The 57,502-nt window shown below is 67.0% G+C and carries 47 protein-coding genes, 2 tRNA genes and 1 pseudogene (2 of these 50 only partly in view); 29 read left to right on the top strand and 21 right to left on the bottom strand.

Features of this window, described 5'->3' with window-relative positions; genetic code table 11:
* A protein-coding gene (locus tag AC2ITM_RS21780) for a DUF3604 domain-containing protein (RefSeq protein WP_486470302.1) crosses the window boundary here: on the bottom strand, nt 1-1,682 show its 5' portion. The gene continues 616 nt to the left of window position 1, outside the view; only the first 1,682 of its 2,298 coding nucleotides appear in the window; it begins with the start codon at nt 1,680-1,682; its stop codon lies beyond the left edge, outside the window.
* Between the two features lie 263 nt (nt 1,683-1,945).
* Here AC2ITM_RS21780 and AC2ITM_RS21785 point away from each other — a divergent pair, with 263 nt between their 5' ends.
* Genes AC2ITM_RS21785 through AC2ITM_RS21810 form a run of 6 tightly spaced genes read left to right on the top strand, consistent with a single transcriptional unit; the run spans nt 1,946 to nt 7,928 of the window.
* On the top strand, nt 1,946-2,878 hold the full coding sequence (locus tag AC2ITM_RS21785; protein ID WP_486470303.1) for a tripartite tricarboxylate transporter substrate binding protein: 933 nt from the start codon (nt 1,946-1,948) through the stop codon (nt 2,876-2,878).
* A complete protein-coding gene (locus AC2ITM_RS21790; protein WP_486470304.1) occupies nt 2,875-3,351 on the top strand; it encodes a tripartite tricarboxylate transporter TctB family protein in 477 nt (158 codons plus the stop codon). Before AC2ITM_RS21785 ends, AC2ITM_RS21790 begins: the two co-directional genes overlap by 4 nt.
* Before the next feature lie 8 nt (nt 3,352-3,359).
* Nucleotides 3,360-4,868 carry a tripartite tricarboxylate transporter permease gene (locus AC2ITM_RS21795; protein WP_486470305.1) on the top strand — a complete coding sequence of 503 codons (1,509 nt, stop codon included), beginning with the start codon at nt 3,360-3,362 and terminating at the stop codon, nt 4,866-4,868.
* Nucleotides 4,865-5,635, top strand: a complete 771-nt coding sequence (locus AC2ITM_RS21800; RefSeq protein WP_486470306.1) for a GntR family transcriptional regulator — start codon at nt 4,865-4,867, stop codon at nt 5,633-5,635. The genes AC2ITM_RS21795 and AC2ITM_RS21800 overlap by 4 nt, the downstream gene beginning before the upstream one ends.
* A 1-nt stretch (nt 5,636) precedes the next feature.
* The gene (locus tag AC2ITM_RS21805; RefSeq protein ID WP_486470307.1) at nt 5,637-6,242 is read left to right on the top strand and encodes a YitT family protein; all 606 of its coding nucleotides are present in this window, start codon (nt 5,637-5,639) and stop codon (nt 6,240-6,242) included.
* An 18-nt stretch (nt 6,243-6,260) separates the two neighbouring features.
* Nucleotides 6,261-7,928: a sulfatase-like hydrolase/transferase gene (locus AC2ITM_RS21810; protein WP_486470308.1), complete on the top strand. Its 1,668-nt coding sequence runs from the start codon at nt 6,261-6,263 to the stop codon at nt 7,926-7,928.
* Nucleotides 7,929-8,015: 87 nt separating this feature from the next.
* Here the strand turns inward: AC2ITM_RS21810 and AC2ITM_RS21815 are convergent, their stop codons facing one another.
* From AC2ITM_RS21815 to AC2ITM_RS21835, 5 genes are all read right to left on the bottom strand, one after another.
* The gene (locus tag AC2ITM_RS21815; protein ID WP_486470309.1) at nt 8,016-9,287 is read right to left on the bottom strand and encodes a TRAP transporter large permease; all 1,272 of its coding nucleotides are present in this window, start codon (nt 9,285-9,287) and stop codon (nt 8,016-8,018) included.
* Between the two features lie 9 nt (nt 9,288-9,296).
* Nucleotides 9,297-9,770 (bottom strand): TRAP transporter small permease, encoded by a 474-nt coding sequence (locus AC2ITM_RS21820; protein ID WP_486470310.1) that lies wholly within the window; start codon nt 9,768-9,770, stop codon nt 9,297-9,299.
* 63 nt (nt 9,771-9,833) lie between these two features.
* Nucleotides 9,834-10,820 carry a C4-dicarboxylate TRAP transporter substrate-binding protein gene (locus AC2ITM_RS21825; protein ID WP_486470311.1) on the bottom strand — a complete coding sequence of 329 codons (987 nt, stop codon included), beginning with the start codon at nt 10,818-10,820 and terminating at the stop codon, nt 9,834-9,836.
* A gap of 51 nt (nt 10,821-10,871) precedes the next feature.
* Nucleotides 10,872-11,612, bottom strand: coding sequence for a FadR/GntR family transcriptional regulator (locus AC2ITM_RS21830; RefSeq protein WP_486470312.1), 741 nt, complete (start codon nt 11,610-11,612; stop codon nt 10,872-10,874).
* Between the two features lie 109 nt (nt 11,613-11,721).
* A complete protein-coding gene (locus AC2ITM_RS21835) occupies nt 11,722-12,615 on the bottom strand; it encodes a GntR family transcriptional regulator (protein WP_486470313.1) in 894 nt (297 codons plus the stop codon).
* A 129-nt stretch (nt 12,616-12,744) separates the two neighbouring features.
* On the opposite strand from AC2ITM_RS21835, the gene AC2ITM_RS21840 reads away from it, so the two are divergent.
* Genes AC2ITM_RS21840 through AC2ITM_RS21855 form a run of 4 tightly spaced genes read left to right on the top strand, consistent with a single transcriptional unit; the run spans nt 12,745 to nt 17,243 of the window.
* The gene (locus AC2ITM_RS21840; RefSeq protein ID WP_486470314.1) at nt 12,745-13,743 is read left to right on the top strand and encodes a zinc-binding alcohol dehydrogenase family protein; all 999 of its coding nucleotides are present in this window, start codon (nt 12,745-12,747) and stop codon (nt 13,741-13,743) included.
* Nucleotides 13,744-13,745: 2 nt separating this feature from the next.
* Complete coding sequence (locus AC2ITM_RS21845; protein ID WP_486470315.1) at nt 13,746-14,849, top strand: mannitol dehydrogenase family protein; 1,104 nt, start codon at nt 13,746-13,748, stop codon at nt 14,847-14,849.
* Between the two features lies 1 nt (nt 14,850).
* Nucleotides 14,851-16,347, top strand: a complete 1,497-nt coding sequence (locus tag AC2ITM_RS21850) for a UxaA family hydrolase (protein ID WP_486470316.1) — start codon at nt 14,851-14,853, stop codon at nt 16,345-16,347.
* Nucleotides 16,348-16,373: 26 nt separating this feature from the next.
* Nucleotides 16,374-17,243 carry a sugar kinase gene (locus AC2ITM_RS21855; protein ID WP_486470451.1) on the top strand — a complete coding sequence of 290 codons (870 nt, stop codon included), beginning with the start codon at nt 16,374-16,376 and terminating at the stop codon, nt 17,241-17,243.
* A gap of 733 nt (nt 17,244-17,976) precedes the next feature.
* Here AC2ITM_RS21855 and AC2ITM_RS21860 read toward each other — a convergent pair.
* The 5 genes from AC2ITM_RS21860 to AC2ITM_RS21880 form a co-directional block, all read right to left on the bottom strand.
* The gene (locus AC2ITM_RS21860) at nt 17,977-19,611 is read right to left on the bottom strand and encodes a GMC family oxidoreductase (RefSeq protein WP_486470317.1); all 1,635 of its coding nucleotides are present in this window, start codon (nt 19,609-19,611) and stop codon (nt 17,977-17,979) included.
* Nucleotides 19,612-19,703: 92 nt separating this feature from the next.
* A complete protein-coding gene (locus AC2ITM_RS21865; RefSeq protein WP_486470318.1) occupies nt 19,704-21,101 on the bottom strand; it encodes a c-type cytochrome in 1,398 nt (465 codons plus the stop codon).
* A gap of 9 nt (nt 21,102-21,110) precedes the next feature.
* Nucleotides 21,111-21,623, bottom strand: a complete 513-nt coding sequence (locus AC2ITM_RS21870; RefSeq protein ID WP_486470319.1) for a sugar dehydrogenase complex small subunit — start codon at nt 21,621-21,623, stop codon at nt 21,111-21,113.
* Between the two features lie 1,947 nt (nt 21,624-23,570).
* Nucleotides 23,571-24,452 (bottom strand): amidohydrolase family protein, encoded by an 882-nt coding sequence (locus AC2ITM_RS21875; RefSeq protein ID WP_486470320.1) that lies wholly within the window; start codon nt 24,450-24,452, stop codon nt 23,571-23,573.
* Between the two features lie 467 nt (nt 24,453-24,919).
* Nucleotides 24,920-25,135, bottom strand: a complete 216-nt coding sequence (locus AC2ITM_RS21880; RefSeq protein ID WP_486470321.1) for a helix-turn-helix domain-containing protein — start codon at nt 25,133-25,135, stop codon at nt 24,920-24,922.
* Nucleotides 25,136-25,566: 431 nt separating this feature from the next.
* Here AC2ITM_RS21880 and AC2ITM_RS21885 point away from each other — a divergent pair, with 431 nt between their 5' ends.
* The 3 genes and pseudogenes from AC2ITM_RS21885 (at nt 25,567) to AC2ITM_RS21895 (ending at nt 27,005) form a co-directional block, all read left to right on the top strand.
* Complete coding sequence (locus AC2ITM_RS21885) at nt 25,567-25,665, top strand: hypothetical protein (protein WP_486470322.1); 99 nt, start codon at nt 25,567-25,569, stop codon at nt 25,663-25,665.
* Nucleotides 25,666-25,740: 75 nt separating this feature from the next.
* Nucleotides 25,741-26,073: a hypothetical protein gene (locus AC2ITM_RS21890; RefSeq protein ID WP_486470323.1), complete on the top strand. Its 333-nt coding sequence runs from the start codon at nt 25,741-25,743 to the stop codon at nt 26,071-26,073.
* Nucleotides 26,074-26,091: 18 nt separating this feature from the next.
* Nucleotides 26,092-27,005 (top strand): annotated as a pseudogene (locus AC2ITM_RS21895) (transposase).
* A 263-nt stretch (nt 27,006-27,268) separates the two neighbouring features.
* Here the strand turns inward: AC2ITM_RS21895 and AC2ITM_RS21900 are convergent.
* A complete protein-coding gene (locus tag AC2ITM_RS21900; protein ID WP_486470324.1) occupies nt 27,269-29,632 on the bottom strand; it encodes a response regulator transcription factor in 2,364 nt (787 codons plus the stop codon).
* A gap of 108 nt (nt 29,633-29,740) precedes the next feature.
* Here AC2ITM_RS21900 and AC2ITM_RS21905 point away from each other — a divergent pair, with 108 nt between their 5' ends.
* From AC2ITM_RS21905 to AC2ITM_RS21960, 12 genes are all read left to right on the top strand, one after another.
* Nucleotides 29,741-30,769 carry an ABC transporter permease gene (locus AC2ITM_RS21905; protein WP_486470325.1) on the top strand — a complete coding sequence of 343 codons (1,029 nt, stop codon included), beginning with the start codon at nt 29,741-29,743 and terminating at the stop codon, nt 30,767-30,769.
* Nucleotides 30,769-31,653, top strand: a complete 885-nt coding sequence (locus AC2ITM_RS21910; RefSeq protein ID WP_486470326.1) for an ABC transporter permease — start codon at nt 30,769-30,771, stop codon at nt 31,651-31,653. The genes AC2ITM_RS21905 and AC2ITM_RS21910 overlap by 1 nt, the downstream gene beginning before the upstream one ends.
* A 1-nt stretch (nt 31,654) precedes the next feature.
* Entirely contained in the window at nt 31,655-33,301 is a 1,647-nt protein-coding gene (locus tag AC2ITM_RS21915; protein ID WP_486470327.1) for an ATP-binding cassette domain-containing protein, read from the top strand.
* Between the two features lie 12 nt (nt 33,302-33,313).
* Entirely contained in the window at nt 33,314-34,888 is a 1,575-nt protein-coding gene (locus AC2ITM_RS21920; RefSeq protein ID WP_486470328.1) for a hydantoinase/oxoprolinase N-terminal domain-containing protein, read from the top strand.
* On the top strand, nt 34,881-36,011 hold the full coding sequence (locus AC2ITM_RS21925) for an S-methyl thiohydantoin desulfurase family protein (protein ID WP_486470329.1): 1,131 nt from the start codon (nt 34,881-34,883) through the stop codon (nt 36,009-36,011). The genes AC2ITM_RS21920 and AC2ITM_RS21925 overlap by 8 nt, the downstream gene beginning before the upstream one ends.
* 27 nt (nt 36,012-36,038) lie before the next feature.
* Nucleotides 36,039-37,628, top strand: coding sequence for an ABC transporter substrate-binding protein (locus AC2ITM_RS21930; RefSeq protein ID WP_486470330.1), 1,590 nt, complete (start codon nt 36,039-36,041; stop codon nt 37,626-37,628).
* Nucleotides 37,629-37,698: 70 nt separating this feature from the next.
* The gene (locus AC2ITM_RS21935) at nt 37,699-38,775 is read left to right on the top strand and encodes an S-methyl thiohydantoin desulfurase family protein (RefSeq protein WP_486470331.1); all 1,077 of its coding nucleotides are present in this window, start codon (nt 37,699-37,701) and stop codon (nt 38,773-38,775) included.
* Complete coding sequence (locus tag AC2ITM_RS21940; protein WP_486470332.1) at nt 38,772-40,310, top strand: hydantoinase/oxoprolinase N-terminal domain-containing protein; 1,539 nt, start codon at nt 38,772-38,774, stop codon at nt 40,308-40,310. The genes AC2ITM_RS21935 and AC2ITM_RS21940 overlap by 4 nt, the downstream gene beginning before the upstream one ends.
* Nucleotides 40,311-40,364: 54 nt before the next feature.
* Nucleotides 40,365-41,321, top strand: a complete 957-nt coding sequence (locus AC2ITM_RS21945) for an isoaspartyl peptidase/L-asparaginase family protein (RefSeq protein WP_486470333.1) — start codon at nt 40,365-40,367, stop codon at nt 41,319-41,321.
* Nucleotides 41,318-42,349: a dipeptidase gene (locus AC2ITM_RS21950; protein ID WP_486470334.1), complete on the top strand. Its 1,032-nt coding sequence runs from the start codon at nt 41,318-41,320 to the stop codon at nt 42,347-42,349. The genes AC2ITM_RS21945 and AC2ITM_RS21950 overlap by 4 nt, the downstream gene beginning before the upstream one ends.
* Before the next feature lie 316 nt (nt 42,350-42,665).
* Nucleotides 42,666-43,016 (top strand): antitoxin Xre/MbcA/ParS toxin-binding domain-containing protein, encoded by a 351-nt coding sequence (locus AC2ITM_RS21955; RefSeq protein WP_486470335.1) that lies wholly within the window; start codon nt 42,666-42,668, stop codon nt 43,014-43,016.
* A complete protein-coding gene (locus AC2ITM_RS21960) occupies nt 43,016-43,528 on the top strand; it encodes an RES family NAD+ phosphorylase (RefSeq protein ID WP_486470336.1) in 513 nt (170 codons plus the stop codon). The genes AC2ITM_RS21955 and AC2ITM_RS21960 overlap by 1 nt, the downstream gene beginning before the upstream one ends.
* Nucleotides 43,529-43,540: 12 nt before the next feature.
* Here AC2ITM_RS21960 and AC2ITM_RS21965 read toward each other — a convergent pair whose 3' ends face one another.
* Nucleotides 43,541-44,479: a GlxA family transcriptional regulator gene (locus AC2ITM_RS21965; RefSeq protein WP_486470337.1), complete on the bottom strand. Its 939-nt coding sequence runs from the start codon at nt 44,477-44,479 to the stop codon at nt 43,541-43,543.
* A gap of 85 nt (nt 44,480-44,564) precedes the next feature.
* Between AC2ITM_RS21965 and AC2ITM_RS21970 the strand changes: the two genes are divergently transcribed.
* From AC2ITM_RS21970 to AC2ITM_RS21985, 4 genes are all read left to right on the top strand, one after another.
* Nucleotides 44,565-45,263, top strand: a complete 699-nt coding sequence (locus AC2ITM_RS21970) for a DJ-1/PfpI family protein (protein WP_486470338.1) — start codon at nt 44,565-44,567, stop codon at nt 45,261-45,263.
* Between the two features lie 99 nt (nt 45,264-45,362).
* Nucleotides 45,363-45,992, top strand: coding sequence for an FMN-binding negative transcriptional regulator (locus AC2ITM_RS21975; RefSeq protein WP_486470339.1), 630 nt, complete (start codon nt 45,363-45,365; stop codon nt 45,990-45,992).
* A gap of 896 nt (nt 45,993-46,888) precedes the next feature.
* Nucleotides 46,889-46,963: transfer RNA gene (locus AC2ITM_RS21980), tRNA-Thr, on the top strand.
* A 21-nt stretch (nt 46,964-46,984) separates the two neighbouring features.
* A tRNA-Gln gene (locus tag AC2ITM_RS21985) sits at nt 46,985-47,059 on the top strand.
* A gap of 118 nt (nt 47,060-47,177) precedes the next feature.
* Here AC2ITM_RS21985 and AC2ITM_RS21990 read toward each other — a convergent pair.
* The 8 genes from AC2ITM_RS21990 to AC2ITM_RS22025 all read right to left on the bottom strand — a co-directional run.
* Nucleotides 47,178-48,110 carry an IS5 family transposase gene (locus AC2ITM_RS21990; protein WP_486466613.1) on the bottom strand — a complete coding sequence of 311 codons (933 nt, stop codon included), beginning with the start codon at nt 48,108-48,110 and terminating at the stop codon, nt 47,178-47,180.
* A gap of 242 nt (nt 48,111-48,352) precedes the next feature.
* A complete protein-coding gene (locus AC2ITM_RS21995; protein WP_486470452.1) occupies nt 48,353-49,225 on the bottom strand; it encodes an alpha/beta hydrolase in 873 nt (290 codons plus the stop codon).
* 336 nt (nt 49,226-49,561) lie between these two features.
* A complete protein-coding gene (locus AC2ITM_RS22000) occupies nt 49,562-51,874 on the bottom strand; it encodes a TonB-dependent receptor domain-containing protein (protein ID WP_486470340.1) in 2,313 nt (770 codons plus the stop codon).
* 115 nt (nt 51,875-51,989) lie between these two features.
* Complete coding sequence (locus tag AC2ITM_RS22005) at nt 51,990-52,949, bottom strand: FecR family protein (protein ID WP_486470341.1); 960 nt, start codon at nt 52,947-52,949, stop codon at nt 51,990-51,992.
* Between the two features lie 77 nt (nt 52,950-53,026).
* Nucleotides 53,027-53,530 carry an RNA polymerase sigma factor gene (locus AC2ITM_RS22010; RefSeq protein ID WP_486470342.1) on the bottom strand — a complete coding sequence of 168 codons (504 nt, stop codon included), beginning with the start codon at nt 53,528-53,530 and terminating at the stop codon, nt 53,027-53,029.
* A gap of 1,448 nt (nt 53,531-54,978) precedes the next feature.
* On the bottom strand, nt 54,979-55,782 hold the full coding sequence (locus AC2ITM_RS22015; protein ID WP_486470343.1) for an ABC transporter ATP-binding protein: 804 nt from the start codon (nt 55,780-55,782) through the stop codon (nt 54,979-54,981).
* Complete coding sequence (locus tag AC2ITM_RS22020) at nt 55,779-56,837, bottom strand: FecCD family ABC transporter permease (protein ID WP_486470344.1); 1,059 nt, start codon at nt 56,835-56,837, stop codon at nt 55,779-55,781. The genes AC2ITM_RS22015 and AC2ITM_RS22020 overlap by 4 nt, the downstream gene beginning before the upstream one ends.
* A gap of 14 nt (nt 56,838-56,851) precedes the next feature.
* Nucleotides 56,852-57,502: the 3' portion of an ABC transporter substrate-binding protein gene (locus tag AC2ITM_RS22025; protein ID WP_486470453.1), read on the bottom strand. It continues 438 nt past the right edge of the window; only the last 651 of its 1,089 coding nucleotides appear in the window; its start codon lies off the right edge, out of view — the gene reads right to left on this strand; the stop codon is at nt 56,852-56,854.

The raw sequence follows: 57,502 nt of genomic DNA on the forward strand, positions 1-57,502 counted from the left end.
ACCCGCACGATGTCGCCAAAGCTGCAGCGGGTCACGGTTTCGCGGGGGCAATCGGGTTCGGCCAGGGGGTTGCGGTGATACAGCGTGCCGCCCTCGGGCAGGTCGGCATGGATGTCGATGGCAACCCGCGGGCCGGAGGTGGCGTAGGTATGGCGGCGGCGGATTGCCTCGAACACGTTGTCGCGGGTGTTTTCTTCCATCAGGAAGCAGGTCAGCCCGCCATAGGCGCCAAAGAAGGACGCGCCCGGATAGGAGGCGCCGGGCCGGCCCTTGTGGCCATCGGAATTCGCCACCACCCCGACGCGGCGCCGGATCGGGAAGCCATCCGTCAGCACCCATTCGAAGCTGCCCCAGGCGGAGTGCAGTTCCACCGCCGCCTCCAGGCGGGGATCGTGATCATAGAAGATGTTGGCGTAGCGCCCGCCGACATGGGCATACATCACCGCATCCACCGGTTCGGCATGCAGCCTGGCATAAAGATCCGTCAGCGTATGGGCATCGGCATCCAGATCGTCATGCTCTTCCACTAGGGCATGGGAACAGCGGTAGATCTGCGCGCCCTCGTCGCGGAAGAACACGTTGTGATCGCCGCCCACGGCGGTGTTGCCCGACCATTCATAGCCCGGCAGCACGGTGAAGACGCCGGGTTCGTTCACCTGCGCCGTCAGCCGGTTCAGCTTGTCCCAGAAGGCGGGTTTGATCTGGAAATCGTTCGCCTGATGCGAGGTCACATCCAGGAAGGACTTGTTGCGGGCAAAGTCGAAGTAATGCTCGATCGAGTTGGTGCCGACGGTTTCGCCGGTCTGGCCATGCAGATCGCCCCAGTAATGCCCGCGCCCGGCGCGGATCTGCAGCGGCCCGGCCTGCACCACATGCCCCTGATCAGAGGTCAGCGTCAGGCTCAGCGTGCCTTCTTGCGCCACGCTCAGCCCCTCCAGCCGCAGGGCCCCGCTTTCGGGGGCAAAGTCGATCACCTCGGGCAGGCCCGCCACCGGCACCGAGGCCGCCACACGGAACCGCGTCGGCCCCTGGTCGGTCGGGTTGCCCCAAAGGTCTTCGGCCTTCAGCCCCAGCACGAAGGGCTGGCCCGGCGCGCGCCGCGTCGGCAGCACCGCAAAGTAGCGGTGCAGCGGCCCGGCGCCCACGGTGAATTCCAGCCGCGTGTCGGGCAGCGGGATGAAATTGCCGGTGGCCTGCACATCCGCCAGCACCCGGAACACCCGCGCGCCCTCGAAGAAGGTCGACATCAGCAGCCCCGGCGACCCCTGCGAGGTATCGCCCAGGGTGATCTCGATGGTTTCGCCGGGCCGCAGGTAGCCGCCGCGCTGGTAGATCGTCAGCGTCTCGTTCCAGGGCCTCTGGCCGCCGTTGCGGTCGTATTTCAGCATCAATTGCCCCTCGCCCGAGGAACGCGCGGTGACATAGTTCGGCGCCGTCGGATCGCTGGTCTGCAGCGCCCCCGCATCCGAGATCAGCCGCAATGCCACCCGGATCGCCCCGGTATCGTCCAGGCCCAGCTTGCCGGTGGTATAGGTGATGCGGAAGCTCTGGTAGCTGCGCACCTCGACATGGGCGGGGCCGTCCATCACCGCGGTGCCGAACAGGGCGGGATCGGTGCCGGGAATTGTCTGCAGGCGGGATTCGCCGATCAGCTCGGGGGGGACATCGCGCGGGATGGTCATGGGGGGCTCCTTGAACAATTGCCTGAAGCCCTCTCAAAACAATATAGTAATTGAAAGCCATTTGTGCCGATTCACCGGGTTTTCTATGAATTTTGCCCTTGTTGCCCTCAATACTCTATTGTTTTGATGAAAAAATGGGCGCGCCATTGCGATTCACCTTAAAAATTGCCTGAATCATGCGGGATCATCGCGGTAGGACTTGCCCCGGCCCGGAACTGCGGTCGATGAAACTACATAGTAACGACAGACCAACAGGAGTTCCCATGCTTTCGAAGCTTTTCAAGACAGCTTCCGTGCTGGCCGCACTGGCGCTGCCGGGGGCGGCGCTGGCCGCCGGTTATCCGACCAAGCCGATCACCCTGATCGTCCCCTACGAAGCCGGTGGTTCCATCGAAACCATGGGCCGGGTCTTTGCCGACGAACTGGGCAAGGCGCTGCATGGCAAGGTGCTGGTCAAGACCCAGCCCGGCGCCGGCGGCAAGATCGGCACCACCGCGGCCGCCAAGGCCAGGGCCGATGGCTATACGCTGCTGTTTTCCCCCGACAGCACCATCCTGTGGTCGCCGATCGCGGAAAAGGTCGATTATTCGCTGGCCAGCTTCGATCCGATCATCAAGATCGCCGATCTGCAGATGGCGCTGGTGGCGTCCAAGGACTCGGGCATCAAGACCTTCGATGACCTGATCGCGGCGTCGAAATCGGGCAAGCTGGCCTATGCTGATCAGAATTCCATCTCGCGCGCCTTCGTCGATTACATCGCCCGCCAGGAAGGCCTGGACTGGGTCGCCGTGCCCACCAAGGGCGGCGGGGAAATGGTGCCGATGCTCTTGGGCAACAAGGTGAACTTTGCCTGGTCGGGCGGGTCGCACATCCGCTACCTGGACCAGATGAACGTGCTGCTGGCAATGACCGCCCAGCCGCTGGACACCACCCCCGACGTGCCCACGATCCAGCAGAAATACGGCGTGTCCATGCCGGGCGGCGCCACCATCTGGGCCCCCACCGGCCTGCCCGCCGACATCCGCGCCAAGCTGACCACTGCGGCGCAGACCGCCGCCAAATCCGATGCCTTCACCAGCCTGCTGAAGGACAAGCTTGGCTTCCCGGCGGCGGATGAAACCGGTGACCTGCTGGCCCAGCATCTGCAAGAGCTGAACGCCAGCCTGCAGAAGGTCTACGAGACCACCTCGAAATGAACGCGGCTCACCAAGACACCGGAGGCGCCAGCGGGCGCCTCGACTTCCTGATCGGGCTGGTGGCGCTGGCAGCATCGCTGGCGCTGCTGGTCTGGCTGATCCCCGCCCAGGTCGAGATGCCCGCCCATAACGACCAGATGTCGCCGCGCTTCTTCCCCAACATGACCGCCGGCATCATCGGCCTGTTTGGCCTGGCGCTGATGCTGAAGAACCGCCGCTGGGCGCTGCGCCGCGCCCCCCACGCCGGGCCACGCCTGCTGCTGGAGGCGCTGGCCTGGTGCGCCTGGGCCGGCATCAGCCTGGCCTTGCTGACCTATGCGGGCTTCATCGTGGCCGGGGCGCTGGCCAGCTTTGCCGGCATGATCCTGGCCGGCCAGCGCCGCCACCTGATCTGGTGCGCCCTGGGCTGCATCCTGCTGCCGGTGGCGATCCAGCAGCTGTCCTGGCACGCCTTCTACATCCAACTTCCCTGAGGCCCCGAATGTTCGACATCGTCCTGCATGCCTTCCAGGCAGCCCTCTCGCCGGTCAACCTGATGTTCAGCGCCTTCGGCATCGTGCTGGGGATCATCATCGGCGTGCTGCCGGGCCTGGGCGCGGTCACCGCCATGGCCGTGCTGATCCCGCTGACCGCCTATCTGTCGCCCCTGGCCGCGATCGCCTTTCTGGTGGGCGTCAACAAGGGGGGCACCTCGGGCGGGGCGATCCCGGCGATCCTGCTGAACTCTCCCGGCACGCCCGAAGCCGCCGCCACCGCCTGGGACGGCTACCCGATGGCCCGCCGCGGCGAAGCCTTCCGCGCCATGAAGTTCTCGCTGTTTTCGGCGGTGACCGGCGACAGCATCTCGGACGTGCTGCTGGTCGTGCTGGTCGTGCCCTTCGCGATCTTCGCGCTGCAGTTCGGGCCGGTCGAATACACGGCCGTGCTGCTGTTCTCGTTCGCGCTGATCTCGGGGATCGCGGGCGACAGCCCCCTGAAGAACGCCATGGCGATCTTTGTCGGCATCTTCCTGTCCACCGTCGGCCTTGATCCGGTCTCCTCGACGCCGCGCTTCACCTTCGGCCAGGTGAACCTTGACGACGGGTTTTCGCTGTCGGCCCTGGCCATCGGGGCCCTGGCGCTGTCGGCCGTGGTGCTGCAGGTTTCGGACCTGGCCACCGGACGCGCCCGGGACGATTTCGCCGCCAACCAGAGCGACACCAGAGAGGGCCGCGTGCTGAGCGCGCGCGAGTTCTTCTCGTACTGGCCGGCGCTGCTGCGTGGCGCCCTGACCGGCTCGCTGATCGGGATGCTGCCGGGGTTGGGCACCACCATGGCCTCTTTCCTGTCCTATTCCACCGCCAAGCGCTGGTCGAAGAACGGACACCGCTTCGGCAAGGGCGAACCCGAGGGCATCATTGCCACCGAAAGCGCCAACAGCGCCGTCGTCGGCTCCAGCCTGATCCCGACCATCGCCCTGGGCATTCCGGGCAATATCTCGGCTGCGCTGCTGATCGGCGCGCTGGTGATGCATGGCGTCGTGCCTGGGCCCTTCATGCTGCAGACCCATGGCGATCTGGTCTATGGGCTGTTTGCCTCGATGATCTTTGCCAACCTGCTGCATCTGGTGATCGGGCGTGCCGGGCTGTCGCTTTGGGTGCAATTCGCCCGGGTGCCGCGCAGCATCATCCTGCCGCCGGTGCTGATGTTCTGCATCTTCGGCATCTACCTGCCCAACCAGTCGATCTGGGATGTCGCGACGATGCTGGTCTTTGCCGGGGTGGGCATGCTGTTCCACCGGGCCGGGATCTCGATCGTGTGCACCGTCATCGGCTTCCTGCTGGGCGGCATGTTCGAAACCTCGCTGCGTCAGGCCTTGCTGCTTTATCAGGTCAACGGGCTGAAAATCCTCGAAAGTCCGGTCGCCCTGGTGTTCCTGCTGCTTGCACTTGCCGTCATCGTGCGCGCAGTCTGGCCGGGCCGGAAATCCAAAGAGGCCAAGCCCGCATGACCCAGACCGACACCCAGGAGGCAGACCTCTGCCTGCTGCTGCTGGACAAGCTCTCGCAGGAGCGCGACCGCAACCCGCGCGAGACCAAGCGCAGCGCGTTGCGTCTGGCCCTGATGGCGCTGATCCAGGACGGCACGGTCAAGCCGGGCGACCGCCTGCCCCCCGAGGCCGAAATGGCGCAGCGCCTGGCCCTGGCGCCGGGCACGGTGCAAAGCGCGCTTGGTCAGCTGCAGGACCTGGGGCTGATCGTGCGGCGACGCGGCGACGGTACGCGGGTGGCCGATGCCGAACCGATCGGCCCCAATGTCTGGCACTTCCGCTTCCGGGTGGCGGCCACCGACAAGCCCTACCGCATCACCGCGACCCGCGTCGAGGTGCTGCGCACCAACGACACCGGCCCCTGGAGCAGCCATCTGGGCGCCGGTCCCTATACCGTGATCCGCCGCCAGATGACCGGCGACGGCATCAATGTCGGCGCCGAGATGTTCCTGCCGACCGGCCTGGTCAACATCGACGACATCGCCCTGAGCGAGCTTGAGGGCGTCAACCTGCGCACCTATCTGGAGGGCCTTCTGGGCAAGCGCGCCAAGCGCCCGCTGACGCGGGTTGGGGCCCTGGCACTGCCGCTGCGCCATGCCGCGATGTTCGGCCTGACGCCCGACCTGCCGGTCTTCCACATCGAGGCCCGCACCGTGCTGAACGACGACAGCCCGTTCTATTTCCAGAACATCTACGCGCCTTCCGGCCTTCTGACACTGGAGTTCTGACATGAGCCTGAAATCCCCGATCTCGCTTTACGATGCCCAGGGCCTGGCCTTTGGTGTGGTGATGACCAGCCTGGGCGTCAGCTTTCTGAAGGCGGCGGGGCTGGTCACCGGGCAGACCGCCGGGCTGTCGGTGCTGTTGTCCTATCTGCTGCCGCTGGGGTTCGGGACGCTGTTCGTGCTGGTCAGCCTGCCCTTCCTGGGCCTGGCCTGGCAGCGGCGCGGGCGCGCCTTCGCGATCCGCACCGCCGTTTGCGTGCTGGGGATTTCGGTGCTCGCGCCGCTGCTGGGCGGCTGGATCCACTACGAAACCCTGCCCCCCGCGCTGGCCGCCATCCTGTCGGGCTGCTGCAGTGGCATCGGGCTGATCGCGCTGTTTCGCCACAATGCCTCGGCCGGGGGGCTGGGCATCCTGGCGCTGATCATCGAACAGAAGACCGGCCTCAAGGCGGGCTGGGTGCAGATGGGCTTTGACGCGGTGGTGTTCACGCTGGCGCTGATCTTTTTGCCGTTGGACCGGGTGATCTGGTCCTTCGTCGGGGCGGTGGTGCTGAATGTCATCATCGCCTGGAACTTCCATATCTCGCAGGCCCGGCCCTCGGCCGCGTGACCTGCCGAAAGGGGCCCCATGGGCGATGTACGCAACATCCTTTTCATCATGTTCGACCAGCTGCGGTGGGACTATCTGAGCTGTTATGGCCATCCGCATCTGAAGACCCCGCATCTGGACCGGCTGGCGTCCATGGGCATGCGCTTTGACCGCGCCTTCATCCAGTCGCCGATCTGCGGGTCCTCGCGCATGTCGACCTATACCGGGCGCTACGTGCATTCCCACGGCGCCTCGTGGAACGGCATTCCCCTGAAGGTCGGCGAACTGACCATGGGCGATCACCTGCGCGCCGCCGGCATGTCCTGTCACCTGATCGGCAAGACCCATATGCGCGCCGATGCCGAAGGCATGGCGCGCCTGGGCATCGAACCCGACAGCCTGATCGGCGTGCGGGTGGCGGAATGTGGTTTCGACGTGGTCGAGCGTGACGATGGCATGCGCCCCGAAGGCCCGGACGGGTTCTATGACGAAGGCGGCGCGGCGCGCTACAACGACTACCTGCGTGCCAAGGGCTATGACAGCGACAACCCCTGGCACGACTTCGCCAATTCCGGCCGCAGTGCGGAAGGCGACGTGCTGTCGGGCTGGTTCCTGCGCAATGCGTCCGAGCCCGCGAACATCGCCGAAGAGGACAGCGAGACCCCCTATCTGACCCGCCGCGCCATCGACTGGATGGAAAGCATGAAAGAGGCCGGCCCCTGGTGCTGTCACCTCAGCTTCATCAAGCCGCACTGGCCCTATGTGGTGCCCGCGCCCTATCACGACATGTACGGGCCCGAGCATATCCTGCCGCCGGTGCGCAGCCAGGCGGAATATGACAATGCCCATCCGGTGCTGCGCGCCTTCATGGACACCGGCCTGGGCAAGGCTTTTTCCCGCCCCGAGGTCCGCGACCCGGTGGTGCAGGCCTATATGGGCCTGATCAAGCAATGCGATGACCAGATGGGCGTGCTGTTCGACTATCTGGAGCACAGCGGGCGGATGGCTGACACGATGATCGTCGTGACCTCGGATCACGGGGATTTCCTGGGCGATCACTGGATGGGCGAAAAGATGTTCTTCCAGAATGCCTCGGTGAAGGTGCCGATGATCATCTACGACCCCTCGCCCGCCGCCGATGCGACGCGCGGCACGACCAGCGCGGCGCTGGTGGAATGCATCGACCTGGCGCCGACCTTCGTGGCGGCGACCGGTGCCGCCGTGCCCGATCATATCCTTGAGGGCGAGAGCCTGCTGCCGCTGCTGCGCGGCGAGGCCCGCGACACGCGGCGTGATTACGTGATCTGCGAATACGATTACTCGGCCTCGCCCCTGGCCGGGAAATTCGGGCTGAGCGTGCGCGAGGCGGTGATCTTCATGGTCGCCGACAGCCGCTGGAAGCTGGTGCATTTCGAGGGCGGCTTCCGCCCGATGCTGTTCGACATGCAGACCGACCCGGACGAGCTGTGCGACCTGGCCGAAGACCCGGACCATGCCGAGGTCATCGCGGCGATGTACGACAAGCTGCACCGCTGGACCCGGCGCAGCGCACAGCGCACCACCCGCAGCGCCGAACAGCTGAAGGCGATGCGCGGCAAGTCGGGCCGGCGCGGCGTGATGATCGGCATCTATGACGAGAACGACGTGCCGCTGGAGCTGACGGTGAAATACCGTGGCCGCAAGGTGCCCGACATGCGCGACCACTAGGGCGCCCCGGGACCAGCCCCCGGGGCATGACAAAGGGGACCGATGCCGCCGCACCGGTCCCCCTTTCGCCTGCGCCGCAGCGCCCTGTCAGATCAGCGCCAGAGAGAACCACGGCACGAAGGTCACCACCAGCAGCGCCGCCAGAAGCGCCAGCAGGAAGGGCCAGCCCTCGCGCAGGAATTCCCCGAAAGAGGTCTTGGTCAGGTTGCACACCATCAGCATCACCGTGCCCACCGGCGGCGTCAGCGTGCCGATTGCCAGGTTCAGGATCATCACGATGCCGAAATGCACCGGGTCGATGCCCAGCTGCACCACCACCGGTTTCAGCAGCGGCACCAGGATGATCAGCAGGGCATTGCCCTCGACGAACATGCCCAGCACCAGCAGCAGCAGGTTGACGATCAGCAGGAAGACCTCGGGGTTGGTGGTCATCGCCGTGATCAGCTCGGCCAGCGACTGGCCGGCGCGCTCCAGCGAAAAGATCCAGGCCAGGGCCGAGGACATCATGATCACCAGCAGCACCGCCGCCGTCTGCCGCGCCGTCTGGCCGAAGGCCGACATCAGCTTGCCCAGCTTCATCTCGCGGTAGACGAACATGCCGATGACGATGGTGGCCACGGTCGCGATGGCGCCGGCCTCGGTCGGGGTGAAGACCCCAAAGCGGATGCCGCCGATGATCACGAAGATCAGCAGCATGGCGGGCCAGGCCTGCCAGATCGTCGTGCCGGTCTCGGCCAGGGTCGGGGCCTTTTCCCGCGACGGGCGATAGCCGCGCTTGCGCGCCACCAGATAGACCGTGACCAGCAGGAAGACCGCGCACAGAAGGCCCGGCAGGATGCCCGCGACGAACATCTTGCCGATCGAGACATCGGCCACCAGACCATAGATGATCAGCGCAATGCCCGGCGGCAGGATCGGGGTGATCAGCGACGAGGCGGCGGTGATCGCGGCGGCGGTGCCGCGCGAATAGCCCTGCTTGATCATGTCCGGCACCAGCATCCGGCACATCATCGCCGCATCCGCCAGGTTCGAGGCCGACAGCCCCCCCATCAGCGTCGAGAGCATGACATTGGTATGCCCCAGCCCCCCGGTCATCCGCCCCACCAGCAGGTCGGCGACCCGCAGCAGCCGCGCGGCGATCCCGGTCTGGCCCAGCAGCGTGCCCAGCAGGATGAAGAACGGAATGGCCAGCAGCGACGAATTCTGCGTCGGCGCCATCAGGCGCTGCACCACCAGCTGCATCGGCATCTGCGCGAAGAAGATGAAGTAGCACAGGATGGCGGCGAACATCGCCAGGTAGATCCGCATGTTCAGCGCAAACAGCAGGAACATCAGCGGAATGATCAGGATCCAGTCCATCACGGCCTCTTATTCTTCGAGCAGGTTCGTGGATTTGCCGCGCAGGATCGCCAGGACCCGCACCGCCGCGATGATCGCCACGCCGCAGGCGCCCACCGTCACCGCGATGTCCAGCCAGAACCAGGAAATCCCCAGGATCTGGGTCTTCTTGAAGGCCGTGCGGGCGGCCAGGTCATACCCCAGCCAGGCCATCCAGCCCAGCAGCCCGACCGAGACCGCCCCGACCAGCGCCGCCAGCGCCACCTGCAGCCGCCTGGGCAGCGCGATGGTCACCACGTCGATGTTCAGATGGGCGTCGTCCAGCTCGCAGGCGATGGCGCCGATGAAGACGATCCAGACCATCAGCAGGCCCGACATTTCCTCGGTCCATTGCAGGGGGGTCCCCAGCAGGTAGCGGGCCACCACTGCGGCCACGGTAATCGCCACCAGGGCAAGCACGATCAGCCCGCCCAGCAGGTTGAGCGCCGTGAAAAGGCGTTTCATGGTGAAACTCCGGCAAAAACGTCAGGAAGGGGGGCGCGGCCGGGCCGCGCTCCCCGTTGGGCCTCAGCTTTTCAGCTGGGCCTCGATCTGGTCGTAAAGGCCCGGCGTCCAGTCGGGGAACTCGGTATAGACCTTCTTGGCGGCGGCCTTGAACGGCGCCAGGTCCGGGGTCGTGACCTTGACACCGGCCTCCTTCATCTTTTCGAGGATCCTGGCATCCTCGTCGCGTGCGACCTTCTGGCTGAACACCCCGGCCTGGAAGCCGGTGTCGTGCAGCATCTGCACGACCTTGGGATCGAGCGTATCGAAATAGGCCTGCCCGCCCAGCCACAGCGAGGTGTTCTGCAGGTAGGAGATCATCGACAGCTCCTTGGCCTGCTCATAGAGCTTCTGGCCATAGAGCACCGACAGAGGGTTCTCGACCCCGTCGATGGTGCCCTGCGCCAGCGCGGCATAGACATCGCCCAGCGGCATCGGGGTGGGCGTGCCGCCCATCGCCTCGATGGCTTTGATCTGCATGATGTTGTTGGGCGTGCGGATCTTCATCCCCTTCAGGTCATCGGGGGTCTCGACCTTCTTCGTCGCCAGCAGCTGCCGGGTGCCGTAGAGGTAGTTCGAGATGACGATGTGGATGCCCTTCTGCTGCAGCTCGGCCTCTTTCTTCTTGAACCAGTCGGACTGGTAGATCTTGAAGAGGTCATCGACATTGTCGGCCAGATAGGGCCCGAACAGGATGCCCAGATCGGGATCGTAATCCGTCAGGAAGCCCACGTCGGCGATGGTGATGACGTTGACGCCCAGCATCGCCTGTTCGATCACGTCCTTCTTGGCGCCCAGCTGCGACGACGGGAACAGCTGCAGCTCGACCTTGCCGTCCGAGGCAGCCTTCACCAGATCGGCCCAGTGCGACATCACGGTATCGACGGGTTCGCCGGGGTTGTTCTCGTAGGCGACGCGGACCTTGACGGTGCCTGCGGCCAGCGCCGGCGTGGCCAGCAGCGCCGAAGCCGCGGCCCCTGTCGCCAGCAGAGTTCTGCGTGTGATCTTCATGGTTTCCTCCCTTGGATCATCCCTGTGCCCGGGCCTGGACCCGGGGCCTTCCTAGCTGCCCACCGGCCAGAGCGAGAGCGCTCCGCCCATCTCCCGGGCCTGCAGCCATTGCGCCAGCACGTCGCTGGAATGCTGGAAATGCATCGACATGGCGCGGCTCAGCGCCGTTGGATCGCGCGCCTCCAGCGCGGTCAGGATCGCGCCGTGCTGACGGCGCGCGGTCTCGGTATCGGCATTCTGCGACTTGCCGACCTCGAGGTAATATTGCAGCGGTGTCGCCAGCACCCGGTACATCCGGCTGAGCACGCTGTTGGCAGCCGCATCGACCAGCCCCAGATGGAAATCGTAATCCGCCTGCGCCGCATCGCGCACCGTCAGCGCCTGCGCCATGCGTTCGTTCACCGCATGCAGGGCGGCAATCTGTGCCTCGGTGACATGGCAGACCATCAGCGGCACGGCCCCGGTTTCGTTGATGCGGCGAAAGTTCAGCACATCGGTGAAGCTGCGCGCCGATGTGTCGAAGAACTGCGTCAACTCCGAGAACATCACCTTGAAATCCGCCTCGCGCACCTTCGCGCCACGGCGGGTCTTCTCGATCAGCATGAGGGCCTCGAGGTGGATCATCACCTCGCGGATGGTGTTGCGCGACACGTCGAAGCGCTCGGCCAGTTCGCGTTCGTTGGGCAGCATGTCGCCGGGCCGGAAGCCCTGGGCGATTTCCTGGCGCAGCGTGTCGCGAATGTCCTCGACGGTGGTTTTCACCCCCGCGGTCTTCATGGTCGGCTCCTCCACGACGCGGCTCCTCCTGCCCTCGTTTGGTTGGACCAAAGGACCAAAGATTCGCGCCGACGTCAAGCCTGTGGTTGGGCCAATGCAGCCTGGACGTGCAGGAAAGCGGCGTTCAGTCGGCGATGACAGAGGCCAGAAGGGTCTCGCGGGCCGTCGCCAGATGGGCCGCAAAGGCCGCCTCGGCGCCCGCCGTATCGCCGGTCAGCACGGCGCGGATGACCGCCAGATGCTCGGCGATGGCGGCGCGGTTGCGCAGCGCCTCGTCGCGTTTGTTCCAGCGGTAATGGTAGTGCACCACCAGCGCGATCTGCTGGGAAAAGCCGTCGAAAAAGCGGTTGTGGGCCGCCGCGCAGATCACCCGGTGAAAGGCGGCATCCAGCGCCGGAAACCGCGCCATGGCGGCATCATCCTGGGCATAAAGCGCGATATGGCGGCGTTCCATATCCTGCATGGCCTGCCATTCGGCACTGCCGGGCCCGGCCTGCAGAAGCCGCGCAAAGGCCTGCCCCTCGACCAGGGCGCGCATCTCGCACAGCTCCTCGGCAAAGCGCCGCGTCACCCCGCCAAAGATCCAGCCCTGCCCCGAATCCCTTGTAAACAGCCCCAACGGAGCGAATCGCAACATCAACTCATGCACGATCGGGATCGAGGCCCCGATGGCGCGGGCGATCTCGGTCTCGCGCAGCGAGGACCCCGGCGCATGGTCCGCGTGCAGGATCCATTCCAGAAAGGCCTGTTCGGCCTGCTGCAGCGGTGTGACGACCTCGGCGGCATCGAAACGGTCGTCGGGGCCCGGGCGGCGGCACAGGCGTTTTTCGCGGCCCTGCCAGGCGATGATGCCCTGCGCGTGCAGGTGTTCCAGCACGTTGCGCACCGTGGTGCGGCTGGCCCCCAGGGCCGCGGCCAGCGCGGCCTCGGATCCCAGGGGCGCGCCGGGCTCGATCCGTTCGAACCGGTCCAGGGCGGCATTCACCGCCCGCTTGAAAGTCTGGTTGCTGCGCGACATGGCCCCTTTTCTCCGACCCCCGGCGGGATCGCAATTTCAAAAATAGGGACTTGGAATCCGACGCTCAATGTTTTTTATTGTTAAAAGACTATTGGAGGCAGGAACGCCTCGCAGTCGATGGAGGACCCTATGACCGAGACCCTGATGAAGGCGCTTTTGTGCGAAGCGCCCGGCAAGCTGAGCGTGACCGAACGCCCCCGTCCGGCCGCCAAGCCCGGACATGTGCGCCTGAAGGTGCAGGCCATCGGGATCTGCGGCACCGACTACCATATCTTCGGCGGCAACCAGCCCTATCTGGCCTATCCGCGCGTCATGGGCCACGAACTGTCGGCCATCGCGCAGGAGCCGTCCGATGACGGCCGCATCCAGGCCGGCGATCTGGTGGTGGTGAACCCCTACCTGACCTGCGGCAGCTGCCATGCCTGCAGCATCGGCAAGCCCAACTGCTGTGAAAACATCGCCGTGCTGGGCGTGCATACCGACGGCGGCATGTGCGAGGAAATCGTGGTGCCGCAGCAGAACCTCTATCCGGCCCGCGGACTGACGCCGCAGGCGGCGGCGATGGTGGAATTTCTGGCCATCGGCGCCCATGGCGTGCGCCGCTCGGCACTGAGCAAGGGGTCGGATGCGCTGATCGTCGGCGCCGGTCCGATCGGCGTCGGCGCGGCGCTTTTCGCCCATATCGCCGGGGCCCGGGTGACGCTGCGCGACACCTCGCCCGAACGGCTGGCCCTGGCGCAGGCCATTGTGCCCGAAGCCACCTGCGAATTGGTCCAGGATGCGGGCGATGCGATCTTTGACACCGTGTTCGACGCCACCGGCAACATCCAGGCGATGAATGCCGGCCTGCGCTTTCTGGCCCAGGGCGGCACCTATGTGCTCTTGTCGCTGGTCAAGGGCGATCTGGTCTTCTCGGATCCCGAGTTCCACAAGCGCGAGACCACGCTGATGGGCAGCCGCAATGCGCTGAAGGTCGATTTCGAACATGTCATGGATTGCATGGCCCGCGGCCTGGTGCCCGTCGACAAGATCGGCACCCACCGCACCACCCTGGGCGGCGCGGTCGCGGATCTGGCGGCCTGGGCCGGGGATCGCGGCACCGTGGTCAAGGCGCTGATCGAGCTCTGAGCATGACGGCCCTTCGCACCCCCATCGTGCAGTTCGGCACCTCGCGGTTCCTGCAGGCCCATGCCGATCTGTTCCTGTCCGAGGGCACTCCGGCCCGCGCCGTCACCGTGGTGCAAAGTTCGGGCGATCCGGCCCGGGCCGGGCGGCTGGCGGCACTGGCGGCGCCGGGCGGCTATCCGGTGCGCCTGCGCGGCCTGCAAGAGGGCCGCACCCTGGACGAGGAGCGCCGCGTGCATTGCATCAAGCGCGCCCTGTCCACCGCCACCGACTGGGCCGAGCTGGAGCGCGTCATCACCGAAGAGGCCGAGGTCATCGTGTCGAACACCGGCGACAGCGGCTTTGCGCCGCGCCCCGCCGATGCCGATCCCGGCCCCTCGCAGGCGCAAAGCTATCCGGCCAAGCTGTTCCACCTGCTGGCAGCACGCCAGCGCGCCGGCCGCGCCCCCCTCGCGATCTTCCCGATGGAGCTGGTGCCCGACAACGGCGCCGTGCTGCGCGCGCGGGTGATGCAGATCGCCAGCGCGGGCGGCGCCGACACCGCGCTGATCGACTGGCTGAGCCGCTGCACCTGGGCCAACAGCCTGGTGGACCGCATCGTCTCGGCGCCGCTGGAGCCCGCGGGCGCCGTGGCCGAGCCCTATGCCCTGTGGGCGATCGAGGCGCAGCCCGGCCTGCAGGCCCCGACCGACCACCCCGCGATCCGCATCGTGCCCTCGCTGGAAGAGACCGAGCGGCTGAAGCTGCACATCCTGAACCTGGGCCATACCGCGATGGTGTCGTTCTGGCAGCAGGCCGGCGCCCCGCCGGACGCCATCGTGCGCGACCTGCTGAACGGCCCCGTGGGCGCGCAGATGCGTGCGCTGATGGCGGCCGAGGTGATCCCCGGCTTTGCCATCCGTGGCCTGGAAGACAAGGCGCGGGCCTATCTTGCGACCACGCTGGAACGCTTCGCCAACCCGTTCCTTGACCACCGGATTGCCGATATCGCGCAGAACCATGCCCAGAAGGTCGACCGCCGGATCGCCGCCTTCCTGACCTGGGTGCGCCTGGCCGCGCCCGGCTACCCGGCACCGATCCTCGATGACATCATAGCCAGGGAGGGCTGAAATGTCCGCACGCGACCTGATGATCCTCGATCCCGCCGACACTGTCGCCGTGGTCCTGAGCGACATGGCCCCCGGGGAAACCCGCGACGGGCTGACAGCAGCCGAGGCGATCCCGCGCGGCCACAAGATTGCGCGCCGCGCCATGGCCGCCGGGGATCCGGTGGTGAAATACGGCCAGATCATGGCCGTGGCCTCCTGCGACATCGCCCTGGGGGCCCATGTCCATGTGCAGAACTGCGCCCTGCCCCAGGGCCATTCCGACCAGGCGGCCATCAAGGGCACGCTGCCTGCCGCGCCCACCCGGACCACCTTCATGGGCTATGCGCGCCCCGACGGCCGCGCCGGCACCCGCAACTTCATCGGCATCATGGCTTCGGTCAACTGTTCCAGCACCGTCTGCGACGCCATCGCCGCCGAGGCCAACCGCACCCTGCTGCCGAAATATCCCGGCATCGACGGCTTTGCCCCGATCGTCCACGACCAGGGCTGCGGCATGGCCAACCAGGGCGAGGGGTTCGAGGCGCTGGTGCGCACCCTCAAGGGCTATCGCGACCATCCGAATTTCGGCGGCGTGCTGATCGTGGGACTGGGCTGCGAGGTCAACCAGCTGACCCTCTACAAGCCCACCGACTGGACCCGCGACCGCGTCAAGACCTTCAACATCCAGGAGGTCGGCGGATCGCGTTCGGCCGTGCGCCGCGCGCTGGAGCTGTTGGCGCCCATCGCCGCCGCGGCCAATGAAGACCGCCGCAGCGAACAGCCGGTGTCGAAGCTGGTGCTGGGGATGCAATGCGGCGGCTCCGACGGGTTTTCCGGGATCACCGCGAACCCCGCGCTCGGGGTGGCCTCGGACATGCTGGTGGCCGCCGGGGGGACCTCGATCCTGTCGGAAACCCCCGAGATCTTCGGCGCCGAACACCTGCTGATCGCCCGCGCCGATGCCCGGACCGGCGGCCGGATCCGGGACATGATCGACTGGTGGCGCGCCTATGCCGAACGCAACGGGGCCTCGCTGGACAACAACCCCTCGCCCGGCAACAAGAAGGGCGGCCTGACCACCATCCTCGAGAAATCCCTGGGCGCGGTGGCCAAGGGCGGGCTGTCGCCGCTGGCGGGCGCCTATGCCTATGCCGAACGCATTGACCGCCCCGGCTTTGTCTACATGGACAGCCCCGGCTACGATCCCGTCGCCGCGACAGGCCAGGTGGCCGCAGGCGCCAATCTGGTGGCCTTCACCACCGGGCGGGGATCGTGTTTCGGCGCCAAGCCCACCCCTTCGATCAAGCTGGCCTCGAACAGCGAACTGGCCCGTTCCATGCCCGAAGACATCGACATCGACTGCGGCGGCATCGTCGAAACCGGAACCTCGCTGGCCGAGATGGGGCAGCGGATCTACGACCTGCTGCTGGACACGGCCTCGGGGCGGCATACCGTCTCGGAGGACTTCGGATATGGTGACAACGAATTCGTGCCCTGGAAGATCGGAGCGGTGCTGTGAGCGGACTACTGGCCATCGGCGAATGCATGGTGGAACTGTCGGGCGGAGAGAACGGCCTGTACCGGCAGGGCTTTGCCGGGGACACGCTGAACACCGCCTGGCATGCGCGCCGGCAACTGGGAACGGATCTGCCGGTGGGCTATTTCACCGCCATCGGCACCGATACGATGTCCGATCGCATGGCTGCCTTCCTGCAGGCAGGCGGCATCGGCACCGATCACATCCTGCGCCTGCCCGACCGGCGCCCGGGCCTTTACATGATCGAGCAAAAGGACGGCGACCGGCATTTCACCTATTGGCGCGACCGTTCGGCCGCGCGGCTGATGGCCGAGGATCCGCAGCGGCTGGAACAGGCCTTCGCGGGGGCGCAGATGCTGTATTTCTCGGGCATCACCCTGGCGATCCTGTCGCCCGAGGCCCGGCTGCGGCTGCTGGCGGCCCTGACCCGCGCCCGCCAGGCCGGGGCCCGGCTGGCCTTTGATCCCAACATCCGCCCCGCCCTGTGGGAAGACGCCGCCACCCTGCGCCGCCAGATCGAAGGCGCGGCCGCGCTATGCGACATCGTGCTGCCCAGCTTCGACGACGAGGCGCGCCATTTCGGCGATGCCGATCCCGTGGCGACCTGCGCCCGCTATGCGGCGCTGGCGGGCCCTGCGGCCGAGATCGTGGTCAAGGACGGTGCCAACCCGGTCCGGCTGGCGCTGCCCGAAGGCCCGCTTGCGGTTGCGGTGCCGGCGGTGCCTGCGGTGGTGGATGCCACCGGGGCCGGCGACGGCTTCAACGGCGGCTACCTGGCGGCGCGGTTGCAGGGCCTGGCCCCGGCCGAGGCCGCCCGGCGCGCGATCGCCGTTTCCGGGCAGGTGATCCAGCACCCCGGCGCCATCCCGCCGGTCTGATCCCCGATCCCTGTCCGGGACCGGTCCGGCCCGGGATCCAGGGGCCGGACCGGTTCGCGATCTGTCCCGTTCGGATGGCCGTTGTCGCTTGGGACAGGGATCGCGCTGAAGAACGTACGATTGCGCAGGCAGGCGGACCGTCGCATCGTCTCAGGCAGGCGCGCCCGTTTGGCATGTCATGGACCGGCCGCGCGACCCCGTCCCCCTATCGGGATCGCAACGGCGCGCCCCGTGGAGGCCGTATGGCCTGCCACCAAAGGCTGCTGCAAGACCCTGCACCCGCGTCTTCGCATGGCGCTCCCATCGGCCTGCCACTGCATCGACAAATGGCACGAGCCTGGCCGATCCGGTGCCCGCCCCCCGACTTGCGGCGACACCCGGGCCGCCTGCTGAACGCGTGCCGATAATGGACGGGAAGGCGTTCTGCCGTCGCGCGCCCCGGCCCCTGGGGCAGCGGAGGCAGGCCATCGGACGCCCACCGGCCATCGGCCCTGGTCCGGCGCGGCTTTGGGACGGCAAGGCCACCCGGCACGGCCAATCTGACTGCCCCAACCGATGGCAACCCTGCCACCCAACGCACGCCCCATTGTCCCAGGCGCATCCTGCGGATCCCGGAAAAGCGGCGCCCGCAGGATGGCAGGGCGCACCACCGAAACCACCTCGGCGCAGGCGAACGGCAAAAGGGCGCGCCGGGTCTTCCCGCCGCGCCCGATCCCCTCCGGCGAAAGCCGGATCAGCCTGCCTGCAGGTCCTTGCGGATCGCCTCGGCCGCGCGCAGCGACAGCGCCGCCATGGTCAGCGTCGCGTTGACCGTGCCCGCCGCCGCCATGGCGCCGCCGGTGGCCAGGAACAGGTTCTGGTGGTCATGGGTCCGGCACCAGCTGTCCACCACGCTGTCGGCGGGATCATGACCCATGATCGTGCCGCCGCAGATGTGGTTGTTCGGGGTGAAGTAATCCGACATCTCGACCTCGGTGCCACCGAAGGCCGCAGCAATGTCGCGCAGATGCTGACGAGAGGTCACGGCAGCCCGGCGCACGTAGTCGCCCACATCGTAATAGACATCGGGCATTGGCAGGCCGAGGCTGTCCTTGCGGTCCTTCGACAGCGTCAGGCGGTTGTTCGGATCCGCGAGGGTCTCGTGGTTGACATAGATGTCGACCCCGCAGGCGGCGCGGCGGCGGATCTCTTCGTCCAGCGCCTTGCCGACCTTGCCGGTGGCCAGCGCCTTCATCCCCCCCTTCGAGGTCTGCGCCGTGTTGTTGTAGCCGATCTGGATCGCCGAATGTTCGCCGCGCCAGTCGCCATCGCGGAAATTGGTGATCGAGGACATCTGCACCGAACCCTGCCCTGCCCAGATCGGTTCCTCGGCCACGAAGGACATCGAGATCCCGGGGTGGTCCATCATGTTCCGCCCCACCATGTCGGAGGAGTTGGCGATGCCGTTGGGGTTGCGGTCATTGGCCGCCAGCAGCAGCAGCTTCGGCGTCTCGATCCCGTTGGCCGAGATCACGAAGCGCTTGGCGGTGACCTTGGTGCTGTTCTTGTCGGGATCGTAGAAGTGGAAGGCGGTGATGTTGTTCTGCGCATCGGTGTCGATGCGGTAGACCACGGCGTTCGGGATCACCCTGGCGCCAAGGGCCTCGGCCTTCTCGACGGAATAGATGCCGTTGTACATCGCCCCGATCGGGCAGATCGGCATGCAGTTGTTGTTGCCGCAGCATTGCGGCCGCCCGTCATAGGGCTGCGAGTTGCGCCCCTGCGGCACCGGCGTGTTGTCGAAGCCCAGCTTCGAGACCACCTCGGTAAAGCGGCGGTCGCCGTAGCCATAGGGCATCGAGGTCATCGGCCAGGGCTGGGCACGCGGCGCCGAGGGCGTGATCTGCTGGCCGTTCGGGCCCATGACGCCCATCTCGACCTCGGCCTTGTAATAGTAGGGCTCCAGCTCGTCATAGGTGATGGCGAAGTCGCGGCCGACGCCGTAACGGCTCTGCATCTCGAAATCCGAGGGCAGGTAGCGCCAGCACGAGGCCGCCCAGTGCCAGGTGGTGCCGCCGACGCCCTTGATGATGCCCTGCCGGTAGGCCGTGGCATCGGGGCCGGTCGTCTTCAGATAGCCGTTGTCGGGGAAGAAGTTGGTGTGCGGCGCCCAGGGAACGGTCGGATAGGGCGTGGCATAGTCAAAGCCTGCCTTGTTGGCGGGCGGCATGTAGCGCCAGTTCTGCACGATCTGGTCGCGGTCGTAGCGGGGGCCTGCATCCAGCAGGATGACGGAAAGACCGGCGCGGGTCAGGTCCAGCGCAAGAAGGCCGCCGCAGATACCGGCACCGGCGATGACGACATCGGCGCTCAGGGTGTCCTGTGACATGGAAAGTCCTTTCGGGGCTGCATCACCAAAGGGGCGATGCGCGGAAGGGGGGATCGGGGGCAGGCCCCCGACCGGATGGGATCAGGCGGCGATCAGCGCGCCATGCGGCGACGGCGGCGCAGCAGCAGGACCACCAGCAGGGCCAGGATCACCAGCGCCGCCACGGCGCCCGCGATCATGATCTGCGGCGAGGCCAGCCGCACCAGGGGGGCCACCGGGCCACCGGTGCGCAGCGTCTGCACGTCCGCGGCCGTGACCCCTGCGGATCCCTTGCCGAAGGCGTCCTGGACGTAGCTTGCCAGCTGCGCGATCTGCGCATCGTCAAGTTTCTGCACCAGGCTGTCGGGGCCGAAGCCCGGCATCAGCGTGCGCTTGCCGTCGACCTCGCGGGTGACGCCATGCAGGATGGTCGAGACCAGGTTGTCGGTCTGCCCCGGATCAAGCGTCAGGTTGCCGGCCAGCGCCGGATAGGTCCCGTCGGCCGAGCCCTCGCCCTTCAGGCCGTGGCACGAGGCACAGGCGGTCTCATAGAGTTCGGATCCGCCGGCGGCAGGTTGCAGCAGGTGTCGGCTGCGGTTGTCGGCGTGATCGGCCGGCACAAAGGCCGCAGGCTGCGCCTTGCTGGCGGCAACCGGGGCGGTATCCTGGGCGGGCACGCTGCGCAGATACGTGACCATGGCGGCGATGTCGTCATCGCTGAGATGCTGCAGGCTGTGCTCGACCGCTTCGGCCATGGGACCCGAGGCACGCGCATGGGCCGCGACGCCGGTCTTCAGGTACTCGGCGATCTCCTGGTCGGACCAGTCTTTCAGGCCCCCGGCACCGGGGGTCAGGTTGGGCGCATACCAGGCCCCGACCATGCCGCCCGCCAGCAGGCGACCCTTGTCCGAGCCCATCAGCACGTTGCGCGGCGTATGGCAGGTGCCGCAATGCGCCGGCCCCTCGACCAGGTAGCGGCCACGGTTCCAGGCGGCGGACTGGCCGGCCTCGTCCGGCAGCGGCTTGCCCCCGGCAAACAGCGCGTTCCAGCCGATCATCGCCCAGCGTTGCGAGAACGGGAAGGGCAGCCTGGTTTCCGGGGCCGGTTCGTCGACAGCCTTCACGTCATGCATGAAGTAGTCGTAAAGCGCCGCCATGTCGGCATCGCTGATCTTCGCATAGGCCGGATAGGGCATCGCCGGATAAAGATGCGTGCCGTCCTTGGCCACACCTTGCCGCACGGCCCTCTCGAATTCCTGCAGCGTGTAGCTGCCGATGCCATAGGCCTTCGACGGGGTGATGTTCGACGAGGTGATCACCCCCATCGGGGAATTGATCGCATAGCCGCCGGCAAAGGGCTTGCCGCCCTGGGCGGTGTGGCAGGCGGCACAGTCGGCCGCAGTGGCGACATAGGCGCCCGGGGTCATGTCCTGGGCCAGCGCCGGACCAGCCAGAAGGCTCAGCCCCAGCACGACGGGCGCCGCCAGGCGCCGGGTGATGGAATGTGTCATGAGGTCTCTTCAGAAGCTGGGCATGTCGGACAGCGCCGGCGGCGCGGCGGTCCACCAGTTCGGGCCGTTCAGGGCATAGGTCGGCACCGGCACCGCATCGCGCGGCGGCTGGTACATCAGTGCCTTGTCGAAGGCATAGACCGTGGCATGGCTGCCCTCGGCGGTGACGCCGCAATACCAGCCGTGGATGATCGCCAGCAGCGTGTCGCGCAGCGCGCCTTCCTCGGGCAGGTTGGCGGCCAGGGCCTCGACATCGGCGGGCTGATCCGCCGAGATCCGCGCCGCCAGCGCCAGTGCCTGGCTGTCGAAATCGGGATGCGCCGCGCGCAGGCCAGCCAGCAACCCCTGCCCGACCCCGGTGTCCAGCGCCGCATGCCCGGTGGCAAATCGCGACAGGGTCATGAAGGCATCCGCATCCAGGGCCTCCTGCGCAAAGCCTGCAAGCGGGCGCGATGCCAGCAGCAGGGCCAGGGCGGAGGTTTCAAGGAAACGTCTTCGGCTGAGAGGGATCTTGGGAGGCATGGCGCTGTCCTGGATCAGAAAGTTGAAAGGCTGTTAGCGGTATCTGAACCAGCCCCCCAGGAAGGGCAACCCATGCCATTCGACTCTTATATCTTTGAAACTAAGTATATTTTCTCAGCACACCATGGCATGCCAACGTTCCATCCCACGAAATCGCGATTCATTAATCAAATCAATGGACTAATTATTCGCCAGCCGGCGCTGGCCGCCCGTCTCTTGCAAAGTCAACCGCCCAGCCATGCAAAAACCGGTACCCGGCGTTTCCCGGAACACACATCTGTCCTGCATCATTATCGCGCCCGGGCCTTGCGGCGGGCTGCGGGGCGTGCGTGCGGGACGGGCATCCTGGGGGAGATCGGGCCGGGCCGGGTCGGGCCCTTGGCCCGAACGGGGGCTCTGCCCCCGTGCCCCCGAGGTATTTGGAACAAGAAAATGGGCAGGCGATGGCCTGGACGGAGGGGGGGACCCGATGGCCGGATGCCTGGGGCAGGCTGTGGGACGACCGGAGCGGCGGATGTGGCGGGCCCTGGCCCCCCACATGATCCGCGCCGACGTCTTCGCCATGGCGAGGGGCGCGCGTCGGGCAGGTGTTCCCTTTGGCCGCGTCGTCCGCCAGGGATCGCCGCTGGCCGAATGATCGGAGGGCGATGGCATGGCGGGCGCGATATGTGGACGCCGCGACCGATCGCCCTTCCTGGTGGTTTCATCTCGCTGCGGGAGGCGGGCGCGGTGCCGGATCAGGCCATGTCGCAATTGCCCGCCCCTTCCTGGACTGGGCCCGGAGCCGGATCCGGGCGGTCACGGCCGTCACTGTTCCTGCATCCTTCGGCCCGACAGCATAGGGTGCCGGGGTGGAAGGGGGAACGGTTTGCAGGGGTTGTCCCCCACGGCATGGCGGGCCTGAATGGGCATCGTGATCCTGGAGCAGCCAAGGCCGTTGTGCGGGGCGACCGGATGACGTGTGAGGACCCGCAGAACGCTCTGGGCAAGCGCTGGCCGCCTGGCATTTGCCCGAAGGGCTCCTTTCGCAATAGCACCGGCCCGCGCGACACCCCGAACGCTGTGGCCGGGCGGCGGCGCCTTGGGCTCAACCGGGCGCGCGGTTGCGTCCCGAAATCCCATGCAAGGTGCAAGGAAGGAGGCGCCCTCAGGGTCTTGGACTTGATCTTGGGGAAACGCATCGTGGGTTGAGGCAGGGCTTCGCATATGGCTTCTGCATCGTTTTAAGGCTTGCCCGGCCGCGCTGAGGCCACCGTCATCCTTATCATCGGATTTGCCCTGTTCCATGCAGGGTCTGACGGATGTCGCGGGATGCGCCGGATGGCCGGACCCGGGTCTTGCAGGCGCGCGGCCGCGGGTGGTGCGTGATGCCGATGCGGCGGGGCGACTGCCGTTCGAGGACCCTCGGTCGCCGCGCCCGGTGCACAGGCTGGTTGCAGAACAGCATTCCGGCCGCCGTCAGGTCCCGGGCATGAAGGATGGCTCTGCCCCGGTCGGGGATGCCAGATGATCACTTGCACGGGGGGGCTTGTGTCGATTTCTGCATGTGGCATCTGCAGCCTGGCGCCGTGCAACGCTTGGCACGGGAGCGAACCATCCTGCCTGCCCCGATGGGACGTCGCAGGGTCCGGCGGCAGCCGCTGCCCATAGCGCGCCACCGGGCAGTGGGCGGCGGCAGGCCGGGGCTTTGCCTGGCCCCGGGTCCCAGAGCGGTTTGGCCGGGTCGGTCCGGGCCCCGGACGCAGCCGGCGCTGGTTTCGGGTGGGCCGGCCGCGGCAGGGGCCGGAGCGGTCGCGTGCAGGCTGTGTCACGGGGCGTGGGCCCGGCGAGACCACAGGCCGGGGCGTTGCGGGCCGCTCTGCCCCGACCCTGCGGCCGGAACCCTGACCACCGTCGCATGGCCCCCGCCGGACCTGGGCTTTTGGACCCGCCCCCCCGTGCGCAGGTTCAGCCCGCGACGTGGCTGTCGTGCGGCGCCTCGGCCAGCTGAGGGTAGAGCCTGAGCGCCGTTCCGCCCCAGATCGCCGCGCGATCAGCGGCGGCCAGCCCGGCAAAGCAGCGACGCCCCTGGTCGACCAGATCCTTCAGCGTGCCGGTGTTGGCGGGGAAGTTCGACCCCCAGGCCAGCCGGTCGGCGCCATATTCCGACACCAGTTTCGCGAAGAAGCCGCCGGGCGTTGCCGGGGGCGTTTCGGCCAGATCGAAGGTGCGCGGCGTGACTTTCAGGTAGAGGTTCTCGAACCGGGCCAGACGCCACAACGGCAGAGCCCTGGCATAGGGGGCGCCATCGGTCAGGTCCGGCCGGCCCAGGTGATCCAGGATAATGCGGACCTCCGGGTAGCGCTGCAGGATCTGCTCGACCACCGGCAGACCGATGCGGGTGGTCTGGATGCACACGGGCATGTCGATCTCGGCCATGTGTTCCCAGACGGGGAAGGTTTCGGGGGCGATCATCCACTGGCCGTCGGACTGCACGGTGGAACCGGCCCCGAACAGCCGCAGACCGGCCATGCCGCGGGCCCGCCACCCCTCGATCACCGCCACGGCATCGCGGGCACCGACATCGACGGTATAGACACCGACGATCCGGTCGGGATGACGGGCCACGCTGTCGGCCACGTAGGAATTGTCATATCCGTAGGTGGTCGCGGATTGCACCATGGCGGCCCGGGACACGCCCGCAGCCGTCATCTCGGCCAGGTACTGTGCGATGGGAAACGGCCGCTCGGCCGACCAGTCGGACCGGATGCCGCCGAGGGGGTTGTAGGGATACCGCAGCGTATCCTCTGCGATGATATGCGGATGAATATCGATGATTGTCTCGGCCATGCTGCCCATCCCCTTCCAGAGACCCTGTTGCGTCAGTTCCGGAGCGCCGGGAAACGCCCTGGTGGCGCGGCACCGGTATGTGCGCACCCCGGATCCAGCTTATGCCTGCACCATCGGGGCGGGAAATAAGGGCGGTTCAAAATCTGATGGTGGAAGAGGAACAAGTGATAGCCGCCCTGAAAGACCGGTCTGAGGTTGCCGGGCGCGGCCTGCCGGGCGGCCCCGATCCCGGGGCAGATCAGGCCAGAGGCGGCGGCACTTTCGGCGGCCCCACCCGAGAGAGGCCACCTGTGCGGCCGGTGGGCATGCCGGTGCCGCGTGGCCCGGCCCGGGGGGCGAAAAGGGCCGCGGCCTTTCAGGCGCGGGCGAGGTTTGCCGGGGGGCGTGGCGGGCACGGGGGCCCGCCTTCTGGGTCAGCGCATCGTCTTGCGGAAGGCGTCGTGCGACTGGCCGACCCGCTGCTTGAATCAGCGCGAGAAATGCGCCTGCTCGGAAAAGCCCAGATTCAGCGCGATCTCGACCCGCTCCGGGTGATCGCGCAGCAGCATTTCCTTGGCGCGCTCGACCCGGCGGTGGGGGATGAAATCGCTGGGGCTGAGGCTGGTCGCCTCCTTGAAGAGCCGGGCAAAGTGGTAGGGGTTCAGGCTGCTGACGGTGCTTGGCGTCTCCGGCCGGATGGGCATGTGCAGATGAGCCTCGATAAAGTCCAGCACCCGGGCCGGTTGCCCCTTTGCTGGCCACGCGCGGCACGCCGGCGGCCGAATATTGCCGCCGCAGATGCACCGAAAGCATGGTGCGCGGCGCTCGGCGAAGATCGAGGGCCAGTGCCGCGCTGCTGCCGGTGCAGGGCCTGTTGAGGCATTTCCTGGCTCCGTGTCCCTGCATTTCCATCGCGATGTGCTCTCTCCGGCGGGCGCTGACGTTGCCCAAAGGGTGCCCCGCCGGGCCGGTCGTGTCATCGGGGGCGCCGGAAAACCGCAAGATGGAGCAATCCGGCCCGGCGGGTCCGGGTCATTCTGGGCCAAGCCAGCTGCGCCGCCCCCCAGCCGGAGGTTTCCATGTCGTCCCACACCGTTTTGGCGTCTGTCCGCTCGATTGTCCCGATACCCGTTCGATGCCGGTCAGCGTCGAGAACGGCCGGGGTACGGGCGTGCGGGGCAACCCCGACCATCCGATCACGCGCGGACGGCTCTGCGGGAAGATGAGCGACTAAGAAGGGCGCGTCTATCACCCGGACCGCGTCCTGACCCCGCTGCGCCGCACCGGGCCCAAGGGGGCGGGCCGGTTCATGCCGATCTCCCGGGACAAGGCCCTGGCCGAGATCGCGACCCGCTGGCAGGATATCATCGCCCGCGCCCGTGCCATCCTGCCCTACAGCTATCTGGGGACCGAAGGCATCCTGAGCGGGCTGAAGCTGGGCGATGCCTTCCCCAACCGGATGGACGCCTCGGGATCGGCGGACAGCTTGCAGAACTGTGGCGGCGGGCCGTGGTTCGGCGCGCTCCATTGCAGGGATCCGTTGATCGGGCCGTTGTCCTTCGGCATCCCGTCCCAAGGGGCGGTGCGCATCAGGCTCCAGGTCGTGTTGACAAAAGGGAATCCGCTCGTGCGTAGGGCATGATTCAAGCTGGCATCTGCGATGGCGACCAGCTTGGCCCGAGGTCTTATGTCGGACGAGGAATGGGCGTTCGTTGCGCGCTTCATACGTCCCGTCCGCGCCCCGAACGGGCGCAAAGCCACCAATCACCGCCAAGTCCTTGACGGGATTTACCGGATTGCCCGAACCGGGGCGCCATGGCGGGACCTACCTGGCGAGTTCGGCAAATGATCAAGCGTTTACCGACAGGTCCGGCGCTGGACACTGGCGGGCCTCTGTTAGGACATCATGGATGCCTGAACCAGAGCGGAGCCGAGCCAGGCGCCTTGCAAATGTTCGACAGCACCGTGATCCGCGCCCGCTATCCACTGCCCGGCAGGGCAGTGCGGCAGCCATGTCCCGCGAGGGAGGCGGCCGGCGCTGAAGGGGGACTCCACAGCAGGGTTTCGGCCGTTCCCGAGTGTCAGGTGGGAAAATGATCCGTAGGATCTTTTTCTGGACCACCTATCACTTTGCGACCAGGACCCACCTCCGCGTCAACGCACACGGGCTTCCCATGAGGACAGAGGTCACGCCAGGCCAGACGTCGGACTATCTCGGTTTCGATCTGGTGATGGCGGACAATCTGCCCCGCCCGAGCGTGCGGCTCGCAGATCGCGGCTGGGATGCAGACAAGATCAGAGACGGTACGGAGGCGCGCAACGACCTGCCCGTGATACCCCTCTCGGGACATCGCTGTGCGATGCCCTGCCGGGCAAGGGATGCGCAAGTCCCGCAAGAAGCGGATTGGTGTTGATCGCTTGCTGTATCGCCTGCGTAATATGGTCGAGCGCTGCTGCAGCATGCTCAGGAATGCCAGGCGTGTCTCGACCCGCTACGACAAGACGGCGGATAGCTTCCCGGGCTTCATTGACATCACGTCGATCCGTCTCTGGGTCCGCCATTTGTCAACATGACCTAGATCCACAGCAGCCCCCCGCCTGGCACCGCGGCCCCGATCATCCCATAGCGCAGGCCAGTGTCGCGATGCACGCCACCAGGCAGATGCGCAGATGATCGCCCGGTCATCCGCCGGTCAGAGACCGCGACAGGCGGATGACCGGCTCTGACCCCGGATCCGAAGCGCGGCCCCTATCGCCTTCGGCCAATGGCCCGGAAACCGGGGCCGGGCGCCCGCAGGTCAGCGGGTCGGGCGCCCGGCGCGGCCATGACGCGGGACTTACAGCCACCCGAGGGCACGGGCCGACTGGATCGCATCGCTGCGCTTGCCGACCCCCAGTTTGCGGTAAAGCCGCGAGAGGTGGAATTTCACCGTGGGTTCCGCAATGCCCAGTGTCTGGGCGATCCGCTTGTTGGGGTAGCCGCCGGCAATCAGCTGCAGCAGCTGGGATTCACGGGCCGTCAGCCCCCCCGCCCGCGCCTTCGCCCGCGCCGACGAAATCGAGCCGGCATAGATCGACAGCGTTGCGCGGATATCGGGGGCGGTCTCGAGGTACTGGCGGACGCGGGTCTCGCGCAGCAGCGGTGCCAGGAACAGCCGCTGCTCCGAGAGCACCCCGAAGCAGCCCAGCCGGGATACCGAGGTCAGCGCGGCCTCCAGATGGCTGCGCATGGTGCCGCTGTCCCGGCGCCGGTAGGCCAGATGCGCCCGCCAGATCTTCAGCGCCACGACCTCGCGCAGGGTGGTCTTGGCATTGCCCTCCAGCGCCGTGATCAGACGGTCCGGCAGGGGCCCCGGCGTCGGCTGATCAACCAGGCAGCGCAGCCGAGCCATCGCCAGGGCGATGTCGTCGCGCAGCCGCAGCTGTGCCAGATGGTCGGGCGTCATCTGCTGGGCGGCGCCCTCCAGCCCCTGCAGCGTCAGCGTCGCCTCGGCCAGGCGCCCCTCGTTCTGATAGGCGGTGGCGGTGCGGATCTGGATCGTGCGCAACAGGTTCATCCGCTCGGCCAGGTGCAGCCACAGCCCGTCCAGGAACCCCGGCCGGATGCTGGCGGGGTAATGGTCCATCACCGCCTGGGAACTGTACTGGATGGCAAAGTGGAACAGGCTGGGCCAGACCTCGGCGCGGGCGAAGGCATCGAAATCCTGTTGCACGAAGCCTGCCAGCTTTTGCGGCTGGCCGTTTTCATAGGCCAGGGCGGCCTCGACCAGATGCAGCATGCGGTATTCCTGCACGACCGGATGGGTGACGCAGCCCAGCAGGTCGCGGGCGGTCTGAGCGGCGGTCCGGGCCAGGCGCGCATCGCCATTGGTCAGATGCAGCACCGTCAGATGCAGGTGGATGAAGAATTCCAGCAGCGGATGGCCACCGATCTTGCGGAAATACAGCAACGCCCGGGCGGCGGCGGATTCGGCCTCGCGGAAGTTGCGGCGGCGGATCTCGAATTCCAGCAGGGCATTGTAGAAGGCCGCCCATTTCTGCCCGTCCCCGACCGGGTAATCGGCCATGAATTCCCCCAGCCGCTGCAACATCGCATCCGAGGGCGTCATGTCTTCGCTGATCATCATGTTGAGGCGGAACCGCCGGGCCGCGAAGGAAAACCGCGTGCCCCGCGCCAGCACCTTCAGCGGATCAAGGTAGTCCGAGCCCAGGTGCTTGGCGGTCAGCTGGCGCACCCGCTGCAATTCCCCCTGTTTCATCAGCGTGCGGGTGATGGCGAACAGCACCGTCTCGTTGGTGGCGATGACATCCTGGGAAAAGCGCAGGATGATACGGCTGAAATCCTCAAGGTCGGAATCGTAGATCAGTTCCAGCCCCCGCGACTGGCTGAGGACCTGGGCAGCATGGGCCTCGTGACCGTGATCCAGCAGCAGCTCCATCGCCGCAAGGGGCCGGTGCGCGGCCTCCAGCGCCTGGGCCATCTCGATCACGGCGCCGGTGTCGGAAAAACCCTGCAGCCGCGCCGTCACCGCCTGGTCCAGGGCGGCCAGCAGCGCCGTGCGCTGGTGCGGGGCGGTGCACAGGAAGGGCGGCAGCGCGTCGCACCAGTCGGCGCGGGGATCGGGCTGCGGCGCCTTCAGCCAAAGCGACAGCCGCGTCGTGGGACCGGGCGAAAGCTGGCTGAGAAAGGTTTCCCCGACATAGGCCGCGATCAGATCGGGATCGGGATTGCGCGCCAGCGGCAGAAAGGCGGGCCAGCCGGCATAGTCCTGCAGCAGGCGCCGTTTCACCGCCGCGGGCAGGGTTGCCGAGAGTTCGTCGCTGGTAAAGGCGAAGGCCCCGGCATCCAAGGTCAGCGCCCCGCCATGCAGGATACGCCGGGCCAGCCCGGTGATCTTCTGGCCGGGGCGGTGGGCGATCACCAGATGGCGGACCGTCTCGGCCACCTGGGCGGACAGCCGGGCGCTGCGCGCCGATCCCGGCACGTCCCAAAACAGCCAGCCATCCTGCACATCGCTGAGGCGGGGGTGCTGCAGATCGCAGACCCGCACCCCGATCCGGGCGGCGGCCGCCTGCAGCAGACAGGTCTTTCCGGCCCCGGCGGGCGCGCGCAGGAAGACCGTGCCACTGGCCTTTTCCAGCAGGCGCGCCAGCAGCGCGGGACGGGGCAGAAGGGTCTGGGCGGGGGCGGAAGCGGTCATCAAAAACCTATACCATTTTTTTCAAAACCCATACCATCCGCAAATTGTTTGGCCTCCGACGCTGCAGAATAGTCTCCAGAACGTGACCAACCCGGAGGCTTCCGGCTGATGCAGCAAAATCCGTTCCTCGCGATTCTCACCCGGCTCGGCACCTTCGTGCTGGTCATGATCGTGCTTTCGATCATGATCTTCGTGCTGGCCCGGGTCGTGCCCGGCGACCCCGCGCGCATGGCGCTTGGCCCCACCGCCACCCCCGAGCAGGTCAGTGCCCTGCGCACCGAAATGGGCCTGGATCTGCCGCTGCCGGTGCAATACCTGACCTACATGGGCCGCGCCCTGCACGGGGATCTGGGCATGTCGCTGCTGTCGCAGCGCCCGGTGATGGCCGATCTGGCCCAGACCGTGCCCGCCACGGTCGAGCTGGTGCTGGCCGCCGTCATCATCATGTTCGCCATCGCCATTCCGCTGGGCGTGATCACCGCGCATTTCCGCGACCTCTGGATCGACCACGTCGGCCGACTAGTGTCGCTGGTGGGCGTGACCATCCCCAGTTTCCTCTTTGCGATCTCGCTGCAACTGATCGCGGCGCGCTATTTTGGCGACTGGCCGATCATCGGGCGGATGGATCATGGCCTTGGATTTGCGGGCGGGCCCACCGGGCTGATGCTGGTCGACAGCCTGCTGGCCGGACGCCTTGATGCCTTCCTGAGCGCGCTTCAGCACCTCGCGCTGCCGGCAATCGCGCTGTCGATGGCGGGGATCGGCCAGATCACCCGGATCACCCGCTCGGCCATGCTGGAAAACCGCCGCAAGGACCATGTGCTGACGCTGCAAAGCTTCGGCGTGCCCGAGCGCGTGATCATCTTCCGCTACCTGCTGAAACTGTCCTCCATCGCGCCGCTGACCATCATGGGGCTCGAGTTCGCCTCGCTGATCGGCAATGCCTTCGTGATCGAGATGGTCTTCTCCTGGGGCGGCTTTGCCTCCTACGGGCTGAACGCGATCCTCCAGAAGGACCTGAACGCGGTGACCGCCGTGGTGCTGGTCTCGGGCCTCTTCTTCATCGCGGCCAACCTGATCGTCGACATCCTGATCTCGATCATCGACCCCCGCATGCGCCGAAAGGAGGCCCGCTGATGGCCCGGATCAAGATGGCCCTGGACGGCACCGACAAGGACCTGAGCGCGGCCTACATGATGTGGTACCGCTTCAGCCGGAACCCCGCGGCGGTGATCGGCACGCTGATCGTGCTGTCGGCGGTGATCTGCGCCCTGCTGGCGCCCTGGATCACGCCGCGCCCGCAGGACGTGGGCGCCGTGGTGAACTTCCGCGCCCGTCACCTGCCCCCCGATGCCCAGCACTGGTTCGGCACCGACAAGGTGGGCCGCGACATCTTCTCGCGCGCGATCTTCGGGCTGCGGATCTCGCTGCTGCTGGTGATCGGCGTGCTGGGGATCTCGGTGCCGGTGGGCACGGTGCTGGGGCTGGTTGCGGGCTATGCCGGCGGCTGGACCGAGCGGCTGATCACCGGGCTGACCAATGTCATGCTGGCCATGCCGCCGCTGGTGATGGCGCTGGCCGTGTCGAACCTGCTGCAACCCACGCTGATGAACGCGATGATCGCCATCACCCTGCTGTGGTGGACCTGGCATGCCCGGCTGATCTACGCGGTGTCGAAATCTGTGGCCTCCGAGGATTACATCGAGGCCGCCCGCATCGCAGGCGCCGGGCCGTTGCACATCCTGTTCCGGGAAATCCTGCCGAACTGCATCTCGGTCATCTCGGTCAAGACGACGCTGGACGCGGCCTTCGTGATCCTGTTCGGCGCGACGCTCAGCTTCCTCGGCTTCGGCGTGAAGCCCCCGATCCCGGACCTGGGCTCCATGGTGGCCGACGGGCGCCAGTTCATGCCCGATTTCTGGTGGGAGGTCCTCTGCCCCGGCGCGGTGATCCTTTACGTCACCCTCGGCTTCAACCTGCTGGGCGACGGCCTGCGCGACATGTTCGATATGGAGGGCTGAGATGAGCGATCCGCTTCTGAAGGTCGAAGGCCTCGACGTTCTCTTCACCGCCTACGGCCAGACCCGCCAGGTGCTGCGCGACATCTCCTTCACGGTCGGAGCCGGCGAACGTGTCGCCCTGATCGGAGAGACCGGCTCTGGCAAGTCGGTCACCGCCAAGGCGATCCTGGGCACCCTGCCCCGCAACGCCACCGTCAGCGCCGGCCGGATCGAGGTCGAGGGCCGCAACGTGCTGGATCTGCCGCGCAGCGCCCGCGATGCGCTGAAGGGCCAGGCGTTTTCGCTGATCATGCAGGACCCGCTGTCGTCCTTCAATCCGGTCTTCAAGATCGGCAGCCACCTGGATGACGTGCTGCGCTATGCCGACCGTCGCGCCGGGGTCCGCGCCAGCACGTCAGAGCGCCGCGCCCGCATCGCCGCCGTGCTGCGCCGCGTCCAGCTGGCCGATCCCCAGCGGGTGATGAACGCCTATCCCTCGGAACTGTCGGGGGGCATGCGCCAGCGCGTGCTGATCGGTCTGGCGCTGCTGCACCAGCCGAAACTGCTGATTGCGGACGAGCCGGGCACCGCGCTCGACGTCACCACCCAGGACGAGATCCTGAACCTGATCAACACCCTGGTCGCCGAAGAGGGCATGGCCCTCCTGATGATCACCCACAACCTTGGGGTCGTGCGCAAGGTCGCCGACCGCGTGGTGGTGATGCGCCACGGCGATATCGTCGAGACCGGCCCCTGCACCCGGATCCTCCATGCCCCCGCGCATGATTATACCAAGGGCCTGCTGGACGCCGTGCCGCCGCTTTACGGCGCGCGGGTGCAGACCCAGGAGCTGAGCGACAGGGCGCCCATCGTCAGTGCCAAGGCGCTGTGCAAGGAATTCGGCCGCGGATCGCGCCGCTTCCAGGCGGTCAGGGACGTCACCGTCACCCTGCGCGAGGGCGAGATCTTTGGCCTTGCGGGGGAATCCGGGTCCGGCAAGACCACGGTGGCGCGGATGATGATGGGCCTCGCGCGGCCCACCACCGGCACCGTCACGGTCGAGGGCACGCCCAACCCGGGCCGCCCGTTGGCGCAGATCGTCTACCAGAACCCCGGCACCTCTCTGAACCCGAAGCGGACGGTGAAGCAGAGCCTTTCTCTGCCGTTGAAACGTGCAGGCCTTGCGGGCTCTGCCCGCGACGCCCGCCTGGCCGAGCTGATGGGCCTTGTCCGCCTGCCGGTCTCCTATCTGGCGAAATACCCGCACGAGCTGTCGGGCGGGCAAAAGCAGCGCGTCGCCATCGCCCGAGCCCTGGCCGCCGATCCCAAGGTGCTGATCCTGGACGAGCCCACCGCCGCGCTGGACGTCTCGGTCCAGAAGACGGTGATCGAGCTGCTGCTGCAACTGCGCGCAGAGCTGGGCCTGACCTATTTCATGATCTCCCACGACCTGTCGCTGATGCGCAACTTCTGCTCGCGCCTCGCCATCATGCTGCGCGGAGAGATCGTCGAAGAAGGCCCCACGCCGCAGGTCTTCGCCGCCCCCCAACACCCCTATACCCGCGCGCTGATCGCCGCGATCCCGGTCGTCACCGATGCCGAGGAACGCCTGAAGCCCGCGGTCACCCCGGAAGAGCGTCAGGCCTTCCTGGTGACAACCACTGACTGAAAGGACCCGCAGGTGTATCGCGTAGGAATTGACGTAGGCGGCACGAATACCGATGCCGTGGTGCTGCAGGGCAAGACCGTCCTGGCAGGGATCAAGGCTTCGACCACCGAGGACGTGACCTCGGGCGTGTTCGACGCGCTGGAACAGGTCATCGCGGCCTCGGGCATCGACCGGGCCCGCATCGGCGCCGTGATGATCGGCACCACCCATTTCACCAATGCGGTGATCGAACGGCGCCACCTGGACCCGGTGGCGGCGATCCGGCTGGGCCTGCCCGCCGGCGCCGGCCTGCCGCCGATGGTCGACTGGCCCGAGGATATCCGCGCCATCGTCGGCAACCACGGCTATCAGGTGAAGGGCGGCTACGAATTCGACGGCCGCATCCTGTCGCCCCTCGACGAGGACGAGATCCGCCGCATCGCCGCCGAGATCCGCGAGAAGGGCATGCGCGTCGCCGCGGTCACCTGCATCTTCTCGGGCGTCAACGACGCGATGGAGCTGCGCGCCCGAGAGATCCTGCTGCAGGAATGCCCGGACCTGTCCGTCGTGCTGTCGCGTGACATCGGGCGCCACGGCCTGCTGGCGCGCGAAAGTGCCGCGATCATGAACGCCTCGCTGCTGCGGCTGGCCGACAAGACCGTGCAGGCCTTTGGCCATGCGCTGCAACAGGCGGGCGTCACCGCGCCCTTCTACATCACCCAGAACGACGGCACGCTGATGGCCGCCGACACGGTGCGCGCCTTCCCGGTGCTGACCTTTGCCTCCGGCCCCACCAATTCCATGCGCGGCGCGGCCTTCCTGACCGGCCTTGCCGAGGCCATCGTGGTCGATGTGGGCGGCACCACCTCGGATGTGGGCGCGCTGTCGCACGGCTTCCCGCGCCAGGCCTCGACCTCGGTCGACATTGGCGGCGTGCGCACCAACTTCCGCATGCCCGATGTCTTCTCGATCGGGCTGGGCGGCGGATCGCTGGTGCAGGGCAGCCCCGAGGCGCTGACCATCGGCCCGCAATCGGTGGGCTACCGTGTCCGCCAGGAGGCGCTGGTCTTTGGCGGCCAGACCCTGACCACCACCGATATCGCGGTCGCCACCGGCAAGGCGCAGATCGGCGACAAGGCCCTGCTGGCGGGGCTGTCCCCGGATCTGGTCGCCGCCGCCGCCGCCAAGATCGAACAGATGTTCGAGGCCTGCGTCGAGCGCGCCCGCATCTCGGCCGAGCCGGTGCCGGTGATCGCGGTGGGCGGGGGCTCGGTGCTGATGCCGGACCGGATCGGTGATCTGCAGGTCATCCGCCCCGAGAACTTTGCCGTCGCCAATGCCGTCGGCGCCGCCATCGCCCAGGTCTCGGGCGAGACGGACCGGATCTTCAGCCTGACCGACGGGGTGACCCGCGACAGCGCCCTGGCCGAAGCCGAGGCCGAGGCCCGCGCCCAGGCCATCGCCGCCGGCGCCCTGGAAGAGACGCTCGAGGTGATCGAACGCGAAGACATGCCGCTGGCGTATCTGCCCGGCAACGCCACCCGGATCCACGTCAAGGTCGTGGGCGAAATGGGGGCCCTTGCAGAAATGGAAGTCCAGAATGCCTGAAGTCCGTGACCTGAGCTACGATCCCGCCGACCTGTGGGAACTGACGCCGGAGGATCTGGAGGCGCTGGAAGTGGGCGCCGGGATCCTCGGCACCGGGGGCGGCGGCAACCCCTACCAGGGCAAGCTGCTAACCCGCGAGGTGATGCGGGCCGGTCACAGGATGACCATCCTTGCCACCGACAAGATCGCCGACGAGGCGCTGTGCATGTCGATCGGCGGCATCGGCGCGCCGGTGGTGGGCACCGAACGCATCCGCGAGGGCCGCGAGGGCTATCGCTGCCTGCAGGGCATGGAAGAGCTGACGGGCCGCAAGATGGACGCCATCGTCTGCGAGGAGATCGGCGGTGCCAACTCCATGAACCCGCTGGTGACGGCGGCGCTTGGCGGGCTGCCGGTGCTGGATTGCGACGGCATGGGCCGCGCCTTCCCCGAGATGCAGATGACCACCTTCTCGATCTACGGTCACAGCTCCACCCCCTCGGTGATGTGCGACCTGCATGGCAACCGCGTGGTGTTCCAGCATGCCGTGTCGGAGGTGTTCCACGAACGCATGGCGCGCGCCTGCGTGGTCAGCCAGGGCGGCGCGGCGATGCTGGCCACCGCGCCGATGCAGGCCAGCTTCGTGCGCCAGAACGCGATCCCCTCCAGCTACACCCAGGCGATCCGTCTGGGCCGCGCGGTGCTGGATGCGCGCCGCAACGGCGATGATCCGGTCGCCACGGTCTGCGCGCTGGAAAACGGGCGCCATGTCTTCACCGGCAAGGTCACCGACCTCAAGCGGCACCTGCGCGGCGGCTTCGCCGTGGGCGAGCTGGAGCTGGCGGGCTTTGACGCCTTCCAGGGCGAGACCGCCGGCATCGACATCCAGAACGAATTCCTGATCTTCCGCCGCGACGGCCAGGTCGAGGTGACGGTGCCCGACCTGATCATCGTGCTTGATGTCGACACCGGCTATCCGATCACCACCGAGATGCTGCGCTACGGCCAGCGCATCGCGGTGCTGGCGGTGCCCTGCCACGACCTGCTGCGCAGCGCCCGGGCGCTCGCCGTCGTGGGCCCCGCCGCCTTCGGCTATGCCGAGATCCCCTTCACGCCCCTGCCCCGCCCGGGTCAGGCGGCCTGAGCATAAAAGACCAACAGGAGAAACCAGATGACCTTCAATTCCAGGACGTTCGGGCTGTCGGCCCTTGCCATCGCGGCAGCCTTCGGGCTGGCCGCCCCCGCCGCACAGGCCCAGGCGCCGGTCTCGACCATCGTCAACACCATGCAGATCTTCAGCTCGCTCGATCCGGCGAAGGTCACCGACTACACCGGCTACATGGCCGTGGTAAACATGTATGACGGGCTGACCACCGTCGCCCCCTCGGGCCAGATCGTGCCGCATCTGGCCAAATCCTGGGAGATCTCGGACGACGGGCTGAGCTATACCTTCCACCTGCGCGATGACGTGAAGTTCCAGGACGGCACGCCGCTGACCGCGGCCGATGCGGTCTGGTCGATCCAGCGCCTGATCAAGATCAACAAGGGCCCGTCGAACCTGCTTGTCGGCCTGATCAAGCCCGAGAACGTCACCGCCCCCGACGCCACCACCGTCGTCATCAAGCTGGACCGTCCGTTCTCGCCCTTCCTGGCCTCGACCCCGATCCTGATGGTGCTGAACAAGTCCCTGATCGAGGCCAACGCGACCGCCGACGATCCGCTGGGCGAAGCCTATGTGGGCGAGCATTCCGCCGGTTCCGGCCCCTATGCGCTGGTCAGCTACAACCGCTCGGCCGACATGGTGATCAAGCGCAACCCGGACTATTTCCTGGGCTGGACCAAGGGCACGCCGATCGACGAAGTGCGCTTCGTGCAGACCTCGGATGACGCGACCGTGCGCGCGCTGGCGGAAAAGGGCCAGCTGGGGCTGTCGTCCCATGGCCTGGGCAATGATACCTTCGAGGCGATCTCGAAGATGCCGGGCTACAAGCTGATCCAGACCCGCACCGCCGGCGGTTTCCAGATCAAGCTGAACACCAAGGTCTATCCGACCGACGACATCCATGTCCGCCGCGCCATCGCCTATGCGACCGACTACGACACAATCCAGCAGATCATCTACCCCGGCGTCGCCATGCACGGGCCGCTGTCGGATACCTTCAAGGATGCCTTCAACACCGACATCCCGGCAGGCGAGTTCAACCTGGACAAGGCCAAGGCAGAGCTGGCGAAATCCAAATACGCCGGCCAGAAGATCACGCTGGTCAACAGCTATGTCGCCTCGCTGGCCTTCGAACAGGAAGTGGCACTGCTGATGCAGGCCAACCTGGAGCAGATCGGCATCACGCTGGACATCCGCCCCGAGCCCTGGAACCGCATCGTCGAGCTGTCGTCGAAGCCCGACACCACGCCCGCCTCGACCCAGGTGAACGTCAGCCCCAGCTATCCTTCGCCGGATTCGATGTTCTTCAACCAGTACCACTCCAAGGCCTCCGGGACCTGGTGGTCGATGGAATGGCTGCAGGACCCCGAGATCGACGCCCTGATCGACAAGTCGCGCGCCCAGACCGACCCGGCCGCGATCAACGCGACCTACAAGGACCTGCAACAGAAGATCTATGACCTGCAGCCCGATGTCTGGGCCGTGGCCCCGATGCGCCGCTACGCGGCCAATGCCTGCCTGCAGGGGTACGAGTTCATCCCGATGCAAAGCTGGGATCTGAACTTCTGGAACTTCACCTGGGACTGCCCGGCCAAGTGACCGGCGCCCGCTTCTGAAACAGGCCGGTCCCGCGTCGCGGGGCCGGCACCGAAAGACCCAAGGTGGACAGATGCTCCAGGAATTTCCGGAAGAGAATATCGAATCCCTCGCAACCGGCGCGTGGATTCTGGGAACGGGCGGCGGTGGCAACCCCTACCTGTCAACGCTGAACCTGCGGAGGCTTTATGCCGATGGCGCAAGGGTGCAGGTGATGCAGCCCGAGGACCTGGCCGATGACGACATGGTCGCCGTGGTCTCGGGCATGGGCGCGCCGCTGGTTGGCCAGGAACGCCTGAAGGACCCCGCCCACATGGCCCGCGCGGTCGAGCTGATGGAAGATTACCTGGGCCGTCCGTTCCGCGCCATCATGGCGCTGGAGATCGGCGGGGCCAATGCGCTGTCGCCCTTCCTGGCCGCCGCGCTGCTGGGCCGTCCGGTGGTCAATGCCGATTGCATGGGCCGCGCCTACCCCGAGGCGCAGATGACCTCCTTCGCGATCGGCGGGCTGTCGATGTTCCCGCTGTCGCTGGTGGATGTGCGCGACAACGAGGTGATCGTGGCGCGCGCCGAAAGCTGGAAATGGATGGAGAAGATCTCGCGTTCGGTCTGCACCGCCGTGGGGTCCACCGCCGCGACCTGCAAGGCGCCGCGCACGGGGCGCGAGGTGAAGGACTGGGGCATCCACAACACCATCACCCAGGCGACCGATCTGGGCCGCGTGGTGCTGGAGGCCCGCGCCCGCCACGCCGATCCCGTTGCCGCCGTGCTGGAGCACGCGAAGGGTCAGCAGGTCTTTCGTGGCAAGGTGGTGGATGTCGATCGCACCACGACGGGCGGTTTCCTGCGGGGCCGCACCGTGATCGAGGGCATCGACGCCGACCGTGGCGCGACGCTGGAGCTGGCGTTCCAGAATGAATGGGCCGTCGCCTTCCGCAATGGCGAGCCCGTCGTCATGACCCCGGACCTGATCTGCCTGCTCGACAGCGTGTCGGGCAGCGCCATCGGCACCGAGGCCGTGCGCTATGGCCAGCGCGTCAGCGTCATCGCCCTGCCCGCCCCCCAGATCCTGACCACGCCCGCGGGCGTGGCGGCCGTGGGCCCGCGCGCCTTCGGCTATGATATTGACTTTAAATCGGTATTCCAATGAAGCGTATTGGCATTGACGTTGGCGGCACCAATACGGATGCCGTGCTGATCGACGGCGACAGCATCATCGCCTCGATCAAGGTTCCCACCACCCAGGACGTGATGTCGGGCGTGAAGGCCGCGCTGGCCCATGTTGCCGCCCATATCGGCGACAGCCCGCGCCGCCTCGATGCGGTGATGATCGGCACCACCCATTTCACCAATGCGGTGGTCGAACGCGCCCGGCTGGAGCGCGTCGCCGCGATCCGCATCGCCCTGCCCACCGGCGCCTCGCTGCCGCCGATGTGCGACTGGCCCGAGGACCTGTACCGCGCCGTCGATCCGATGATCTTCATGGTCCATGGCGGCCATGAATACGACGGCAGCCCGCTGGTGCCGCTGCGCGAGGACGAGATCCGCGAAGCCGCGATGAAGATCCGCGATGCCGGCATCACCTCGGTCGCGATCTCGGCGACCTTCTCTCCGCTGACCACCGAATGCGAGGACCGCGCCGCCGAGATCGTCCGCCAGATCCTGCCCGAGGCCCGCATCACCCTGTCGCATACCCTGGGTCGTATCGGCCTGCTGGAGCGTGAGAACGTCGCCCTGCTGAATGCCGCGCTGCAATCGCTGGGGCGCACCACCGTGCAGGCCTTCAAGACCGCCCTCGCCGAGGTCGGTCTGGACGCCCCCTTCTTCCTGACTCAGAACGACGGCACCGTGGCGTTGGCCGATGTGGCCGCCGCCAACCCGGTGTTCAGCTTTGCCTCCGGCCCCACCAATTCGATGCGTGGAGCGGCCTTCCTGACCGGCCTCAGCGATGCCATGGTCGTCGATGTGGGCGGTACCACCTCGGATATCGGCTGTCTGGTGGGGGGCTTCCCGCGCGAGGCCAACAACATCGTCCATATCGGCGGCGTGCGCACCCTGTTCCGAATGCCCGACCTGCTGCCCATCGCCCTTGGCGGCGGCACCGTGGTCGATCTGGAAACCGGCGCCATCGGCCCGCGGTCCGTGGGCTACCGCATCCTGCAGGAGGCCCGGGTTTTCGGCGGCGATACCCTGACCACCTCCGACATCGCGGTCGCTGCCGGGATGATCGAGATGGGCGATCCCGAAAAGGTCCGCGATCTGGATCCGGCCTTCGTGCAGGCAACGCTGGCCAGGATGCGCGCCATGGTGGCGCTGAACTTTGACCAGATGAAGACCTCGGCCGAGGACGTGCCGCTCATTGCGGTGGGGGGCGGCGCCTTCCTGATCCCCGACCAGGTGCCCGGCGCCTCCGAGGTGCTGCGGGTGGAAAACGCGGGCGTGGCCAATGCGCTTGGCGCCGCCATGGCGCAGGTCTCGGGCGAGGTTGATCAGGTCTTCTCGGACATGTCGCGCGAGGCGGCGCTGGCCGAGGCCGAGGCGCAGGCGCGGGCCGCTGCCATTGCCTCGGGGGCCGCGTCGGATAGCCTGAAGGTGCTGGAGGTCGAGGACATTCCCATCGCCTACCTGCCCGGTGGCGCGCGTCGCGTGCGTGTCCGGGTGATCGGTGATATCCATTTTGACTGAAGGCCGAGGCGCCCCGACCCCCGGGGCGTTTCCGCGTGACGACAGGAAACCAAGATGACGATTGCACTTGCGATTCACGGTGGTTGCGGCGTTCTGCCCCTCGACAGCATGAGCGCCGAAGACTGGGCCGAGGCCCGGCAGGATCTGGGCCGTTCCCTTGCGGCGGGCTGGGCGGTTCTGAAGGCGGGCGGCAGCGCCGTCGATGCGGTCGAGGCCGCCGTCGTCGTCATGGAGGACAGCCCGCATTTCAACGCCGGTCACGGCGCCGCGCTGAACGAGAACGGCGAGCATGAACTGGATGCCTCGATCATGGACGGCGCCACGCTTGAGGCCGGTGCGGTCAGCGCCGCGCGCGGCATCCGCAACCCGGTGCGCGCCGCCCATGCGCTGATGAAGGACGGTCGCGCGGTCTTCCTGACCGGCGCCGCTGCCGATGCCTTTGCCGAAAGCGCCGGTCTGCCGGTGATGGAACAGGGCTATTTCACCACCGCCAAGCGGATCGAGGCGCTGGCCGCGATGAAGGCCCATGCCGCCGCGGGAACCGAGGCCACCGAGAACGAAAAGCACGGCACCGTCGGCGCCGTGGCGCTGGATCAGGCCGGGCACCTGGCCGCCGCGACCTCGACCGGGGGCTATACCAACAAGCCCGCGGGCCGCGTCGGCGACAGCCCGGTGATCGGGGCGGGCACCTATGCCTGCGATGGCGTCTGCGCGGTTTCGGGCACCGGCAAGGGCGAATTCTTCATCCGCCACGTGGTGGGTCACGAGATTGCCGCTCGCATCGCCTATCTGGGCGAACCGCTGTCGCAGGCCGCCGAACATGTCGTGCATGTCGATCTGGCGGGCTCTTCGCAGACCACCGGGATCATCGGCGCCGGACTGGTTGCGATCGACGCCACGGGCCAGGTCAGCGCCCCCTTCAACACCGCCGGCATGTTCCGCGGCTGGGTCACGCCCGAGGGCCGCGCCTTCGTCGCCACCCATGCCGAGATCCACGAGGTGGCGCTGTGAGCCCGCAGATCCCCGTCTTCGACGGTCACAACGACGTCCTCTCGAAACTCCTGCACCAGCGCGACGGTGCCGAGCACCGCTTTCTGACCGGCGCGCCGGGGATGCAGATCGACCTGCCGCGGGCGCGCGCCGCGGGCTTTGCCGGGGGGCTCTGCGCCGTCTGGGTCAGCACCGAGGACAAGACGCTGGATGCCAATGGCGACCTGCCGCCGGTGCCGCAGCCTTCGGCGCTGGAACAGACCATCGCGCAGGCCGCCCTGCTGCAGCGCATCGTGCGCCGCTCTGATGGCGCCGTCGCGCTGTGCCGCAGCGCCGCCGAGATCCGCGCCGCCATGGCCGAGGGCCGCTTTGCCGCCGTCTTCCACATCGAGGGGATCGAGGCCGCGACCCGCGATCTGGACCTGCTGCATGTGCTGCACGCCGCCGGTCTGCGCACCCTCGGCCCGGTCTGGAGCCGCCCGAACCAATTCGCCCATGGCGTGCCCTTCGTGATGAACCATGGCCCCGATTTCGGCCCCGGCCTTTCGGATGCGGGCCGCGATCTGGTCCGGCTGTGCAACGAGCTGCGCATCATGATCGACCTGTCGCACATGAACGAGGCCGGCTTCTGGGACATCGCCAAGCTGTCGGATGCGCCGCTTGTCGCCTCGCATTCGAATGCCTTCGCGATCTGTCCGCACAGCCGCAATGCCACCGACCGCCAGCTGGACGCGATCCGCGACACCGGCGGGCTGATCGGGCTGAACTTCGGCGTCCGCTTCCTGCACCCCGAGGGGATCCGCGATCCCGACATGGGGATGGAGGTCATGGTGCGCCACATCGATTATCTGGTCGAACGGGTCGGCATCGACCACGTGGCGCTCGGCTCGGATTTCGACGGCACCTTCATGTCGCGGCAGATGCAGGATGTCTCGGGCGTGCAGCTGTTGCTGGAGGCGCTGCGACAGGCCGGATATGACGAGGTCGCGCTGACCAAGATCGCCCATGGCAACTGGATCGCCACGCTGGAGCGCAGCTGGGGCGGCTGATCCCTGCGGCAGGCCGGGCGGCGCGCCCCCTCGGGTCCCGGTGGCGAAAGCCCTGGCAGACCGGCCCATCCCGCAGGGGCCGCATGCTGGCGGGCGCGGCGCCGGTTCGGGGCATCCCGGACCCGCGGCCGTCGCGATGCCTCAGGGCGGCGGTCCCGGTCTGTCCTGCACAGAAGACGTGCCTTTGGTCCCAGTGATGCGCCCCGCCCCGTGCCGATGGGGCTCTAGGCCGTTCGCTTCGGATATCGGCACCCTGCACCTTGATTGCCAGCAAAAATGACGCCATATTGCGTTCTATATGCTGATGAGGTCCCGAATGCAGATCGCAAGTTTTGCCGAAGGCGGACAGTTCGAACCCCGCAAGATCGCCGCTGCCCTGCGCACCTCGACCGAGGAGGTCGGGCAGACGGTCGGCCTGGGCAAGGATGCCATGCAGCGCCGCCAGCGCATCAACTCGGACCGGACGCAGCGCCGCCTGCGCGAGTTGGTCGAGGTCCTGAACAAGGTCGAGCCGCGCTTTGGATCGCAGCTGATCGCCTATGCCTGGTATCGCTCGGAACCTCTGGCGGGCTTTGACGGCCGCACGGCGATGCAGCTGGTGCAGGACGGCAAGGCACAGCAGGTGCTGGACTATATCGACGCGGTCGATGCGGGCGTCTTCGCCTGATGCCGCTGACGGACGGCCGGTTTCGCGGGGTGCTCTACCGGGCACTGAACCCGGTCTATGCGCGCGAACCGCTGTCGGGGCGCGGCGCGCAGCTTTATGGCGGGCGCTTCAATGCCAGGGGGGTGGCGGCGCTTTATACCGCGATGGATCCCGCCACGGCCCTGCGCGAGGCCAACCAGGTCGGCAGCCTGCAGCCCACCGTGCTGGTCGCCTACCGCGCCGATCTGGGCCCGGTCTTCGACACCCGCGACCTTGACGCGCTGACGCAGCGCGGCCAGAGCCCCGACACCCTGGCCGATCCCGGTTGGCGCGCCGCGATGCTGGACGGCCGGCCGGTGCCAACGCAGGACTTTGCCCGCGCCCTGCAGGACGAGGGCTTTGCCGGCATGGTGATCCGCAGCCATGCCAAGGGCGCCTCGGCGGGCGATCTGAACCTGGTGCTGTGGCGCTGGCAGGATGCCGGTTGCGACCTGCAGGTGATCGACGATGAGGGGCGCCTGGACCGGATGTGAGCGCTTGATGCCTTAGCTGCCGAGGCGGCGCAGGGCCTGAGGCGGCTGGCCGAAATGGCGCAGGAAGGCCCGCCGCATCCGCTCGGGATCGCCGAAACCGGTGGCGGCGGCGATGGCCTCGATGGGCTCGCGGGAATGTTCGACCCGTTCGCGGGCCACCTCCAGGCGCAGGCGCTCGACCGCGCGGGCCGGGCTGACGCCCGTCGCCCGATGAAACGCACGCGAGAAATTGCGCGGGCTCATCGCCATGCGGCTGGCCAGCGCCTCGACCGTCAGGGGAGCGGTCAGATTGCTGCGGATATGCTCCAAAAGCGGCGAGAAGGCATTGGAATCGCTTCCAAGTTCCGACAGGGCTGAAAACTGCGACTGGCCCCCCGGGCGGCGGTAATAGACCACCATCTGCTGCGCCACGCGCCGCGCCAGCGCCTCGCCCAGATCCTCGGCGATCAGCGCCAGCGACAGGTCGATCCCGGCGCTGATCCCGGCCGAGGTCCAGATCGCGCCGTCGCGGATGTGGATGCGGTCGGGCTCCAGCCGGACGGCGGGAAAACGGCGCTGCAGCTCTTCGGCGCGCTGCCAGTGGGTCGTCGCGCGCCGCCCGTCCAACAGCCCCGCCGCCGCCAGCAGGAAGGCCCCCGAGCAGACGCTGCAGATCCGCCGGCTGTCGCCCGCCCGCGCCCGCAGCCAGTCGCAGGTCGCCGGGTCCCCCATGGCCCGGCGGCTGCCGTCGCCACCAGACACCATCAGGGTGTCGACGGAGGCTTCGGGCATCGCGCCGCTGTCGATCGCCAGCCCCGCGGAACTGCGCACCGGACCGCCCCGGGCCGAGACCACCTGCAGCGCATAGGCCCCCGGCGCCATGCGTTCGGCGATCTCGAAGGCGGCGGTGGGGCCGGCGACATCGAGGATCTGGAAGTCGTCGAACAGGAACAGGGCAACGGCGCGGGGCATTGTCCTGAAATGAGGGATCCCTGTCATTTGGTCAAGCGCGCTTCTGCGCCATGATGGGGCCATCGCAACCCTCCCCGAGGTTCCCATGACCGACACGCCCTTCCGCATCGTCTTCGCCACCTTCCCCGGCATGACGCAGCTTGATTTCACCGGCCCGCATCAGTTCCTGTCGCGCCTTCCGGGCAGCGAGACGCTGATCGCCAGCCCCCTTGGCGGCGATGTCCCGAGCGAGGGGCTGACCTTTGCCCACACCCTGCCCATCGCCGCAATCGACCACTGCGACCTGATCTGTGTGCCCGGCGGTGGCGCGGCGACCGAAGTTGCCCTGGACCAGCCCTTCGTGACCGAGATCCGCCGCCTGGCCCTTGGGGCGCGCTACGTGACCTCGGTCTGCACCGGGTCGCTGATCCTGGGGGCGGCGGGGCTGCTGCAGGGACGCCGCGCCGCCTGCCACTGGGCCTGGCGGCACCTGCTGCCGCAGTTCGGCGCCATCCCCGATGCGGGCCGCGTGGTGCGCGATGGCACCCTGATCACCGGCGGCGGGGTGACGGCGGGGATCGACTTTGCCCTGACCGTTCTGGCCGAGATCGCCGGCCCCGATTTCGCCCAAGGGCTGCAACTGGGGCTGGAATATGCCCCTGCCCCGCCCTTTGACGCCGGCCGCCCCGACACTGCCCCCGCCGGGGTGCTGGAACGCTACCGCCGCGGGCTGGACGCGATGATGCCGCACCGCACCGCCCAGGCCCGCGCCGCCGCCGACCGGTTGTCGTTGCTGGCGCCCTGAGCCACCTGCCCGCAGGGCGCGGCGACCGACGATCCGCCATTGATCTCGGGCGCGGTATGCCCGACCGTCGGGGCGCCACGATTGTCCAGCCAGGGTGCCATGTACATTCCCCCCCATTTCCACGAGGTCCGCCCCGAAGCGATCTCTGCCATGCTGGAGGCCGCCCCCCTGGCCTGTCTCGTGGCGCAGACCGCCGAGGGGCTTCTAGCCAACCACATTCCGCTGCTGCAGGGGAAGGATGGCGATTTCATCGGCCATGTTGCCCTGGCCAACGACATGCACCGGCTGATCTTGCCCGGTCAGCCGGTGCTGGCGGTGTTCCGGCACGACGATGCCTATGTCTCGCCCAATTTCTATCCCACCAAGTCCGAGCATCACCGACAGGTGCCGACCTGGAACTACGAGGTTGTGCATGTCCACGGGACCCTCGCCTTCCAGCACGACGATCACAGCAAGCGCGCCGCCGTCGGGCTGCTGACGCGCACCCATGAGCGGCGGCTGAACGGGGCGCAGGCCTGGCGAATGGCCGACGCACCGCGCGACTACCTGGAGCAACGCCTGGCCGAGGTTGTCGCCCTGCGGCTGACCCCCCTCCGGATCGAGGCCAAGGCCAAGCTGAACCAGAACAAGGAGTTGCGCGACCGACAGGGCGTGGTGGCCGGGCTGCGTGGTTCGGGACATGCGGGCATGGCGGCGCGGATGGCGGCGCAGATCGACGCCGAAGAATGATCCCCAAGGCTTCGGGTCGGCCGGGGCCCTGGGAAGGCTTCCGCAAGCGCGCCATCAGCCGCACGCCCTGGCGCCCGGATCGGAAGGCCGGTCGACAGATGAAACGGCCGCCCAATTCTTGCGGTGATCCCGCAGGATATTCGAAGAGCCCCTGACATTTGGCTATGCGAAGAGCACCGAGGGGCCAGATGCTTTCTCGGGGTGCCTTTGGGCTGCACTGAAAATGGGCGTGCAAACCCAAAGACATGCCCCGATGTGTGATCCCCCGGTTTGCTGGTGCGATCCTTTCCTCAAAGTCCGGAGGGGTCTGCCCCCGGAACTTGGACAGCTTCCGCCGCGGAGTGTGACCGAAGCACCCGCATGTCTGAGGGCTATGTGCCGCTCTCTGGATGCATGATGGACGGCCCAGGAGGATAGGCCTGTTTCTCATGCAGGTCGGTCCGCGACGTTGCATGTCCTCTTGCATATTCCGATCTGCCCAGATCGGGATCCGGATGAACCGCATCTGGCATGACACACTGCCTTACTTGGCCTGCGCAAACGTCATCCCTCCGATGTGACCAAGGTCATCGCGCCGGTTCAGCGGCCAATTGGGAGGGCAATGAGAGGCCTTGTGCCACTGACCGACCAAGCGCCCTCGATCTAAAGCGCCTTATGTCATGGGCTCTTTGGCAGAGGTCCGGGGGTTCAGGTCCTGTCCGGGATAACGGACAGAACTGATGTCCAGTTGCCGGGGTTCTTCAGGTCGTGCTGCGGTGGGCCGGCCTTCCGGCTTCGCTGCCGCCACGGCATATTGGTCGGAACGCAAAAGATCCAAGAATAGTGGTTGCAATCTCTTCGGAAGATGTGCATGAGAACGCCGAAATCGCTTGAGGCGCAACGCCTTAAAGGACGATGCCGCAGTAGCTCAGTGGTAGAGCGCACCCTTGGTAAGGGTGAGGTCGGGAGTTCAATCCTCCCCTGCGGCACCAGATCATTTGCGATCAAGATGTTGGGGCGTAGCCAAGTGGTAAGGCACCGGTTTTTGGTACCGCGCACCGTAGGTTCGAATCCTACCGCCCCAGCCATTCATCCTATTTATGACGTTCGCCGAAGGTTGAAACTTATCCGGTCCAACTTGGCATCTTGCCCGGCGTTGTTGCAGAAAGGCGGCCTGAGACGTGAGTGCCCCTTTCCCGTTCAGGCTCAGGCCACGCGAACAACCTCGGCGGTGCCGAGCGCGTTGAAGCGATTGATAAGAGCGACGCGGATGTGGATTTCGGCGGTTTGGCGATCGGGGTCCCTTGCAGCGATGCGCTCGCCGAAGGACTTGATGCAGCGCATCTTGGCCTCCACGCGGCTGCGAGCGTGGTATCCGGTCCACCGTTTCCAGAACGCCCGGCCGTAGTGACGTGTGGCGCGCAGGGTTTCGTTGCGCGCCTTGGCAGCCGGGCAGTCCTCTTTCCAAGCCCGACCGTTCCTTCGGATCGGTATGATTGCCGAGCCGCCGCGTGCGATGATGGCGCTGTGACATCGGCGGGTATCGTAGGCGCCATCCGCAGTCACGGTGCCGATGTCCTCGTCCTCGGGGATCTGGCCCAACAGGTCTGGCAGGATGGGGCTGTCGCCTTCCCGGCTGGGGGTGAACTCAACGGCCCGGATATCCGAAGTGGTAGTGTCCATTGCCAGATGCACCTTGCGCCATTGGCGACGACCCTGAACACCATGCTTGCGGGCCTGCCATTCGCCGTCGCCAAGAAACTTGATGCCGGTGCTGTCCACCAGCAGATTCAGCGGCCCGTCGGCACGACGATAGGGGATCTGCACCTTGAGGGTCTTCTGCCTACGGCACAGCGTCGAGTAGTCGGGAATGGGCCAGTCCAGTCCTGCGAGCCGCAGGAGGCTCGCGACCATCCCGGCTGTCTGTCTGAGCGGCAGTTTGAACAGCACCTTGATCGACAGGCAGAACTGGATCGCGGCATCCAAGAAAACTGGCGGGCGCCCTGGGCGTCCCTCATGCGGCGCGTGCCAGGCCATCTCCTTGTTCAGCCAGATCAGCAGTGACCCGCGCTTCCTGAGCGCATCGTTGTAGGTAGACCAGTTTGTCGTGTGGTAGCGGGCGGGCTTGGGCTTGCTCATGCAGCGCGTCTAACCGCATGGATTCCCGATGTGAATCCTTCACCGGCTGAGTTCTGCAACAACGCCCTCTGGCGCGGCGCCCTCGGCGTTGTCCCGGAAAACGGCCGCCTTCTCTGCCATGAGGTCCGGCGGCTGACGCCCCGCATGGCGCATGCCGCGCGGCGGCCCTAGGTCATGCGGACCCCATGCAAGACGCCCCGGGACCCGGTCCGGTGATGGTCGGCGCCATCCCGGCCCGGCCATCACGCAGCGGCAAACCCCAGTGCCGCATCGAAGGAGGCGCTGAAGGTCTGGCCATGGCTTAGCCCCTTCAGCACATCCAGATGGACGTTCAGATCCCCCCGGGATGCCAGCCTGGCGGCCAGATCCATGGTCTCGGGGGCGGGGCGTGCGGGCTTGTTCGGGTCGTGCTGCTCGTGATCGCCAAGCTGGATGAGGACCCGTGCACCGGGGGCGGTCGGGGCAGTGGCCTGGGCCTTGCGCAGCATCTGGCCGCCGAATTCCGTCGAGGGGCTGATTGCGGCGTAGCGGGTGAAGGCGGCAGGGGTGGTGCACAGGGTCCAGAGCGCGAACAGCCCGCCATAGGAATGCCCCCAAAGGGTCATGCGGGCGGGATCCATCGTCCAGCCCTGGCAAGCGGCGGCGCGCAGCGGCCCGGTCAGGTCGGCGCGGAAGGTCGCGGCGCCGCCGGTCTGGCGTCCGCGCGCCTCGGCGGTAGCCTGCCCGCCTGGCAGCGGCGGGGTATAGTCCAGCGCCCGGCGGGTCAGCGCGAACTCGGTCTCGATCGGGTAGCCAAGGCCGATCACCGCAAGCCGGGGATGCCGGGCCAGCGTGGCCGCGTCGAGGCGGTTGAAGACGGCATTTCCGTCCAGCATCCAGATCGAGGCCAGCGGCCGCGTCGGGGAAAGCGCCCTGGGCAGGGCCAGGAACAGCCGGTAGGCCCGCCCGTCGACGATCAGCGCGCGGTCCCCGATCACATGGCTGGGCGGTTGGTCGCGCAGCAGCGGATAGGTCGCCACGATCCTCTGCGGCTTGGCCTGCGCCGGCAGGGCGGCCGTGGTGGCCAGGGCCGCAAGGGCCGCAAGCAGGTGACGTCGGTCGAAAGATGGGGACATGTCGGCCACGTTGGTCGCTCCTGGGGAAAGGGGGCGCTGGCGCTGGCTGGCCGGATTGTCCTATGCGACAGGCCGCGCCGGTGCAAAATGAACGCCGGTCCCGCCGGGCGGGGACTGGCGCAAGGGCGCCGGGTCGCCCCGGCTTTTCCGGTGGCGATGACCGGCAGGCCCGGCCCCGCCACGGCCCTCGCCACCGTGCAGCCTGCGGCCATGCCGAAGCAGGCCCGCCCGGTCTGCGCAGGGCCGGGCGGGTCCGATTGAGCGATCCGGCGCAAGGGTCAAAACCCGCCCACCCCGGGATCGGGCTGGCCGCCCGGATCACGGGGCGGAGGGCGCTCAGAAGCTCTTGGTCAGCCCGATCTTGTAAAGCCGTCCGTCCTCGCGGTAGGTGACGCTGTCAGAGGGCTGCTGATCGAACAGGTTGTCGATCCCGGCCCGCAGCTTGATGCCATGCGACATCTCGTAGGCCAGTGCCAGGTTGACCAGGAAGTACGGATCCTTGTTCTGCCCCGAGGCCACGGCGCGGGCCTCTTCATCGGACAATTCGTCGGCGGTGATGTAATTTGCCTGCTTGCCGACATAGGTGACCGAACCCATCAGGCTGAGATCGGCATTCACGTCCCAGCTCAGCCCGCTGGTGATGGTCCATTTCGGCGTCGTCGCCACCGGGAATTCGGTCTCGAGGAAATCGTACTTGTATTTCGACATGGCGATATAGGTGAACGAATTCGTCCAATGCAGGTCGTCGCGCAGATCGCGGGTCAGGCCGCCCTCCAGACCGGCGGTCTGGCCGCGGTCCAGGTTGACGCGCTCGAAGATGTCATAACCGGTGGTGGCATCGACCTCTCCGGTCTTGCGGGCGCCGATGACATTCTTGACGTCGTTGTAGAAGGCCGTCAGCTCCCAGGTGGTGCGCTCGCCCTGGAAGTTCAGGCCGATCTCGTAATTGTCCGAGGTCTCGGGCTTCAGATCGGAACTGCCGTAGATGATGCAGGGCCCGGAATAGGGCTTGCAGCCGTTCCCGCGCGATGACAGCGCATAGTTCGGATCCAGGCTGCGCAGATCGGGGGCGACGAAGGCCTGGGAATAGCCCGCCTTCAGCATCAGCCCGCCGCCCAGGTCGTAATTGCCGTAAAGCCGGGGCGAGAGGTGGCTGCCGAAGGCATTGTGATGATCCAGCCGCAGCCCCCCGGTCAGGGTCAGCCGGTCGCTGACGGCATAGCGCCCCTCGGAATAAAGCGCGGCGGTGGTGGCGCTGCCGTCCAGCGTGACGCCGCTGGTGGTGATCGGATCGTTCAGCTTTTCGTACATCGCCATGCCGCCCAGCGTGTAGTCGAGCGTACGGCCGAACAGCAGGGTCGCCGCGGTAAAGCGGCTTTCGAACACCGTGGTGTCGTAGGTGATCGGATCTTCCCAGCCGGCGTCATCGTCCCAGGTCTTGTTCCTGGCGGTCTCGTAGGCCAGCGAGGACGTGAGCTTGCCCGCGCCAAGGGTCCAGTCGTTGGTCAGCGCCAGGCGGTACTTGCGCACATTGCGAGAGTCGTGTTCGCCGTCGGGTTCCAGGTAATCCTGGTCCGAACCGGACACCTCGGCGCCCCATTCGACAGTGTCCAGCGGCGTCCAGGTCAGCCGCCCGCCATAGCTGTGGATGCGCGCGCCCTGGTCACCCTCGACGGTTTTCGCGGTGCCCTCGGAATTGGTGTAGTGGAAGGCTTCGGGCGCTTCCTGCTCGGAAAGCTTGCTCCAGGCCGAGAATTGCAGGTTCTTCGCCACCGCCCCGGTGATGTAGCCCGAAAGCTGCCGGTTGTCGCCGGTGGTGGAATGATCGGCCAGGCCCAGATCCAGCGACACCGCGCCGGTCCAGACCTGTTCGGTCTTCCGGGTGATGATGTTGATCACACCGCCTTCGGCGTCCGAGCCGTAAAGCGTCGACATCGGGCCGCGCACCACCTCGATGCGCTCGATGGCATCGACGGGGATGTCGTCGAAAATGCCCTGCTCCTGGTAAAGCCGGTTGAAGGCATTGCCAACATTGACCCGCTTGCCATCGATCAGCACCAGCGTGCGATCGGGCGGCAGGCCCCGGAACGACACCCGCTTGCCGCCGGTGCTGTGGGTCAGCGTCAGCCCCGGCACCTGGCCCAGCACGTCCTTGACGTCGCGCGTGGCCCCGGCCTTCAGCGTCTCGGCATCCAGCACGGTGATCGAGGCAGGTGCATCCTGGATCGTCGTCGCGATGCCCGAGGCGGTGCTGACGGTGATCTGGTCCAGCTCGATGACATCGCCCTCGGCGGCCGTGGGCGTGGCCGCGCGGCTCAGGGTGACGGTGTCGCCGTCGATCCGGTAGATCAGCCCCGTCCCCGACAGGAAACGGCCAAGCGCCTGGGCACGGTCATAGCTGCCCTTCAGCCCCGGACTGGTCAGCCCCGCCACCAGGCTGGCCGGATAGACCAGGCGCATCCCGGTCGTCTGCGCAAAGGCAGTCAGCGCCGTGCCCAGCGGCTGGGGCGCAATGGCAAAGGTGTAGCGGGTCAGCGCCGCGGCTTCCTGCGCGCGCAGCATCGGCGGCGCCAGCGTCGCCAGAACGGTGGTCGCCAGCAGCGCGGCCTGCAGCAATCTGTACCCTCTCGGGGTCTTGGTGCCCATCATCGGATGTCCCTCTTGAACTCTGTCATGACGAGGGACGGACCCGGCTCGGGCGCGGCCCCTCGTTTGCATAGACCGCCGCTGCGGCGGTTCCCCTCAATGCATCCGACAAAAAAACTCAGGTAACAGAGATCGCCGTCATCAGCGGCCCGGCCCGGTACAGGCGGATCGGCAGGCCCTGCGCCATCGCCCTGAGCGCCTCGGCCGGATCCTGCAGGTCCAGAACGGCATTGACCCTTAGCGCGCGGGCGGCCGCCGCGTCGGTCAGCATGATCCAACCCCGGGACCAGGGCCGCAGGCCGGCGATGATCTCGGTCAGGGGGGTGTCCTCGGCGATCAGCAGGCGCTCGCGCCAGGCACTGGCATGGGCCGCCCCGTGCGGGGCCCGGTCCAGCAGCCGGCCATCGGCGCCCAGCACCGCGCGCGCGCCCGCGGGCAGCAGCAGGTCCGCGCGCTGCGGATGGGTGATCCGGGCCGAGGTCCCCTGCAGGCTGACCGCCACCTGTCCTTCGGGCATGTTCAGGTTCACATCCACCCCGCCCAGCGACGACAGCCGCACGCGGACATCCCCGGCGCGGATCACAAAGGCCCTGCCCGCCTCGGTCAGCTGGAACCAGCCCTGGCCGCGCCGCAGCCGGACCTGCCGGGCACCGGCGTCGAAATCGGTATCCAGCAGCGATTGCGCGTTCAGCGCCACCTTTGTGCGGTCCGGCAGGGTCAGGTCACGGATCTGCGCAACCCCGGTCGAGGCATCGGCCAGCAGCCTTTCGGCCTGATCATGCAGCCAGGGCGCCCCGCCCCCCAGCAGGCCCGCCCCCGCCAGCCCGCCCAGCACCTGCCTGCGGCTGATGCGCGCGCGCGCCCGTCCCGGCTCGATCCGCCCCGAGGCGGGATCGCGGTGCACATTGCCCAGCAGATCCCACAGCGCCTCGGCCTCCAGCGCGGCGGCCGCATGGGCGGGGCTCTGGGCGCACCAGTCGCCGTAGCTGCGCCGCTCGGCCTCCTGCGCCTCGCCCGAATGCAGCCGCACGATCCAGGCCAGCGCCGCATCGGCAAGATCGGGTGAGGAAGCGGACATCGGCGGCCCTCCGGTTTCTGGCTCTGGCTGACATGGACCGGTGCCCGGGCGCCGATCCGCAATGAAAGGACAGGGTTTCACGGATCCAGCAGGACCTCCCGGCACTGTTTCAGGGCCCGCATGAGGTGCTTTTCCACCATGCTGACCGAGATCCCCATCCGTTGCGCGATCTCGCGGTGGGTCAGCCCGTCGATCTTGTTCATCATGAAGGCCGTGCTGCAGCTCTGCGGCAGTTCGTTCAGCAACAGGGCCAGGCGCAGGATGCTTTGGCGTGCGGCCAGCCGGGCCTCGGTGTCATGGACGCCGGGCAGGTCCTCGATCGCCTCAAGGTCGATCCGGTAAAGCCATTCGCGCCGGTGCCGGGCCATCACGTCAAAGGCGACCCGCCGCAGGGTGGTGATCGCATAGGCGCGCGGATTGGCGACCTCGGGCGCGGCGCCTGCCACCAGCCTGGCATAGGTGGTCTGCACGGCATCCTCGCCGGTGTCGCGATCCCCCAGCAGCCGCGCCGCACGCCAGACCATTTCGCGGTGATGGTCGCGGAACAGATCCGCGATCCAGCGATCCAGGCGCCCGCTCATCGGCAGGCCCCTTTCAGCGCAGTGTTCCCTGCAAGACGATTAGCCACGCCCCTACCCCGGCTTGCCCCTTCCCGTGTCTGGCTTGACCTTGGCAACGCCCCACGTGACGGGGAACCTGAGCTGGCTTGCCTCTTCTTACGGCGGGGGGATCGGGAAGAAAAGCCTTCGCCGGGCCGCCCTGGCACCGGCCCCGGCGCGGGTCGCCCCATCCCGGCCCGCGACAATGCCCCGATTTGCCGAAGGGCCCGCGCCAAAGGCAGCTTTGGCGGGTCTGGGACAGATCCCTTTCGTCAAGCGACCTGATCCCGCCCCCAATGGCCCCAATTGCGAGGTTCCAGCCGCTCTTGCCGCCCGTTTCCTTGCGCTTCTTCCGTCACATGCACAGTGCTGTCGCAGGCGGGGCGACAAAGGGGCCGAGCGATCCGCCCGGCCTGGTGCAGCCGGACGATCGGCGTATGGCAAAAGGGCGGCTGTCCGGGCAATCCGCTCTGGCATGAGCCTTGCCCCCCGACCCGATGGCAGGATCCGGCGCGCCTGGTGACACCGTCCCGCGCCCCGGATCATGATCCCTGACCACAGGCCTGATGCCCGCTGAGGACAGTCTCAACCACCTGGCATCACGCCCCCCAGATCGCACCAGGCCCGGGCTTTGGTTGCAGATCCAGGATGGATCGACCCGATCCGTCTGGATGCGCGGAATGGAGAACGACAGTTCCTCCACGACCTGATCAAGGAAGACGAAGGGGGGACGCCGCGGACTTCCTCGGAAAGACCGCCACGACCTGATAGCGCGAGCAGTCATCAATTGCCTCGTATTGATAAAGACTTGGCGCGATCTTGCAGAAATCCATCCGGACGGGGACCGGACGCGCGTCGCGCTTGTAGATTGCCTTGCGATCAAGCTTCGGGTGCTTGAGGTGATAGCCCTTGCCTGCAAAGAACCTTGTGAATCATGTCGAGAGCCAAATGCAGGCCATCCAGCCGGCGGAGCCCGTTGCCGGAGGCGCCTTCGTCCCGGCGTCCGCCCTCGTCTGAGCGAAAGGATACGCTCCTCTTCCGCCGTGCCGACCTTCCGGGCTGGCGCGCGGCGCGGCCAGCGGCTGCGGCCAGCCAAACCGGCCTCACCCTCGGCCTCATGGCGGCGGCGCCACTTTCGCAGCGTCGGGCGCGACACGCCACAGCACCGGCATTTCAGTCCCGCGTCCCCGGTTCGTTGACAGGTCTTCACCCGGATCAAGCGTGCGGCAGGGGTCATGATTTTACCTCCCATCCGTTGAAGCTGGGGGAAGGTTACGTCAACTTGCGAGTGAAACCATCTCTGCGAACCTCACATCTCAGGCTGTTTTCACAGGCGCTGCAGAACGGGTTGCCGACCACATCCGGGCCAAAAGAGGATTGATTGCAGATCAGGCGATGAACTTTTGACGGCACGAACGCAACTGGCCAGGTCAAATCTCTCGGTCGACAATGACTTTTAGCGTCCCGGCAGAACAGCGTTCGATCCGCGCCACGACACCGTAGACGTCGGCGAGCAATTCAGCTGTCAACACTTCGTCAGGGGGCCCGAAACCACGCAGTCCGGCCCGCGTCAGAAACGCGATCTGATCCGCTATGCGAGCGGCAAGGGCAAGGTCATGCATCACGATGACTGCGGTCAATCCGTTGGCGCGAACCCGCTCAGAGACATGGTTCAGAACCCGCATCTGATAGCGAAGGTCCAAGGCGCTTGTCGGCTCATCCAGCAGCAGCATGCGCGGCTTTCGGGCAACAATTTGGGCGAGACCAGCAAGCTGCCGCTGCCCCCCCGAAAGCTCGGACAAAAACTTGTCTGCAAGCCCGGAAATGCCGAATGCCTCCAGGGCGGTCACCGCGCTGGAGATGAGCGGCTGGTCGGAAAGGCGCACATGCGCGGCCGGAACGGCGCGTATCGCCGCAACGACAGCTTCGATGACTGTCAGATCAATGACAGGCGGCAAGGATTGCGGCAGGAAGCCGAATTCTGACGCGCGCTCGGCCCCGGTCATTGTCAGAACATCCCGTCCGTCGACCATGACCCGCCCCTTGATCCCGCCAAAACCCGCAAGTCCACGCAGCAAAGTGGATTTGCCGACCCCGTTCGGGCCCAGGAGCGCGGTAATAGTCCCAGGACGCAGCTGCGGCAGCGACACGTCCTGCAGGACGACCTTGCGCCCGCGGTAGGCCGAGACCCCTTGCAGAACAAGGCCGTCCTCGGCGGCAGAACATTCCGTCATTTTCTTCGGCCTCTCCGAACAACCAGCACCACAAAGCCGGGCACGCCCACCAGAGCCGTGACAATCCCCACCGGCACGATAACCCCGGGCAGGATGATCTTGCTGGTGACCGAGGCCAGCGACAGCAGGATGGCCCCAATGACGGCGCTTGCCGGCAGCAGAAACCGTTGGTCCTCGCCCACGCACATCCGCGCGATATGCGGCCCCACCAAACCGATAAAGCCAATGGGACCGACCGCCGCCACCGAGAGCCCCGCGACCAAGCTGATCCGCAGCAGCGCGTAAAACCGCAATCTGCGAACGTCGATCCCAAAACTGGCGGCGCGCTCTTCGCCCATGCGCAGCACTGTCAGCTTCCACGACGCCGCGAAGGAAAACGGGGCAGCGACGGCAAGAGCGACGGCAAGCACGCCGATCATGTCCCAATTGGTGCGGGCGATGCTGCCAAGCGTCCAAAAGACAAGCTGCTGCAACACGTCTTCCGGGGCCACCAGTTGCAACAGGGCGACGATCGCATGGCAACTGAAAACCAGCGCGATGCCCAAAAGCACAACGGTCTCGCGCCCACCCGAGGTCATCCGCGCAATGGCTTGCAGCAGAAGAACCGAACCGAAAGCCAGGGCGAATGCCATGACAAAGACCGTCCAATTGGCCGAGATATAGGGAAGGCTGATGTGCAACGTGATGGCAAGCGAGGCCCCCACCGCGGCCGCCGAAGAGACGCCAAGCGTGAAGGGGCTGGCAAGCGGGTTATCCAGAACCGTCTGCATCTCGGCCCCGGCCAGCCCAAGGGCCAGGCCCACCAAAATGGCCATCACCGCATAGGGCAGACGGACATTCCAGATGATGACACGTTCCGTCGGCTCCAATGTGGCGGGATGCAAAAGGCCCGACAGCAGATCATGCGATGACAGGCCCGAAGGGCCCGTCACCAGGTCGAGCATTGCCGCAAGCCCCATGATCAGACAGAAAAGGCCAAGCAGGGCCAGACGCCGGCGCAGCCGTCTGCGATAGTGTAAAACGGCCTCAGGGGGGGCAGTCGCGATCATCGACATGTTGGGCGCAATTTCTATTGCTTCGCCCCGGCACCGATCCAATAGGTACCGGTCTCTGGCAGCTTCAGGAAGGAGGTATAGAGCTCATGCTTGGTGGCTTCGGGATTGAGATCTGCAAAGAGTTCAGGATGGATCCACTTCGCCATCGCTTCGATCGCGAGAATATTGAACGGCATGTTGTAGAACTCGTGCCATAGACCATATGCCTTTCCTGTCTTGATGGCGCGCAGTTGCGCGAACTCGGGCCGTGCCAGCACAGCGCTCAGAGATTTTTCCGCGAGCTCGGCCGAGACCTGACCGCCGAGTTGCAGGCCCGGCGCCCGGTTGCCCGTCGCGATATAGATGTCGGGATCGGCGGTCAGCGCATATTCCACGCTGATGTCACCGATTGCGCCCGGAACCACATTCTTGGCAATGTTCCGGCCGCCCGCGCGTTCGATCAGTTCGCCCAGCCCGCCGTTGCCGGTGGTATGTCCCGGAGCCTTCCAGACGCCAGCCAGCAGTTCCAGAAAGACCGACGGGCGCTGATCATCCGGCAGCCCCTGCACGGCATCGGTAATCCGCGCCAGATGGCTGTTATAGAAGTCCAGATAGGCCTTCGCCTCTTTCTCGCGGCCAAGCGCGGCCCCAAGGGCTGTCATGCTTGCGCGCGTGCCCTCGACCGG

This window comes from Pseudooceanicola sp. NS-SX9 (genome assembly GCF_057380705.1).

Bases quoted from the DNA above. Each gene is read 5' to 3' on its own strand.
- AC2ITM_RS21785 (WP_486470303.1), top strand. From the start codon at position 1,946: ATGCTTTCGAAGCTTTTCAAGACAGCTTCCGTGCTGGCCGCACTGGCG.
- AC2ITM_RS21790 (WP_486470304.1), top strand. From the start codon at position 2,875: ATGAACGCGGCTCACCAAGACACCGGAGGCGCCAGCGGGCGCCTCGAC.
- AC2ITM_RS21795 (WP_486470305.1), top strand. From the start codon at position 3,360: ATGTTCGACATCGTCCTGCATGCCTTCCAGGCAGCCCTCTCGCCGGTC.
- AC2ITM_RS21800 (WP_486470306.1), top strand. From the start codon at position 4,865: ATGACCCAGACCGACACCCAGGAGGCAGACCTCTGCCTGCTGCTGCTG.
- AC2ITM_RS21805 (WP_486470307.1), top strand. From the start codon at position 5,637: ATGAGCCTGAAATCCCCGATCTCGCTTTACGATGCCCAGGGCCTGGCC.
- AC2ITM_RS21810 (WP_486470308.1), top strand. From the start codon at position 6,261: ATGGGCGATGTACGCAACATCCTTTTCATCATGTTCGACCAGCTGCGG.
- AC2ITM_RS21815 (WP_486470309.1), bottom strand. From the start codon at position 9,287: ATGGACTGGATCCTGATCATTCCGCTGATGTTCCTGCTGTTTGCGCTG.
- AC2ITM_RS21820 (WP_486470310.1), bottom strand. From the start codon at position 9,770: ATGAAACGCCTTTTCACGGCGCTCAACCTGCTGGGCGGGCTGATCGTG.
- AC2ITM_RS21825 (WP_486470311.1), bottom strand. From the start codon at position 10,820: ATGAAGATCACACGCAGAACTCTGCTGGCGACAGGGGCCGCGGCTTCG.
- AC2ITM_RS21835 (WP_486470313.1), bottom strand. From the start codon at position 12,615: ATGTCGCGCAGCAACCAGACTTTCAAGCGGGCGGTGAATGCCGCCCTG.
- AC2ITM_RS21840 (WP_486470314.1), top strand. From the start codon at position 12,745: ATGACCGAGACCCTGATGAAGGCGCTTTTGTGCGAAGCGCCCGGCAAG.
- AC2ITM_RS21845 (WP_486470315.1), top strand. From the start codon at position 13,746: ATGACGGCCCTTCGCACCCCCATCGTGCAGTTCGGCACCTCGCGGTTC.
- AC2ITM_RS21850 (WP_486470316.1), top strand. From the start codon at position 14,851: ATGTCCGCACGCGACCTGATGATCCTCGATCCCGCCGACACTGTCGCC.
- AC2ITM_RS21855 (WP_486470451.1), top strand. From the start codon at position 16,374: ATGGTGGAACTGTCGGGCGGAGAGAACGGCCTGTACCGGCAGGGCTTT.
- AC2ITM_RS21860 (WP_486470317.1), bottom strand. From the start codon at position 19,611: ATGTCACAGGACACCCTGAGCGCCGATGTCGTCATCGCCGGTGCCGGT.
- AC2ITM_RS21865 (WP_486470318.1), bottom strand. From the start codon at position 21,101: ATGACACATTCCATCACCCGGCGCCTGGCGGCGCCCGTCGTGCTGGGG.
- AC2ITM_RS21870 (WP_486470319.1), bottom strand. From the start codon at position 21,623: ATGCCTCCCAAGATCCCTCTCAGCCGAAGACGTTTCCTTGAAACCTCC.
- AC2ITM_RS21875 (WP_486470320.1), bottom strand. From the start codon at position 24,452: ATGGCCGAGACAATCATCGATATTCATCCGCATATCATCGCAGAGGAT.
- AC2ITM_RS21880 (WP_486470321.1), bottom strand. From the start codon at position 25,135: ATGCCCATCCGGCCGGAGACGCCAAGCACCGTCAGCAGCCTGAACCCC.
- AC2ITM_RS21885 (WP_486470322.1), top strand. From the start codon at position 25,567: ATGCCGGTCAGCGTCGAGAACGGCCGGGGTACGGGCGTGCGGGGCAAC.
- AC2ITM_RS21890 (WP_486470323.1), top strand. From the start codon at position 25,741: ATGCCGATCTCCCGGGACAAGGCCCTGGCCGAGATCGCGACCCGCTGG.
- AC2ITM_RS21900 (WP_486470324.1), bottom strand. From the start codon at position 29,632: ATGACCGCTTCCGCCCCCGCCCAGACCCTTCTGCCCCGTCCCGCGCTG.
- AC2ITM_RS21905 (WP_486470325.1), top strand. From the start codon at position 29,741: ATGCAGCAAAATCCGTTCCTCGCGATTCTCACCCGGCTCGGCACCTTC.
- AC2ITM_RS21910 (WP_486470326.1), top strand. From the start codon at position 30,769: ATGGCCCGGATCAAGATGGCCCTGGACGGCACCGACAAGGACCTGAGC.
- AC2ITM_RS21915 (WP_486470327.1), top strand. From the start codon at position 31,655: ATGAGCGATCCGCTTCTGAAGGTCGAAGGCCTCGACGTTCTCTTCACC.
- AC2ITM_RS21925 (WP_486470329.1), top strand. From the start codon at position 34,881: ATGCCTGAAGTCCGTGACCTGAGCTACGATCCCGCCGACCTGTGGGAA.
- AC2ITM_RS21930 (WP_486470330.1), top strand. From the start codon at position 36,039: ATGACCTTCAATTCCAGGACGTTCGGGCTGTCGGCCCTTGCCATCGCG.
- AC2ITM_RS21935 (WP_486470331.1), top strand. From the start codon at position 37,699: ATGCTCCAGGAATTTCCGGAAGAGAATATCGAATCCCTCGCAACCGGC.
- AC2ITM_RS21940 (WP_486470332.1), top strand. From the start codon at position 38,772: ATGAAGCGTATTGGCATTGACGTTGGCGGCACCAATACGGATGCCGTG.
- AC2ITM_RS21945 (WP_486470333.1), top strand. From the start codon at position 40,365: ATGACGATTGCACTTGCGATTCACGGTGGTTGCGGCGTTCTGCCCCTC.
- AC2ITM_RS21955 (WP_486470335.1), top strand. From the start codon at position 42,666: ATGCAGATCGCAAGTTTTGCCGAAGGCGGACAGTTCGAACCCCGCAAG.
- AC2ITM_RS21960 (WP_486470336.1), top strand. From the start codon at position 43,016: ATGCCGCTGACGGACGGCCGGTTTCGCGGGGTGCTCTACCGGGCACTG.
- AC2ITM_RS21965 (WP_486470337.1), bottom strand. From the start codon at position 44,479: ATGCCCCGCGCCGTTGCCCTGTTCCTGTTCGACGACTTCCAGATCCTC.
- AC2ITM_RS21970 (WP_486470338.1), top strand. From the start codon at position 44,565: ATGACCGACACGCCCTTCCGCATCGTCTTCGCCACCTTCCCCGGCATG.
- AC2ITM_RS21975 (WP_486470339.1), top strand. From the start codon at position 45,363: ATGTACATTCCCCCCCATTTCCACGAGGTCCGCCCCGAAGCGATCTCT.
- AC2ITM_RS21990 (WP_486466613.1), bottom strand. From the start codon at position 48,110: ATGAGCAAGCCCAAGCCCGCCCGCTACCACACGACAAACTGGTCTACC.
- AC2ITM_RS21995 (WP_486470452.1), bottom strand. From the start codon at position 49,225: ATGTCCCCATCTTTCGACCGACGTCACCTGCTTGCGGCCCTTGCGGCC.
- AC2ITM_RS22000 (WP_486470340.1), bottom strand. From the start codon at position 51,874: ATGATGGGCACCAAGACCCCGAGAGGGTACAGATTGCTGCAGGCCGCG.
- AC2ITM_RS22005 (WP_486470341.1), bottom strand. From the start codon at position 52,949: ATGTCCGCTTCCTCACCCGATCTTGCCGATGCGGCGCTGGCCTGGATC.
- AC2ITM_RS22010 (WP_486470342.1), bottom strand. From the start codon at position 53,530: ATGAGCGGGCGCCTGGATCGCTGGATCGCGGATCTGTTCCGCGACCAT.
- AC2ITM_RS22015 (WP_486470343.1), bottom strand. From the start codon at position 55,782: ATGACGGAATGTTCTGCCGCCGAGGACGGCCTTGTTCTGCAAGGGGTC.
- AC2ITM_RS22020 (WP_486470344.1), bottom strand. From the start codon at position 56,837: ATGTCGATGATCGCGACTGCCCCCCCTGAGGCCGTTTTACACTATCGC.